Source organism: Geobacter sp. (genome assembly GCF_027327745.1).
Classification (GTDB): Bacteria; Desulfobacterota; Desulfuromonadia; order Geobacterales; family Geobacteraceae; genus Geobacter.
The window spans coordinates 1-56,868 of record NZ_DAHVYG010000062.1; the positions used below are offsets into that span (position 1 = coordinate 1).

Consider the following 56,868-nt stretch of genomic DNA (forward strand, 5'->3'; position numbering starts at 1 on the left):
CCGCCTTCCCTCTGGGGGGCTACGTCAAGATGGTGGGGGAGGGGGGGGAGGGAGAGCTGTCCGAGGATGAACAGGCCCGCTCCTTTGCCGGGAAACACCCTCTTCAGCGGATTGCCATTGTGGCTGCCGGTCCTTCGTTCAATTTGATCTTTGCCTGGCTTGTCTTTATCGTCGTGTTCATGGTCGGCGTCCCATCGGCTACCACCAGGATCGGCGAGGTCGTCAAGGATAAACCGGCCGCGCGTGCGGGGATCGTAGCCGGAGACGTGATAACTTCGGTCAACGGCAAGCGTGTCGCGAGGTGGGATGAAATGGCCGCCCAGATTGCCGCGTCGAAAGGGGCTTCGATCGTCATTGAAGTCAAGCGCGGCGATAAGGCGAAGACCTTCCGCCTGGTACCCGAAACGCGGACCGCCAAGAATCTCTTCGGTGAGTTGGTGACCTCGCCGGTCATCGGCATCGTTGCTTCTCCCGAGACGGTCATCGACCGGTTCGGTCCCGGCGAGGCGTTCGTCAAGGGGAGTGTGCAGGCCTGGAATGTCGTCAAGCTGACGGCAATCTCACTGGTCAAGATTGTTGAGCGCGCCGTTCCCCTCGATACCATCGGCGGTCCGATCATGATCGCCAAAATGGCGGGTCAGCAGGCAGAAGCGGGGGGGGTAAGCTTTCTCGCCTTCATGGCCCTTCTTTCCGTGAATCTCGGCGTGCTGAATCTCCTGCCGATCCCGATTCTTGATGGGGGGCATCTGGTCTTTTATGTTTGGGAGCTGGTCTTTCGTCGCCCGGTCAGCCCGAGGGCCCGGGAGATTGCACAGCAGATCGGCCTTGCACTGCTGATCGGGCTCATGGTGCTTGCCTTCTACAACGATATTGCCCGCTACGTGGTGGGGCAGGGATAGCGTGAGGCTGCTGACTGTCGATACTTCAACATCCACCTGCAGCGTCGCGCTGACCCGTGACGGCAGGCTTGTGGCAGAGTACCTGGTAGATAGCGGCCGGACCCTTACGGGGCGACTGCTTGCGGCCATCGAAACCGTACTTGCGGCTGGATGCCTTGACCTGGCAGAGCTTGACGGCTTCGGGGTAGCCCTTGGTCCGGGGGCGTTCACCGGGGTCAGGATTGGGGTCGCGACGGTAAAAGGGCTTGCGATAGCGATCGGAAAGCCCGTTGCGGGATTCTCGTCCCTAGCCATGCTCGCCATGAATCTTCCGTTCTGTTCGTTGCCGGTCTGTCCCCTTTTCGATGCGCGCAAAAATGAAGTGTACGCCGGTCTCTATCGCTGCGCCGGTGTCACGCCGGAGCCTCTGGTGCCAGACCGTGTTCTTTCCCCCCGGCAACTTCTTGAGGAGATAACGGGGCCGACGATCTTTGTCGGCGACGGCGCGCTTCGCTACCACGACCTGATCGAAACAAATCTCCGTGAGAGAGCGATATTCGCCCCGTCCTATTGCCATCTCCCCCGGGCTGGGGCCGGCGCTCTCCTTGCGCAAGAACTTCTGCGGACTGGAGATGGTACTCCCCTGTCATTGCTCAACCCTGCCTATCTCCGTCCCTCGGAAGCAGAATTGGCAAAGGTTCGGCGCGAAATGCCAAACGCTATTCTATAGCAGTTGACAGCACCCCGGTAATGTATTATTTTCACACTTTACTCTTGCGACGGCGGTATGTTTGGTGTCGTCAAATTTACGGAAATCACGGCTGAACGAAGCATGGTGCCATACCGGTCGTGCGGAGTTCTGCCCGTTCATTTTTTGATACGAGGTTCAGATTATGCGTAGCGACACCATCAAGAAGGGGCTTGAACGGACTCCCCACCGGGCCCTCATCAAGGGAACCGGCGTTCCCCAGAGTGCGATGGACAAGCCGTTCATCGGCGTCGCCACCAGTTTCACCGATCTTATCCCCGGTCACGTGGGGATGCGGGACCTGGAACGTTTCATCGAGAAAGGGATCCATTCAGGGGGAGGCTACGCCTTTTTCTTCGGCGTTCCCGGGGTCTGCGACGGCATTGCCATGGGGCACAAGGGGATGCATTACTCGCTACCGACCCGCGAGCTTATCGCCGACATGGTGGAGTCGGTAGCCGAGGCCCATCGGCTTGACGGACTCGTTCTTCTGACCAACTGCGACAAAATTACTCCCGGCATGCTCATGGCTGCTGCCCGTCTCGACATTCCCTCCATCGTGGTGACCGCAGGCCCCATGATGGCCGGACGGGGCGCGGAGGGTCGCCGCTTCTCCTTTGTCACTGACACCTTCGAGGCGATGGCGCGTTACAAGGCAGGGGTCATCGATGACAAGGAGCTGCAGGTCTGCGAGGATAATGCCTGTCCCGGTATGGGTTCGTGCCAGGGGCTTTTTACCGCCAATACGATGGCTATCCTGACCGAGACCCTCGGCATGAGTCTTCCCCGCTGCGGTACGGCGCTGGCAGTCTCGGCCCTCAAGCGGCGGATCGCGTTTGCTTCCGGTGAGAGAATCGTGGACCTCGTCCGTTCCGGCGTCACCCCGCGACAGATTCTCACAAGGGCATCCTTCGAAAATGCCATCCGTGTCGATCTTGCCTTGGGGGGGTCATCCAACACGGTTCTGCACCTCCTTGCCATTGCCCGCGAGGCGGGTGTCGAGCTTCCGCTCGAGACGTTCGATGTTCTCGCCAAGGAGACTCCCCAACTCTCGTCCATGAACCCGGCGGGAGAGTACTTCATGGAAGATCTGGATGCCGCCGGCGGGGTACTGGGGGTCCTGAAGCAGCTGGGGACGAAAATCAAGGACAATCCGACGGTCATGGGGCTCTCTACTCTTGAGCTCGTTTCCACCGTCGAGGCCGTCGACGAGCGGGTCATCCATCCGCAGACCGACCCGGTCAAGCCCGAGGGTGGAATTGCGGTGCTTTTCGGCAATCTCGCGCCGAAAGGGGCGGTCGTCAAGCAGTCCGGCGTCTCCGCGGCCATGATGCACTTCGAAGGGACGGCCCGCTGTTTCGATTCCGAGGAGTCGGCCATGGCAGCCCTCATGGGGGGAAAGATAGCCTCTGGCGACGTGGTGGTCATCCGTTACGAAGGGCCGAAAGGTGGACCGGGGATGCGGGAGATGCTTGCCCCCACGGCGACCCTCATGGGGCTGGGGTTGGGCGATTCGGTGGCACTCATTACCGATGGCCGCTTTTCCGGCGGGACCCGCGGCCCCTGTATCGGCCATATTTCGCCCGAGGCTGCCGAAGGGGGCCCCATTGCTCTTGTTGAAGAGGGGGATCGGATACGTCTCGATATTCCGAACCGCAGGCTCGAATTGCTGGTCGATGACACGGTTCTTGCCGAACGGCGCAGTCGCTGCGTTGCGCCGGAGCCCAAGATCAAGAGCGGCTGGCTTGCCCGCTACGCCAAGGTGGTTACTTCGGCCTATACCGGCGCGGTGACGAGCGCCGACTAGCTTACTTCTAATTCCAATTCCCTTGCGGGAGGCTTCTAATGAAAATGACGGGTGCGCGGATACTCCTTGAATGTCTCAAGCTGGAAGGAGTCGATACGGTTTTCGGTTATCCCGGGGGTACCGTAATCAACATTTACGACGAACTCTTCAGTTTCAAGGAGATCCACCACATCCTTCCCCGGCACGAACAGGCAGGGGTCCATGCGGCTGACGGCTATGCGCGCGCCACCGGAAGGGTCGGGGTCGCCATCGCTACTTCGGGCCCCGGGGCCACCAATACCGTCACGGGCATCGCAACCGCCTACATGGACTCCATCCCGCTTGTCGTGATCACCGGCCAGGTGCCGACGGCGCTCATCGGCAACGACGCGTTCCAGGAAGTCGACATCGTCGGCATAACCCGGCCCTGCACAAAACACAACTTTCTCATAAAAGATGTCCGGGAGATCGCCACGATCATCAAGAAGGCGTTCTACATCGCCCGGACGGGACGTCCCGGGCCGGTGCTCGTAGATCTTCCGAAGGATGTGCAGATCGCTACGACTGAATTCCACTATCCCGAGGCCATTGAACTTCGGAGCTACAAGCCTACTGTTGAGGGGCACCCGAAACAGGTGGAGAAAGCCGTGTCGTTGCTTCTCACGGCAAAAAAACCGGTAATTTACGTGGGGGGAGGCGTAATTTCCGGCGATGCCGCCGAAGAGTTGCGCGCTCTGGCGGCAAAACTCAATACCCCGGTTACCACTACGCTCATGGGCCTCGGCTCGTTCCCCGAAGACGACCCCCTTTCTCTTGGGCTGTTGGGAATGCATGGTACGTATTACGCGAACATGGCCGTCACCAACTGTGACCTTCTCGTGGCGGTCGGCGCCCGCTTCGATGACCGGGTCACCGGCAAGATAGCCACCTTTGCCCCCCATGCGAAGATCATCCATGTCGACGTCGATCCGACCTCCATTCGCAAGAACGTCCGTGTCGACCTCCCGATTGTCGGTGAGGTGAAGGATGTTCTGTCAAAGATGCTCAAGGCCACCGAGGAACAAGGTGACAAGGCGGACGACTTCAGGAAGGGTGTCGGGCCGTGGCTCGCCGAGATTGCCGGGTGGAAGGAAAAACATCCGATTACCTACAAGCAGGCGTCGACTACCATCAAGCCGCAGTTCGTCATCCAGAAGCTGCGGGAGCTCTCGGCCCCCGACGCCATCGTCGCCACCGATGTCGGACAGCACCAGATGTGGACCGCCCAGTTCTTTACCTTTACGAAACCCCGGACTCTCCTTTCGTCCGGCGGCCTCGGGACCATGGGATTCGGTCTTCCCGCAGCCATGGGAGCGCAAGTGGCGTTTCCCGGCCGGCAGGTTGTCGCCATCTGCGGTGACGGCGGATTTCAGATGAATATGCAGGAGCTGGCGACCCTTGTTCAGAACCGGTTGCCGGTAAAGATCTGTATCCTGAACAACAACTTCCTCGGCATGGTCCGTCAGTGGCAGGAACTTTTCTTCGATAAGCGTTATTCTCAGACCTGCATGGAGCTTCCCATTGACTTCATAAAGCTGGCTGAGGCCTTTGGTGCCAAAGGGTTTCAGGCTACCAAGCCTGACGAAGTCGAGGAGACCATCAAAAAGGCGTTCGAGACCCCGGGCCCGGTCATCATGGAGTTTAAAATCGCCCGGGAGGAGAAGGTTCTCCCCATGGTTCCCGCAGGGGCATCCCTCAATGAAATGGTACTCAATGCCTGATTGCCAGATTTCGCATGATATCAGGAGGTTTCCTGTATGAGACATACGATTACCGTGCTGGTAGAGAATGAATTCGGCGTGCTTTCCCGCGTAGCTGGGCTCTTTTCCGGTCGAGGCTTCAATATCGACTCCCTGTCGGTGGCCCCCACCAACGACGAAAGCATCTCGCGCATGACCATCGTTACACGGGGCGACGAACAAATCCTGGAACAGATATCCAAACAGCTCAACAAGCTGATCGATGTCATAAAGGTCATTGATTTTACCGGTGGAGAGGCGATTGAGCGGGAAATGGCGCTTATCAAGGTGACGGCGGAGGATGCCAGCCGTGCGGAGGTGCTGCGCATTGCCGATATCTTCCGGGGGAAGATCATTGACGTGACCCCTAAGTCGTATACCATTGAGGTGACCGGAGCTCCTGCTAAGATCGAAGCGATCCTTGAGCTGCTTCGTCCCCTGGGACTCAAGGAGCTGGTTCGTACCGGACCGGTGGCCATAGGCCGCGGCGCCAAGGGGTGGAAGGGATAAAATTCTTGCGGCTCTGCCGACAGGTTTATGTGTGCATCAACGAACGACAGGAGGAAGAAATGAAGATTTACTACGACAAGGATTGTAACCTGGGAGTGCTCAAAGGGAAAAAGGTGGCGATCATAGGCTACGGTTCCCAAGGCCATGCCCATGCCAATAACCTGAAGGATTCGGGAATTGATGTGGTCGTTGGTCTGCGCGCCGATTCAACCTCGGTCAAGAAGGCTACTGACGCGGGGTTGACGGTGCTTCCTACCTCCGAGGCGGTAAAGATTGCTGACGTGATCATGATCCTGCTTCCCGATGAAACACAGGGGGATGTCTACCGCGAGGAGATTGCTCCCTTCATTAAGCAGGGGGCATATCTTGCGTTCGGTCACGGCTTCAATATTCATTTCGGCCAGATCGTTCCGCGCCCCGATATTAATGTTATCATGGTGGCTCCCAAGGGCCCGGGACACCTGGTGCGCCACGAATACACCCGGGGAGGCGGCGTGCCGAGCCTCATCGCCATTCATCACGACCCGTCCGGCAACTCCCGCGACGTGGCCCTTGCCTATGCCTCGGCAAACGGCGGCGGTCGGGCCGGCATCATCGAGACCTCTTTCAAGGAAGAAACTGAAACCGATCTTTTCGGCGAGCAGGCGGTTCTGTGCGGTGGCATCTCGGCGCTCATTCAGGCCGGATTCGAAACCCTCGTGGAGGCTGGCTATGCGCCTGAGATGGCCTACTTTGAGTGTCTCCACGAGACGAAGCTTATTGTCGACCTGATCTATGAAGGTGGCATTGCCAATATGCGCTACTCCATCTCCAACACCGCCGAGTATGGCGACTTGACCCGTGGGCCACGCATCATTACCGCGGAGACCAAGAAGGAGATGAAAAAGATCCTCGGCGAGATCCAGGACGGCGAGTTTGCCAAGGAGTGGATGCTGGAGAACAGGGCCAACAAACCGGTCTTCAGTGCCCTGCGCCGCAAGGGGGCCGAGCACCAGATCGAGGAAGTCGGTGCGCGCCTCCGCTCCATGATGTCGTGGATCGGCGCCTCCAAGATCGTTGACAAATCCAAAAATTAGGCAAATTCAAGCCCGAACATGGAGGCCGGGATTGGCGAGCAGGCTGTTTGCTTCGTCGAGACCCGGCCTCTTTTCGGTTGGCGGCGGAAGTCGGTGTAATTATTTCCCATTCTGTGTATAATTCCGCTCTATCGTTGAGGTACGATTAATGCGCAATACTCATACTCCCATCGCCACGGAAGGATATCCGTTTGTTGCGATGGCAGGAGCTGTAACCATCGTTCTGGGGCTGCTCTCCGCCAAGGTTGTTGCCATCCTTCCGGTGGCACTGCTTGCCCTTGCGGTGACCCTTTTCATCGCGTTCTTTTTTCGCAATCCCCGGAGAATTGCCCCCGCTATTGAGAATGCCGTGGTGGCACCGGCAGACGGGGTTGTAATCTACCTTGGCCCGTCACGCGAAGAACATCTGGGTGTGGAGATGACCAAAGTCAGCATCTTCATGTCGGTCTTCAACGTGCATATCAATCGGGTACCGCTGACTGCGCGGGTAGTCGATACGTTTTATACGAAAGGCAAGTTTCTTGATGTGAGGGACGAGCGTGCAACCTTCGAGAACGAACAGGCAGGACTCATCTTGGAGAGCGTCTCGGGGGTCAGGCTGGTCGTCGTGCAGGTAGCGGGACTCATCACCCGGCGTATCGTCTGTTATGCCAAAAAGGGCGATCTGCTCGAACGGGGAAAGCGCTACGGGTTGATCCGGTTCGGCTCCCGTCTCGATGTTTACCTCCCCATGGACGCCGACATCAAGGTCAAGCCCGGGGACAGGGTGGTTGCAGGCGAAACCATCCTAGGGATGCTCCAATGAACGGTGAAAAAATCGACATGACCGAGAGCATGCGGAAGGGTATCTATATCCTCCCCAATCTCTTTACGACCGGAAGTCTTTTTGCCGGTTTCTACGGCATGGTTGCCACCATGAATGGTGATTTCAAGAGTGCTGCCCTCTGGATCCTCGTCTCTTCGATTTTTGACGGGCTGGATGGAAAGGTGGCGCGCCTTACCGGAACGTCAAGCAAATTTGGTGTCGAGTACGATTCTCTGGCCGATCTGGTCTCTTTTGGCGTGGCGCCGGGACTCCTCATGTACAAGTGGGCCCTTCAGCCCTTCGGAAGGTTGGGATGGCTTGCAGCGTTCCTCTTTGTGGTCTGCGGTGCCCTGCGACTGGCCAGGTTCAACGTCCAGGTGAACACCGTCGAGAACAAGCGGTTCGTCGGACTCCCGATTCCTGCCGCTGCGAGCATGGTGTCGGCTACCGTCCTGCTGTTTTATCATTTCGGCTGGCCGAGTTCCTACAAGAAGGTGGCGATTCTTGCCCTCATCTACCTGCTTGCGTTCCTGATGGTTTCCAGTTTTCGCTATTATTCCTTCAAAGACCCCGAGTTGATCAAGCGGCAGCCGTTTGCATTCCTTGTTCTGGCGGTGCTGCTTTTCATCGTTATTGCCGCCGAACCGCTCATCATGCTTTTCGTGATCTTCATCTGCTACACATTCTCCGGCATTGTCGGTTTTCTCATGACCTGGCCGCGCAGACGGCGTCTGGAAAAGGCCATTCATAACAAACACTCGAAGGATGAAAAGTAAGGCGGTGAAATTCCGGTGACGTTGTTTGGCAAGACGAAACTCTGTCCATTGTGGTGGAATATCTCGAAATGAAAAGAGTTTTTTTCTTGACAGAAAGACCGCTGTTTTCTAGTATAAAAAAAATTATAAAGGCAATGAAGAGGAGTAGTAGTCCTGCCCCTTATATTTCCTCTCCGTCAGTGGGAGGGTCAGAGAGCCGGTGGTTGGTGCGAACCGGCATAAGGATGGATGAACTCGCCTCGGAGCCGCTTCGGTGAACGGAACAGGTTGATGTTCCGCTAGCCGATGCCGTCACCCGCGTAAAGGGATAAAGAGGTCTACCTTCGGGTGGACGAAAAAGGGTGGTACCGCGGAGCGCAAGCCTTCGCCCCTTGCTGGGGCGAAGGCTTTTTTGTACTCGTTGTATCTCGTCGACCGGAAGATTCTCCTGATGGAGTACTACCACTAACAAGGAGGCAGAAATGGCGGAACTGAAGACTATTAAAATTTTCGATACGACCCTGCGGGACGGTGAGCAGTCCCCGGGGAACAGCATGAACATCGACGAAAAATTGCGGGTGGCCAAGCAGCTCCAGAAGCTCAATGTCGATGTCATCGAGGCAGGATTTCCGATTGCATCCGAAGGGGATTTCGAGGCGGTAAAGCGGGTTGCCCAGTCCATAAAGGGACCGGAAATAGCCGGTTTGTGCCGTGCCAACGACAAGGACATCGACCGGGCGTGGGAAGCATTGAAGTATGCGGGGGAGAAGGGGCGCATCCATACATTCATCGCCACCTCGGACATCCACATGAAGTACAAGCTCAAGATGGAACCGTCGAAGGTGCTCGAAGCAGCCGTGAAGGCGGTGAAGCGGGCAAAGTCCTACACGCCGAACGTGGAGTTTTCCTGTGAGGATGCAGTCCGGACGGATCTGAAGTTTCTTGGGGAGATAGTGACGGCGGTGATCGATGCCGGTGCGACGACGGTCAATATCCCCGATACCGTCGGGTACACGATTCCGTTCGAGTACTACAATATCATCAGGCACCTGAAAGAGAATGTTTCCAATATCGAGCAGGCGGTAATTTCGGTCCACTGCCACAACGACCTCGGCCTTGCGGTGGCCAACTCGATTGCCGCGGTGCAGGCGGGAGCGGGGCAGGTGGAGTGCACCATCAACGGGATTGGCGAACGGGCCGGCAACTGCTCGATCGAAGAATTCGTCATGGCGGTGCGGACCCGCCACGACATTCTCCCGTTCAGGACGAACGTGGAGACAGAACAGATCGTTCCGTCGAGCCGACTCCTCTCTACTATCACCGGGATCAATGTGCAGCCCAACAAGGCCATTGTCGGAGCCAATGCATTTGCTCACGAATCGGGCATACATCAGCATGGGGTGCTGATGGAGAAGTCGACCTACGAGATCATGACCCCTGAATCAGTCGGGCTCAAGACCAACGTGCTCGTTCTTGGCAAGCACTCCGGACGACACGCGTTCAAGAAGCGGTTGACGGAGCTCGGTTATGAGCTTTCGGAAGACGATCTGAATCGCGCTTTCGACCGGTTCAAGGCCCTGGCGGACATGAAAAAGGAAGTTTATGACGAGGATATCGATGCAATAGTTGCAGACGAAGTGATGCGTCCGGCAGAGAAATACCGCCTATCTCACATCACAGTGACTTGCGGTTCCTTTGCCGTCGCGACCTCGACCGTCCAGCTGGAGATTGACGGCGAAGCGGTAAGAACTGCGGAACTTGGCGACGGACCGGTTGACGCTACGCTGAAAGCGATCAAAAAGCTGACTAAATCCAAGGCCAAACTTCAACAATACAACGTCGGGTCAATTACCGGTGGAACCGATGCGCAGGGGGAGGTTACGGTTCGTGTCAGCGACGGAGATGAAACGGTGGTAGGTCGCGGTTCGTCGACCGATATCATCGAGGCTTCGGCCAAGGCGTATATCGATGCGCTCAATCGTCTCCACTTCAAGAAGAAGCGCATTCACGAGTGTCTATAACAAGCATGCCCGGAGGGCTTTCCCTTCGGGCATGCTTCCGGGCTGGAAAAGAGAAGGCCCGCCGGAATTTCCCGGCGGGCCTTCTCTTTGACCATGTGTGGTTCAGGGTTAGATCTTGCGGACGTTGGCGGCCTGGAGTCCCTTGGGGCCGGACACCACGTCGAACGTCACCGCTTCGCCTTCAGCCAAGGTCTTGAATCCTTCGGACTGGATTGCGGAGAAGTGCACGAACACATCTTCACCATTTTCCTGCTCGATGAACCCGAACCCTTTGGCGTCATTGAACCACTTAACCTTGCCTTGTGCCATTTTCCTACCTCCTTTGGTGCCGCCGGATTAGCTCCGGACTTCGTGGAATGCTGCTTAAGTTTCCGGAGTCTTGGGGCAGGAAAACGACAAAGTCGGACGATCTTTGTTCAGTTTTCAAGTGCTGCGTAAAGCTTCCGAAACTTGCTGCTCATGATAAATTAACATTGTGTAATTACGTGTGTCAAGCAATAATTGAACCGACGCGGGGAAAAGCAGGGTTAAAAAGTGTTTATCCTGCCGATGAATGCCATGAGCAGGCCATAGTGTTGATGGTTGAACTGCAGTGATATTCGGGGAAGTTTGAGCAGGTCGGGTTCGTCGGCTTCTTCGGGAAGAGGGGCGCAGCGGGTGATCCGGGTGTCGGGATGGCGAAGTTCCGGAAATTCATTTTCAAGCTCCTCAAGTTGGGCTTGGGTAAGTTCCTTGTTGAGTCGAATGATGAGACGCCCTTCGAAGAAGCGGAGCGAGTGATAGGTTCGGTAAAATTGCTCGATGATCTGGATGGCTTCGTCCACATCGCGCGTGATGGTGAATATGGAAAAGTCTTCCGCGGAAATGAATCCCTTGCCCAGAATGCAGGTCTTGACGAATTCGAACCAGCGGTCCCAATAGCCGTCGTTGTCGTCAATGAGGACAAGCGGTTTCGGCGAGGTTTTGCCAGTCTGAATAAGGGTGAACACCTCCATCGCTTCGTCGAGGGTGCCGAACCCTCCCGGGAAGACGGCCAGTGCGCTCGACTCCTTCACAAACGCGACCTTGCGGTTAAAGAAGTACTTGTAGTTGATAAGGCGGGGGTTCTGAAGCATGATCGGATTCGGCTGCTGTTCGAAAGGAAGGCGGATGTTGACGGCGAAGGAGTTTTCGCTTCCTGCCCCTTCATTGCCGGCCTGCATGATTCCCGGGCCGCCGCCGGTGATGATCATGAATCCCTTTTCCGCCAGCTTGCGACTGAATGCGACGCAGGTCTGGTAGATCTGTTCGTGGGGCTCGGTACGGGCGGAGCCGAAGATCGTGACCTTCTTTTTGGGTCGGTACGGTGCAAATACGTTAGTGGTGTAACGCATCTCCTTCATGGTGTTGTTGAGGAGCTTCAGATCGGCGAGGTAATAGCACTCCATTCCCGATTTGAGGACAGAAATGATCATCTCGCGAATAAGCTCGGGGTGATGAATGGTGCCAACTTCGGCCAGGAGATTGTCGATAAGGGTGTCGATTATTCCGTTGGTTCGGGAAAAGCTCAGTTCCATGGGCGCGGTTGCCCTCCCTCTGAAAAATTTGCGCATTATAGCACTCGCGGCAACGTGAAGCAAATGTTAAACCGGATCGAACAAATATTACATTGATTTGTCGCGTTCCTTTGTCTACAGTAATATAAATATTTCACCATCTACTTGAGAGGTACACGCTTCATGGGGAAGACCACAGCGGAAAAGATTTTTTCGAGCCATTTGGTCGACGAGCCGTTTGCGGGAACGAAAGTTTTGCGGCTTGACGTAGTCATGTGCCACGAGATTACCACTCCCATCGCCATTGCCGATCTCATGGCACGGGGGAAAGACCGGGTATTCGATACGACTAAAATCAAGGCGGTGATCGATCACGTTACCCCGAGCAAGGACTCGAAGACGGCCACCCAGGCGAAGATGCTTCGGGATTGGGCCCGTCGCCACGATATCAAGGATTTCTTCGATGTGGGCGCAAACGGCGTCTGCCATGCCCTGTTCCCGGAGAAAGGTTTCATCCGGCCCGGTTATACGGTGATCATGGGTGATTCCCACACCTGTACGCACGGCGCTTTTGGCGCCTTCGCCGCTGGGGTCGGGACCACTGACCTCGAAGTGGGAATTCTCAAGGGGGTGTGCGCATTTCGCGAGCCGAAGACGATTCGGGTCAACCTGAACGGAACGCTTCCCAAGGGTGTTTACGCGAAGGATGCAATCCTCTTCGTGATCGGCCAGATCGGGGTTAACGGCGCTACCGATCGGGTGCTGGAGTTCCGCGGGCCGGTGATCGACGCCATGACCATGGAGTCACGGATGACTCTCAGCAATATGGCGATCGAGGCTGGGGGGACCTCCGGCATCTGCATGCCCGACATGGTGACGGTCGAATATCTCTGGCCGTTCATTCAGGACGAGTATGCTTCCAAGGAGGCCGCCCTTGCCGCGTTCAGTCAGTGGCGGTCCGACGATGATGCGCAGTACGAGCGGGTGCTCGATTTCGATCTGTCTAATCTTGAGCCGATCGTCACGTTCGGTTACAAGCCGGACCAGGTGAAGCCGGTTGCGGAGATTGCCGGAACGCCGGTCGATCAGGTATATCTCGGTTCCTGTACCAACGGGCGCCTTGAGGACCTGCGGGTTGCGGCACGGATTCTCAAAGGGAAAAAGATTGCTCCGACGGTTCGAGGCATTCTTTCACCGGCCACGCCGAAGATCTATAGGGATGCCATGGACGAAGGAATCATCGACATTTTCATGGAGGCCGGTTTCTGTGTGACGAATCCCACCTGCGGTGCCTGTCTTGGCATGAGCAACGGCGTACTGGCGGAGGGAGAGGTCTGCGCATCGACCACCAACCGCAACTTCATGGGACGCATGGGCAAAGGGGGGATGGTTCACCTCATGTCTCCGGCCACCAGTGCAGCGACCGCCATCGAGGGGAAGATCGCCGACCCCCGGAAATACCTCTGAACTCCCGTCAGTCGGGTGAGCACTATACCATCTTATCAAGGAGTTGAATAATGAAAGCATTCGGCGGATCCGTCCTCTTTCTCGACCGCTCCGATATCAATACCGACGAGATCATTCCTGCCAAGTACCTTACCGAGATTACCAAGGAAGATCTCAAGCCTTACATCCTCGAAGACCTCAAGCTCCCCGGCTTCGACCCCAAGGGTGAGAAGACGAAATCTGCCCGGGTGATAGTCTCCCGTGCAAACTTCGGGTGCGGGTCCTCCCGGGAACATGCGCCGTGGGTCTTCGAAGTGAACGGCATTACCGCCGTCATCGCCGAGTCCTTCGCCCGGATATTCCGGCAGAACATGTTCAACTGCGGCATGGCAGCCATCGAACTGCCGAAGGAGAAGATTGATGCGCTGTTCGCCTATGCAGGTGCGCCAGACGTCACGATCTCCCTTGACTTGGCATCGCAGAGCCTGGCCGTGTGCGGCGCGGGGAAGGAGGAGACCTTTTCCTTTGACATCTCTCCCTTTGACAAGGCACTGGTTCTTGCCGGAGGGTGGGTCGACTACGCCGACCAGAAGTATTGAGTTCTCCGGCGCCACGCCCCCGTCGATCATGATCCGCGAAAGGCCTGCATTCCAAGCAGGCCTTTCGTCTTTGGGGAGAAGCTGGCCGTGTTTTTGGTTGACTCTCACAGTTTCCTGTGATTATTAATTCAGAATCTCACAGGTATTGAATTCGGACCTTTTCCCATGCGCCTTCGCATTCCCCTTATCATGCTCGTACTGGCTCTTGCAGGGACCCCGGCGGGAGGAGCCGACAAGGGGGAGAGCGAAGCGCGGGGGACGATATTTACCCTCTGGCCCCTCGTCGATTACCGCGAGAGCCCCCGGGAGGGGTTCAGAAACCTTTCGCTTCTTGGGCCCCTGATCAAGGTACAGGCGCGGGGGGACGAGACGGTAACGGCGGTGCGTCCACTGTTCTATCGCGATGCCCGTGAAAAGCCCGAGAGCGCGGCGACCGACTATCTCTACCCCCTCGCCTCCTCAGAGAGTTCGCCCGACGTCTCGACCTTCCAGGTGCTGAAGCTCTACCAGAAGAACGTCTTTCGCCGTACCGACCCCGCGCAGGCCGAGAAGGGGACCATGCTCTTTCCCTTCTATATTACCGGGGAGTCGAAGAAGTACGGGCCTTACACGTCGGTATTCCCCTTCTACGGCGATATCTACGAGCGGTTCTGGCGGGACGAATACCACTACGTTCTCTTTCCGCTCTACGGTCGGACGGTCAAGGGGGGGACAACAACGCGCAACTACCTCTATCCTGTGTTTTCCACCGTGGAGGGGAAGGGGGAGAGCGGTTTTGCGGTCTGGCCGCTCTACGGCCAGTCGTCCAAGGAAGGGGTATACCGGAAACGGTTTGCGTTATGGCCGATCTATGACGAGGCGGAGACGGGGCTCGATACGGATAATCCCACCCGCCGGTTCCAGATTCTTCCCTTGTTTGTGGCAACCGATTCGCCCAAACGGACGAGCCGGCATTACCTGTGGCCGTTTTTCGGCTGGGTGGACGACCGCGAGAGGAAGGTTACGGAGACCTACTACCTCTGGCCCTTCGTGATGACCGCCCGTGGCGAGGGGCGCACGGTGGACCGCTATCTTCCGTTCTACGACGAGGAGCGGGGGAAGGAGACGCTCAAACGCTGGTACCTCTGGCCCCTCTTTCGCCACGACGAGATAGCGGGCGCCACCTTCGGGCAGGAACGGGACCGGGTGCTTTATTTCCTCTTTTCGGATAGCCGGGAGTGGTGGCCGACTGACGGTGCCGAGCGCCGGCGGACGGCCCTCTGGCCACTTTTTGTCTACAACCGCGACGTGCGGGGCGTGAAAAGCTTCTCGTTTCCGGCCCCCCTTGAGCCGATCCTGGATCGGGAGGGGTTTGAGCGGAGCTGGTCGCCTCTCTGGAGGATCTACGTCCAGAAATGGAACGACGCGGGGGATTCGGCGGCTTCTTTCCTCTGGAATCTTTACTGGCATGAGCGCCGGGGGGAGGATTTCGCCTGCGAGTTCTTTCCCGTCGTCTCGTACCGCTCCGAAAAGGCCGCAACCGATCTTGCCTTTCTGAAGGGGCTGGTCCGTTTCGAGGAGCATGACGGAGTCAAGACCCTCAGTTTTTTCTGGCTTCCCTTCGGGATCAGTTGGGGGGAGAGTGAGAAGGCGAAGCCGGTGGGAGAGAACGAGAGCGGCCTTAACATGAACAAAGCGAGGTTGGAACCGTAATGGGCGCCTTAGAGCGGGTCGGGAAAAGGGTTCTCGCGTTCAACGAGATCGTCGGGGAGATGCTGATGCTTCTCGGTCAGACGGTTTGGTTCTTTCGAGAGGCCCCGCGCAACCTCCAGAGCATCTTTACCCAGATGGCGATCATTGGGTACGAGACGCTGCCGATCGCTTCGGTGATGGCGTTTTTCGTTGGGATGGTCCTGGCACTCCAGACGGGGGTCGAACTCCAGAAGTACGGGACCCAGAACATCATCGGCGGTATCGTCGGCCTGTCGATGGTGCGGGAGCTGGGGCCGGTCATGACCAGTTTTCTCGTGGCTGGGCGCGCCGGCTCCGCCATGGCAGCGGAGATCGGGGTAATGAAGGTATACGAGGAAATCGACGCCCTGAAGACCCTCGACATCAACCCTGTTCGCTACCTCGCCATGCCCCGGCTCATCGCCTGCCTGATCTGCGTTCCGGCGCTCGTCATCTATGCGAACTTCGTCGGGGTACTGGGCGGCGCGTTCATGAGCCATCTCCATCCGAAGATTTTCATCTCCTACTCTACGTACTACGACAGCCTCAAGACGGCCCTCAAGTTCAAGGAAGTGGGTGCCGGGCTGATCAAGGCGACGACCTTCGGGGGGATCATCGCCCTCGTCGCCTGCTACACCGGTTTCAAGACCAGCGGCGGCGCCCGGGGGATCGCTCAGTCCACGACACGGGCCGTGGTCATGTCGTTTATGCTGATCCTGGTTGCCGACTACTTTCTCACCAGATTGCTCATGTGACGGACGGCGGTCGGGATTGTTCCGCGGCCGCGTGCTGTATTGACGGGAGGCAGTGAGCCATGGCGCTTACAACGGAAAAAAAGGTCGGGATATTCTTCATGGCGGGACTCACGCTCCTGGCGGTGATGCTGGAGCTTGGCGAGCGGTGGAATCCCTTCGAAAGGAACCTCCACTATAAGACTTATCTTTCGAGTACGACCGGTCTCAAACTCGGGGACCCGGTCCGGCTTGCGGGCGTGGAGGTCGGCAAGATTACGAAGATTGCCATCAGCGACAGCCGCGTCCGGGTCGATTTTGAGGTGAAGCCGGGGACCACCATCAAAACCGACTCGGTCGCGACCATTCGGCTCACGAACCTTCTCGGTGGCCAGTTCCTCGGGCTGTCGTTCGGCTCGCCGACGGCGCCGGTTCTTCCGCCGGGGAGCGAGGTGAAAGGCCGCGACATAGCCAATATCGACGTGATCGTGGACAACGTGAGCGATCTGACCAAGGACGCCAAGAGCTTCATCAACGATCTCAACGCCAACCAGCGGGAAGTGCTCACGAAGATCTCCGCCATGCTGGACGAGAACCGCGCGAATCTGCGCGGGGCGGTCTCAAACCTGAACAGCATTACCACCAAGATGGACCGGGGCGAGGGATCGCTTGCCATGCTCCTGAACGACAAGGCCCTCTACCGCAACACGAACGAACTGGCGGCGAGCCTCAAGACAGTGAGCACCAAGATCGAGCGGGGGGAGGGGACCCTCGGCAAACTCGTCAACGACGATGCCCTGTACCGCGACGCGAAGGGAGCCGTGGCGAACCTGAACGACGGTTCCAAGGACATCAAGGAGATCGCGGCGAAGATCAACCGGGGCGAGGGGAGCGTCGGCAAACTGGTGAACGACGAGGCGCTCTACAACGAGCTGCGGGACGCCTCGAAGAACATCGGCGCCGTTGCCAAGAAGATCAACGAGGGGCAGGGGACCCTCGGCAAACTGGTGAACGAGGATACCCTCTACCGCGATACCACCGCCGCCATGAAGAAGGTGGAAAAGGCGGCCGATGGGCTCGGTGACAGCGGGCCGATTTCGGTTCTCGGGAGCGTGATCGGCACCCTGTTCTAACGGCCGAGGGGAACGGAATTTTACGTCGTTTGAGTAATGGGCGCGGAGGCCGCGATGGGGTCTCCGCGCCTTTGTGCGTCAGGAGGAGTCATGGGGGATATGCTTGGAATTGCGGTTGGGACCGTCACGATGCGGCCATACGTCTTCGCTTTTTTCGCCGCCTACCTGGTGGCGGCGGTGCCGCACCTCGGCTGGCGAAAGGTCGCTCTGTTCACGGTCGCGGGGTACCTGACCTCGTTCGTTTCGGAGTTCAGCTCCATCAATACCGGCATCCCGTACGGCTGGTATTACTACATCGATACCACCAGCGCCCGCGAGCTCTGGATCGCGGGGGTGCCGTTCTTCGATTCGCTCTCCTACGTCTTTCTTGCCTACTGCAGTTATGCCACGGCCCTTTTCGTGGTTTCGCCGGTAAAGGCGTGGCGGTGGAACCTGGTGACCCTGGAGACACGCGCCATCAGGCGCTCGTTTTCGGTCCTTTTCCTCGGCTCTCTCTTTCAGGTCTTCCTCGACATCGTTGTCGATCCGGTGGCGCTCCAGGGGCGGCGCTGGTTCCTGGGGCAGATTTACGGCTATCGCGAAGCCGGGACCCACTTCGGCGTTCCCCTCTCGAATTACCTCGGGTGGTGGCTTGTGAGCTTCGTTATGATCTTCGTCCTCCAGGTGATAGACCGGAGGGTGGGCGCGGGGAGAAAGAAACCGGCCGGGGTCTCCGATCTCCCGTTTCGTCCTCTCTACGGACCGGTTCTGTATCTTTCGGTCATTGCCTTCAATCTCGGAGTGACCGTATGGATCGGCGAGCGCCTCATGGCTCTCACGGGGCTCTTCATCTTCGTGCTTCCGCTGGCCATTGCCGCCGTGACCATCATCCGGAGAACAAACCGGTATCACAAGGAGGAGCTTTCCGACCATCTGCGGGATTTTCCGTGGTCGGCCGCCGCGCCGGGAACGGTGGAGAGAAGCCGTTAGCCAGGGCGCCTCGCCAGGAGAGCTGACGCCGCAATCACGGCATCGGCCAGGGTGGCTCCGGCGGTGTGCGTGTTCCGTGCGAGGCGGATGAGCTGGGGGACGATCCACGGCTTCCGGAGGATGGTTGCGAGAACCTTCGTCCCCCGGATGTTCATGTCACGGTCGGTAAACTCGTCAAGGGTGAAGGAGAGCTCTTCCCGGGCATCATCGCTTACGGCGCGAAGCGCCACGAGCGGGATTGCGCGACGCTCCGCTATCTCGGCAACCGCCGCCGTTTCCATGTCGAGGACCGGCGTATCAAACTCCCGGGGGAGGAGTGGGGCGAGCGCTTTTTTGGCCAGGATTTCCCGGGAGGTGATGATCTGGCCGAACGCCACTCGGCGGAATGGCCCGCCGAGACCGTCGAGAATGTCACGTGCCAGGTCGCGGTCAATAGCGCCCCGCGGCACGAGATGACTGCCGGAGGCAAGCCAGCATCCGACGCCGACCACCAAGTCGCCGACTTCGAGCCCCGGAAGGACCGCGCCACCGAACCCGAACGAGACGATGGCCGCCGGCGCGGTTTCGGCGAGCGCATCGGCAGCCCGGGCGGCGCGGTTGGGTCCCATCCCCGATTCGACGAGGTTTATGCCGGCGCCGCCCAGTAAGAACCGGTACAGCGTGAAATGTTCTCTCCGACATTTTTCGACCGGTTTTACCCGCCGTAGCAGGGGGCGTACCTCGTCGGGCATTGCCGCAATGAGCCCAATGGTTTTCGACGACATGACCCACTCCTTCCCCGAATGCTTCCGGAACTCTACCAGAGGGGGGCGCCGCGGGGCAACGCATTTCACTCCTTGACACGTCACGGCCTTTGCGGTAGCGTAGAACGTCCCGCCTGCCAAAGGGACACGCTATCCAGCAACAATTCTCTTGCCTTCATTCGGACAATCACGACGGTATCAGTAAGTTGGAGTAATCACGGGAGTTGCATCATCCGATGCGCGTCGCTTCCGTATGCCGTAGTTGCGTTGTGTGCCGGCTTCGGGGCCATTTATGAAGATAACAGCCATCATTCCCGCCCGCTTCGCTTCGACCCGTTTCCCCGGCAAGGCCCTTGCCGATATCATGGGGAAGCCGATGGTGCAGCATGTGTACGAGCGGACTTCCCGTGCCGGCCTCGTGTCGGAGGTGATCGTCGCCACCGATGACAAGCGGGTTGCCGATGCGGTTCGCGCCTTCGGCGGGCGGGTCGAAATGACCGCAGCGGAGCACGAAACCGGTACCGATCGGCTGGCCGAGGTGGCGGCCCGCATCGATGCCGACCTCATCGTCAACGTGCAGGGTGACGAGCCGCTCATCGAGCCGGCGATGATCGACGAGGCAATCGCCCCGCTCGCCGCCGATGATCTCATCAGGATGGGGACCCTGAAGAGCCGGATCAGGACGCTCCACGATTTTCTGAGCCCCAACGTGGTCAAGGTGGTTACCGATACCAGGGGGTTTGCCCTTTATTTTTCGCGCTCCCCCCTCCCCAATTTCCGCGACAAATGGAATGACCTGAAAGACGAGGCGTTCGTAGCGGGGCGGCTGCTCTGTCACAAGCATGTGGGGCTCTATGTCTACCGCCGCGATTTTCTCCTGGAGTTCGCGCAGATGGCTCCCACGCCGCTGGAGCAGGCGGAAAAGCTCGAACAGCTCCGCGCCCTGGAGAACGGCCATCGGATCCGGGTAGTGGAGACCGAGCACGAGTCGATCGGCGTCGATACGCCGGCGGACCTGGAAAAAGTCATCGAAAAACTGAAAAAGGTGTAACGACATGAAAACCAAATTCATCTTTGTGACCGGCGGCGTTGTCTCCTCCATCGGCAAGGGACTCGCGTCGGCCTCACTTGGAGCGCTTCTCGAGGCCCGGGGACTGCGGGTCACCATGCAGAAGCTCGACCCGTACATAAACGTCGACCCGGGGACCATGTCCCCCTTCCAGCACGGCGAGGTCTTCGTCACCGACGATGGCGCCGAGACCGACCTGGATCTGGGGCACTACGAGCGGTACACGTCGGCCCGACTCTCGAAGCGGAGCAACTTCACCACCGGTCAGGTCTATTTCTCGGTCATCGAGAAGGAGCGCCGCGGCGATTATCTCGGCGGAACCGTTCAGGTCATTCCCCACATCACCGACGAGATCAAGCACAAGATCATGGAGAACGCCAAGGGTGCGGACGTGGCCATCGTCGAGGTGGGCGGTACCGTCGGCGACATCGAGTCCCTGCCGTTCCTGGAGGCGATCCGCCAGTTCAAGGCCGACCGGGGGGCGGCGAACGTCCTCTATCTTCACGTGACCCTCGTTCCTTACATCAAGACCGCTGGCGAGCTCAAGACCAAGCCGACGCAGCACTCGGTCAAGGAGCTGCGGGAGATCGGCATCCAGCCCGACATCCTCCTCTGCCGCTGCGAGAAAGACCTTCCCCACGACATGAAGGCCAAGATCGCCCTGTTCTGCAACGTGGAGGAAAAGGCGGTTATCACCTCCGCCGACGCCGAGCATATCTATGCGGTCCCCCTGGCGCTCCACAAGCAGGGGCTCGACGAGCAGGTGGTGGAAAAGCTCAATATCTGGACCAAGGCCCCTGATCTCGCCCCGTGGGAGAGCGTGGTGGAAAAGCTCCGCAATCCGCTCAAGGGAGAGGTCCACATTGCCATTGTCGGCAAGTACGTCAACCTCACCGAGTCCTACAAGTCCCTGGCCGAGGCCCTGACCCACGGCGGCATCGCCAACGACTGCCGGGTCTTCCTGAAGTACCTCGATTCGGAGAAGATAGAGAACGAGGGGCTGGACACCCTGTTGGACGATGTCGACGCGGTCCTCGTCCCCGGCGGGTTCGGCGAACGGGGGACCGAGGGGAAGATCAAGGCGATAGAGTTCGCCCGGACGCGGAAGATCCCCTTCTTCGGAATCTGCCTCGGGATGCAGATGGCTGCGGTGGAATACGCCCGCAATGTCTGCGGGCTTGAAGATGCCTTCTCCAGCGAGTTCCGTCCCGACTGCGCCAATCCCATCATTAACCTGATGGAAGAGCAAAAGGGAGTCGATCGCAAAGGGGGTACCATGAGGCTTGGCGCCTACCCCTGTACGCTGGCCAAAGGCTCTTTTGCCCAGAAGGCTTACGGTTCCCTGGAGATCTCGGAGCGCCACCGCCACCGCTACGAGTTCAACAATGCCTTCCGGGATCTCCTTGCCTCGAAGGGGCTTGTGATATCCGGGGTCTACAAGGAAGGGGACCTGGTGGAGATCGTCGAGGTGGCCGATCATCCCTGGTTCCTCGGCTGCCAGTTCCATCCCGAATTCAAGTCGAAACCGCTCAATCCGCATCCGCTCTTTCGGGCGTTTGTCGCCGCTGCGCTTGAGCACAGGAAGGTGAGGGGGTAAGGTCCCCCCACGATGGAGCTACCGTGGTAAGAGAAATTGCAATCGGAAATGTCAAGCTCGGCGGCAACCGGCCGCTGATGCTGATCGCCGGCCCCTGCGTCATCGAGAACGAAACCGCGACGCTGCGCTGCGCCGAACGGCTCATGACCCTGGTAAACGGCGTCGCCATCCCGCTCATCTTCAAGGCGTCCTATGACAAGGCGAACCGCACCTCCGTCACCTCCTTTCGCGGTCCCGGCATCAAGGAAGGGCTTCGCATCCTCAGGAAGGTGAAGGATTCCCTCGGGATTCCGGTGCTGTCGGACATTCACTCCATCGAACAGGTGCAACCGGCAGCCGAGGTCCTCGATGTCATGCAGATTCCCGCCTTCCTCTGCCGCCAGACCGACCTGCTGGTGGAAGCCGCCCGCAGCGGCTGCGTGGTGAACGTCAAGAAAGGGCAGTTCTTGGCCCCGTGGGACATGGAGAACGTGGTCGGGAAGCTCGTCTCCAGCGGCACCGAGAAGATCATCCTCACGGAGCGCGGGGCGTCGTTCGGCTACAACAACCTCGTCTCCGACATGCGGAGTCTGCCGATAATGCGCGGATTCGGCTTTCCCGTGGTCTTCGACGCCACCCACAGTGTCCAGCTCCCCGGCGGGCAGGGGGGCTCGTCGGGTGGTCAGCGCCAGTTCGTCGAGTATCTCTCCCGGGCCGCGGTGGCCACCGGCATCGACGGGATTTTCATGGAAGTGCACGAAGAGCCGGACAAGGCGCTCTGTGACGGCCCCAACTCGGTCAAGCTCGACGATCTGCCGGTGCTGCTCAAGAAGCTGAAGGCGATCGATGCCATCGTAAAATGAAAGCAAGGTCACGGGGTTCCCATTGATTCTCGAAGAAGCGCGCAAAGTTATCCGTATCGAAGCCGAGGCACTGCAGGCCCTGGCCGACTCCATCAACGGCGAATTCGAGCGGGCCGTCCGCCTGATACTCGCCACCAGGGGGCGGGTGGTGGTGACCGGCATGGGGAAGTCGGGGCTCATCGGCCAGAAGATAGCCTCCACCATGGCGTCGACCGGAACCCCGGCCTTTTTCCTTCACCCGGCCGAAGGAATACATGGCGACCTCGGGATGATCATGAAGGGGGATGTGGTGATCGCCATCTCCAACAGTGGCGAAACCGAGGAGGTCTGCCGGATCCTGTCGGTGATCAAGCGTCTCGGCGCGTCCCTCATCGCCATGTCGGGAAACCCGAACTCCAGCCTTGCCAAGGTGGGGGACATCTTTCTCGACATCTCGGTCAAGGAAGAAGCCTGCCCTCTGGGGCTCGCACCCACCGCATCCACGACCGCCACCCTTGCCATGGGTGACGCGCTGGCGGTGGCGCTTCTTATCGAGCGGGGGTTCAGTCCCGAAGACTTCGCCCTGTTCCATCCCGGCGGAGCGCTGGGGAAGAAGCTGCTCCTGACGGTGGCGGATGTCATGCACGCCGGCGATGCCGTTCCCGTGGTGGCTGAAGATGCTGCGATGCATGATGCCCTTTTCGTGATGACGTCGAAGGGGCTCGGGGTGGTGGGGGTGACCGACGCCAGCGGCGCTCTCCTCGGCGTAATCACCGATGGCGATCTTCGGCGGGCGCTGGGGCGGGGGGTGGATATCCTGCACCTGCCGGCCCGGGAGCTCATGACCCGCAATCCGAAGCGGATCGGCCGCGGCGAGTTGGCCGCCAAGGCGCTGCAGCGGATGGAGGAGCATGCCATCACCTCCCTCTTCGTGTTCAACGACGATAGCGACGGCCGTCCGGTCGGTGTCGTTCATCTGCACGACCTGCTGAAGGTGGGGATCGCCTGATGGAAGAGCGGCTCGCGAGAATCAGGCTCCTGCTCCTCGATGTCGACGGCGTGATGACCGATGGCCGCATCATTTTCGATTCCAATGGCGTGGAGAGCAAGTTCTTCAACGTCAAGGACGGTCACGGCATCAAGATGGTCCAGCGGGCGGGGATCCAGGTCGGGATCATCTCCGGCCGGGAGTCGATGGTGGTGACGAACCGGGCTGCCGAGCTCGGCATCTCCCTTGTCTACCAGAGGGCCCTCGATAAACTTTCTCCCTACCTCGACATCCTCGACAAGACCGGGCTCGATGACGTTCAGGTTGCCTTCGTGGGTGACGATGTCATCGATATCCCCGTCCTGCGCCGGGTCGGCTTTGCCGCTGCGCCTGCCGATGCCGTTCCCGATGTTTTCCCCCATGTTCACTTCACCACCCGAAACCGTGGCGGCTGGGGAGCCGTTCGCGAGATATGCGACCTGCTTCTCAGGGAGCAGGGGAAGTGGGATGAAGTGACGGTCCGCTACTTTCGCTGACCCTCATACGCCCGTTTTCAGTTACGTCTGCGGCTTGTCCCGCCAGGTTTTCTGCACTTCATTAAAGCCATTTTGCCCTGGCCGAAGTTACTCTACAATCTCCATGCCAATTCACGTGGTTCTTCCGATTATTCCCTTTACAGTGGGGGGGGGAGATGGTATACTGCCCCTGCGTTTATGATAAAGGCAAATAAAATCAGGCATGTACTTGCTGTCGCCATTGTTTTGGTTGCTTTGTATCTGGTGGTTTCTCTCGCCCTTAATGTGGGGAACGGCCGCAAGGGAGACAAGGTGTTGCCGGCCCTTCCCCGCAATATTGAACTCTCCCTCAAGAATATTCATTACACCGAAACGAAGGGCGGCGTTAAAAAGTGGGATCTTTACGCCGAGCAGGGAGAATACGATAAAGGCCGGGACGTGACCCGGCTGAAAGGGGTACGGTTTATTCTCCCCGGCGACGCCCGCAGCGGAGACATAACGCTGCGGGCCGACCAGGCCGATTATCTTAATGCCTCCAAAGATGTGGTCCTGACCGGCAATGTGGTTGCGACAAGCGTTTCCGGCATGCGGTTCAGCACGGGCCATGTTTCGTATCTGGCTGCACGTTCGTTGATTACCACCGATGATCGGGTCCGTTATTCCGACGACCGCTTCGATGTCGAAGGGGTTGGCATGGAGTTGTCGGTCAAATCCCGTGAGCTGCGGATCCTGCAAGATGTGCGGGCTGTTGTCCGGCCCGCTGCAAAGGGATGAGATGAAACGTCTTCTGTTCGCTTTCTTTCTGCTGTTCGCCGTTGCCGGAGCCGGACTTGCCGCGCCCCCGGCCGGTGAACGGGGAAAGGAGCCGATTACCATCAAGTCGAATGAGCTTTCGACCGACAGCAAGAACCGGACAGCCACCTTTACCGGAAAGGTTACGGCCCGCCAGGGTGATTTGACGATCTACGCCGACCGGGTCGTCGTCCATTACAAGCAGGACGGGGGAGACGTGGAACGGGTGGAGGCAATCGGCAATGTCCGGATTGTCCAGGGAGACCGTCTCGCCACCGCCCGTGAAGGTGTCTACCTCAGCGCCGACCAGAAGATCGTTCTGTCCGGAGATCCCAAGGTCTTCCAGGGAGAGAACACGGTCTCCGGCAAGGTCATCACCTATTTTGTCAACGAAGAGAAGAGTGTGGTAACCGGTGGACCGGACGGCCGCGTGGAGGCCGTGATTCATCCGAAGAGCAAGGGTGGTGATGGTGCCTCGAAGCGTTGAAACGGCACTTCGTGCCCGGGGACTCCGCAAGGGGTTCGGGCGGCGCGTCGTGGTAAACGGCGTCGACCTGCAGGTTTCTCCGGGCGAGGTGGTGGGGCTGCTCGGTCCCAACGGTGCCGGGAAGACGACCACCTTTTACATGGTTGTCGGTCTGGCCCGTCCCGACGGAGGCGAGGTCTTTCTGGGGGACGAGGAGATCACGTCCCTGCCGATGTACCAGCGGGCGCAACGCGGGATCAGCTATCTCCCCCAGGAACCTTCGGTTTTTCGCAAGCTTACCGTCGAGGAGAACATCCTGGCGGTGCTGGAAACAATGGACTTCTCGGTTGCCGAGCGACGCGAGCGGGTCGAGGAGCTTCTGGCCGAGTTCAAGATTGGCCACATCGCCCGGAGCAAGGGGTACGCACTTTCCGGCGGCGAGCGCCGAAGGGTCGAGATCGCCCGCGCATTGGCCACTAACCCGTCGTACATCCTCCTGGATGAGCCGTTCGCCGGAATCGACCCCATTGCGGTGATCGATATCCAGGGGATCATCACCGATCTGAAACAGCGCGGGATCGGCATCCTGATATCGGACCATAACGTCAGGGAGACCCTCGGAGTTTGCGACAGCGCCTATATCATGAGCTCCGGTGAGGTGATAGAATACGGCGATCCCATACGGATTGCCGAGAGCAAGAAGGCCCGGGAGATCTATCTGGGAGACAAATTCAGGCTGTAACGTTTTTTTGACGAGCGATGACCGGGTGCGATGCGCTGTCGCTTGCGCGATCGGAAGAGAAACTCGGTAAAGGTACCCTGCTATGGCCATCGAGATGCGCCAACAGATGAAACTGACCCAGCAACTGGTGATGACTCCCCAGTTGCAGCAGGCAATAAAGCTCCTGCAGTTGTCCCGGCTTGAGCTTCAGGACCTCGTACGTCAGGAGATGGAAGAAAATCCGGTCCTTGAGGAGACGCTGGAAGCCGAAGAGGTCAAGGAGCAGGATCAACTGGAGTTCGCCGAGAAGGAGGAACAGCCGTCCGGCGAAGAAAAGGAATTTCACGAGGTTCAGGCAGGGGCGGAAACCCTGCGCGACACCGATTGGGACAGTTACCTCGAAGGATACAACTACAGCTCGGGCGAACAGCAGTACTATGACGATGAGGACCGCCCTTCCTACGAGAATATTCTTACCCGCAAAGGGACCCTCATCGACCATCTCATGTGGCAGTTGAACCTTACGAACCTCACCGAGCTCGAATACCGGCTGGGGGCCGAGATCATCGGCAATATCGATGAAGACGGCTATCTGCGGGCCACCGTCGACGAGATCGCGGTCACCTGTATGGTGGAACCCGAGCTTGTCGAGTCGACCGTGAAAAAGATTCAGGAATTCGACCCGATGGGGGTCGCTGCCCGGGACCTGCGCGAGTGCCTCCTCATCCAGGTGGAACAGCTCGGAATGGGGGGGAGTGTGGTGGAGGGGATCCTCCGGGACCACCTGCACGATCTGGAAACCAGAAGATACAAGCAGATCGCCAAGGCTCTCGGGATCGAGGTGAACGATATCCTGACCGCCGCCCGGATCATCGCGAGTCTGGATCCCAAGCCCGGTCGTCTCTACGGTTCCGAGGATGTCCATTATATCTCCCCCGACGTGTTCGTGTACAAGATCGCCGACGATTACGTGATAGTCCTCAACGACGAAGGACTTCCCAACCTGCGGGTCAATCCGTTCTACGCCGGGGATGTGAAGGCGAATCCCCAGGTCGATGCCAAGGCGGAGGAGTACATCAACGACAAGGTGCGTTCGGCGACGTGGCTCATCAAGAGCATCCACCAGCGGCAGCGCACCATCTACAAGGTGGCGAAGAGCATCGCACGGTTCCAGCGCGATTTCCTCGACCGGGGGATCGAGTTTCTGCGCCCCCTTGTTCTCCGCGACATCGCCGAAGATATCGGCATGCACGAATCGACCATCAGCCGCGTGACCACCAACAAGTACATGCAGACCCCCCAGGGGCTCTTCGAAATGAAGTACTTCTTCAACAGCGGCATCTCGACCACCGAGGGGGATTTCATCGCTTCGGAAAGCGTCAAGAACAAGATCAAGGAGATCGTCGACGCCGAAGACTCCCGCAAGCCATACAGCGACCAACGTATCGCCGAGCTCCTCTCGGCCCATAATATCAACATCGCCCGGCGTACCGTTACCAAGTACCGGGAGATGCTGCGGATCGGCTCGTCATCCGAACGCAAACGCCACTTCTGACCTGTCATGCAGCTTATTTCATCGATCTTTGATGTTCCGGGTTGAAGGATCGTAATTTCGTGTTTACCTTGAATCAAGGAGCGCGGTCCGGAACGCATTCACAGCAAGGAGGAAGTCATGCAAATTACAACAACGTTCAGGCACATGGAGCAGAGCGAGGCCCTCAAGAGCTACGCCGCCGAAAAACTGGAGAGGGTGAAGAAATATATCGACGAGCCGGTTACCGCCCAAGTCTTCTTCACGGTGGAGAAGATCCGGCACGCCGCTGAGGTTACCCTCACCGCCAAGGGGGTCATCATCAAGGCCGCCGAGGAAACCAACGACATGTATGCAGCCCTAGATGCGGTGGTGGACAAGATCGAGCGCCAGCTCCGCCGTTACAAGGAGCGGCTCAAGGAGCACAAGCCGACGGCCGAAACCCGCGCCATCGAAGTCCGGAAGAGCATCGTGACCGCGGAGAGCATCGAGCAGCAGAAGCAGCCGGTCATCATTCCGAGCAAGACCATCTCCATAAAGCCGATGTCGGTGGAGGAGGCGGTCATGCAGATGGACCTCATGCACAAGGATTTCCTTGTGTTTACCGATTCGTCCACCGAGGCAATCAATGTAGTTTACCGTCGCAAGGACGGGAACTACGGCCTGATCGAGCCGACCCGCAAGTAATGCGCCGCGCCGCGCCGCCCGCGGCGGCGCGGCCCTTGCTCGGCTCCGTTTCCCCTCAATCCGCATCGAGGATATCCACCCTTGAACAGCATCACCCTTTCAATTGCCGACCTCCTCAACGACACGGAGTACGGGCTGGACCTTGTCCTGCACGCCGGCGAACGGGGATTGGGCCATCGGGTGCACAGTTCCCGCATTCAGAAGCCCGGGCTGGCGCTGACCGGGTATACGGATTATCTTCATCCCGACCGCGTGCAGGTGCTGGGTAACACGGAAATCTCCTATCTGCGGCAGTTACCGCAGCAGCAGGCTGCAACGAACATCGCGAAGCTCTGCCAGTTCCCCATTTCGTGCTTCATCATCACCAAGGGGCTCGATCCTCCCGAAACCCTCAGGAACGAGACGGAGAAGGCGGGGATTCCCCTCCTCGTCTCACCTCACCAATCGTCGACATTCATCTCCCTGATCACCAAGTTTCTGGAGGAGCGCCTTCTTCCGACCACCCACATTCACGGGGTGCTCGTGGACGTGCTCGGCGTGGGGGTGCTGCTCCTCGGCAAGAGCGGCATAGGAAAGAGCGAGTGTGCCCTGGACCTCGTCATCCGGGGTCACAGGCTCGTGGCAGACGATGTGGTCTACGTCAAGAAGAAGATGCCGGCGGCACTGGTCGGACAGGCGGCCGAAGCGATCCAGTACCACGTCGAGATCCGCGGTCTCGGCATCATTAACATCAAGAATCTGTTCGGGGTTTCCTCCATCCGCGAAAAGAAGATCATCGATATGGTGATCGAGCTGGTGGAGTGGGATCCGAACCACGAGTACGACCGTCTCGGGATTGACGACGAGTTCTACCGCATCCTCGATATCGAGGTCCCCTATATCAGGATCCCGGTACGCCCGGGACGCAACCTCACCTCCATCATCGAGGTGGCGGCGCGCAATCACCTGCTCAAGGGGATGGGCTATCATTCGGCACGCGAACTTCAAGAGAAGCTCATGGCACGGATGGAGGTTCGCCCCCTTGGGGACGAGGTGGAGTGAGGGATGCGGATTCTCGTCATCAGTGGTCTCTCCGGTTCCGGCAAGTCGACGGCGGTACGCGTTCTCGAGGACGAGGGGTTTTTCTGCATCGACAACCTGCCGGTCCAGCTCTTTCCCACCATTATCGATCTGGTGCGCAAGGCCGAGGAGAAGGTGCCGGGGGTTGCGCTTGTCATGGATATCCGTGGGCGCGATTTCCTCAAGGGGTACGAGCGGGTTTTCCAGGAGATCCGGCAGGCCGGCAACACCATAGAAATCATCTTTTTCGATGCCACTGATGATGTCCTGATACGGCGTTTCTCGGAAACGCGGCGGCGCCATCCCGCCCTCGAGAGCGGATCGGTCCCCGAGGGAATACGGTTCGAACGTGACCAGTTGGCCGATTTGCGCCGTCAGGCCACGCTGGTAATCGATACCTCGGAGCTTAACGTTCACCAGTTCAAGGAGCTCTTCACCGCCAAGATCAAGGGGGAGTCGGGCCCCCGGCGGATGACGGTCCACTTCCAGTCATTCGGTTACCGGTACGGCATTCCCCTGGAGTCCGATCTGGTTGTGGATGTTCGGTTCCTCCCCAATCCGCACTTTATCCCCGAGCTCAAGCCGTTCACGGGGCTCGATCTGTCCGTTCGCACCTTTGTTCTGGAAAAGCCCGAGACGGAGGAGTTTTTCAAGCGGTTCACGGATCTGCTCGACTTCCTCATTCCCTCGTACCGCCGGGAAGGAAAGTCGTATCTCACCGTCTCCGTTGGCTGCACGGGAGGGAGACACCGCTCGGTTGCCATCGTGGAGGAGCTCTGCAGGTTTTTTGAAGGGAAGGGGTTTGCCGTAAAGTCAACTCATCGTGACGTCGAAAAGGGATAGGAAATGATTGGACTGGTTCTTGTGACTCATGCCGGCCTTGCGGCCGAGCTGCTCCGGGCCGCCGAGATGATTGTCGGACCGATAGACTGCGCCGAAGCGGTGGGGATTCAGCCGGGGGACCCGGCCGGGAAGGTCATGGACGATATTGTGGGCGCGGTCAAGCGGGTATCGGAAGGGGGGGCGGTCATAATGACCGACATGTTCGGCGGGACCCCTTCGAACATGAGCCTTTCCCATCTCGAAAGCGGGAGGATCGAGGTGCTGACCGGCGTCAACCTCCCGATGGTCATCAAGTTTGCCACGGAACGCGCAAACGTTTCCGTGTCCGAACTGGCCGCCGCCATCAGGGATTGTGGGCGTGAAGGGATAACCGTTGCGGGAGACTATCTGAAATAACCTTTTGAGACAGGATGTAATGCAATGCTTGTACAGGATTTTACCATTGTCAACAAACTCGGCCTCCATGCCCGTGCTTCCGCCCTTCTCGTCAAGACCGCCAGCCGCTTCAATGCGGAGATAAAGATTGGACGTGAGGGGGTTGAGGTTAACGGCAAAAGCATCATGGGAATCATGATGCTTGCCGCCGCCAAGGGGACGATCATCACCGTCAGGGTTGACGGGGAAGATGAAGCGGAAGCCATGGCGGCACTGGCGGATATCATCACCAATGGATTCGGCGAGGAATAATCCCAGAATATTTCGTGGCACGGGGGCTTCTCCCGGTATTGCCATCGGAACGGTCCGGATGACCGACCGGGGACGGGTGGCAGTGACCGAGACGGCGGTCCCCTCCGAAGACGTTCCCCTTGAGGTCGAACGCTTCTCCACGGCCCTGTCCAAGGCCCGCGAAGACCTCACTTCCCTCAAGCTGCAGTTTGCCTCTACTCACGGCCCCGAGCACCTCTACGTCATCGATACCCACCTCCTCATCCTGGAAGACAGCATGCTCACCCAGGGGACCGTCGAGCTGATCGAGCGTGAACAGATCAATGCCGAAGCCGCTCTCAAACGGAATGTCGCAAGGTTCAGGGACTTTTTTGCCGGCATCGAGGACGAGTACCTTCGGGAGCGGTGCGGCGACATAGAAACCGTTGCGGAGCGGGTGCTCAGGAACATGATCGGCACCCGTCATGAGCCGATTGCGAGCATCGAGGGGGGGAAGGTGGTCGTGGTTGCCCACGACCTGTCGCCCACCGATGTCCTGCAGATCGACAAGGGGACCGTGATCGGTTTTGTCACCGATCTCGGGGGGAAGACCTCCCATACATCCATCCTGGCCCGGGCGCTGGAGATTCCTGCCGTGGTCGGGCTGGAGTCGGTCACCGCCGAGGAGATCGACGGCCTGCCGGTCATTGTTGACGGCACCGACGGCACCGTGGTTATCAATCCGGACCAGGAAACCTTCCGCGATTATCTCAAGCGCAAGCAGCACTATGAATATCTGGAGCAGGAGTTCCTGAAGCTTCGGGAGCTGCCGGCCGAAACGCCTGACGGCCACCGAATCAACCTGATGGGAAACGTGGAGTTTCTCGAGGAGGTCCCGTCGCTCATGAGGCACGGCGGGGAAGGGATCGGCCTATACCGTACCGAGATGCTGTACATGAACCGACCGGGGCTTCCGGACGAGGAGGAACAGTATCAGGTCTACTCGGCCATCGTCGAGAAGATGGCGCCGTTGCCGGTCACCATCCGAACCCTCGATGTCGGGGGGGACAAGTTTGCCACCGACCTCCATCTCGAAGACGAGATGAATCCCGCCCTGGGCCTGCGCGCGATTCGCCTTTCGCTCCGCAAGCCCGAGGTGTTCAAGACCCAGCTCCGGGCGATCCTGCGGGCCAGCGCCCGGGGTAAGGTCCGGATATTCTTCCCGATGATCTCCGGCATCGAGGAGGTGCGAAGCGCCCGCCGGCTTCTCGACGAGGCGAAAGAGGAGCTCCGCCGGACAGGGGTCCCCTTTGACGACGGGATCGAGGTCGGGATCATGATTGAGATACCCTCGGCGGTCGTCATTGCCGACCTCTTGGCGCGGGAGGTCGATTTTTTCAGTGTCGGCACCAACGACCTGATCCAGTATTCCCTGGCGATCGACAGAACCAACGAGCACTTGGCCTACCTGTATCAGCCGCTCCACCCTGCCATCCTCCGTTCCCTGAAGATGGTGGTCGATGCTGCCCACGCTGCCGGCATCAGGGTCTGCATGTGCGGCGAGATGGCGGGGGAGGCGGCCTATCTGCCGGTACTCCTCGGCCTCGGGTTTGACGAGCTCTCCATGACTTCGGTCTCGGTTCCCCGGGTAAAGAAAGTCCTCCGGCGTGCGTCGAAGGCCGAAGCCGAGCGCCTGGTCGCCCGTGCCCTCGCGTGTTCCACCGCCGCGGATGTGGAGGAGTTCCTGAAGCGCGAAATTTCCGCACATTTCTCGGAGAGTTTCGACTGAGCCGTCGCCTTCCTTTTCCTTGACAAACCGATTTCCCGAACCTTACAATTCAGACCTTTGCTGTTTGAGCCGTCCCTATTAACCACCTGCATGAGGAGGAACAGAGAACGATGGAGATGAAAGATTACATTTTTACCTCGGAATCGGTGTCCGAAGGGCACCCCGACAAGGTTGCCGATCAGATCTCCGATGCGGTCCTCGATGCGATTCTTACCCAGGACCCGAAGGCCCGTGTCGCCTGCGAAACGCTCGTCACCACCGGCATGGCCGTCATCGCCGGTGAGATTACCACCACCGCCGTGGTCGACTACGCGAAGATTGCCCGCGAAACCATCAGGGAGATCGGCTACAACGATTCCGCCATGGGGTTCGACTGGGAGACCTGCGCAATTCTGACTTCCATCGACAAGCAGTCGCCGGACATTTCCCAGGGGGTAACGGAGGGGGAGGGGCTCTTCAAGGACCAGGGGGCGGGCGATCAGGGGCTCATGTTCGGATATGCCTGCACGGAAACCCCCGAGCTGATGCCGATGACCATCATGTATGCCCATCGCCTCACCCAGAAGCTGGCTGAGGTGAGAAAGAGCGGGGTCCTCGGTTTCCTTCGCCCCGATTCCAAGTCCCAGGTTTCCATCCGGTATGTGGATGACAAGCCGGTGCGGATAGACACGGTGGTCATCTCCTCGCAGCATGCTCCGGAAGTATCCTACGAAACGATCAAGGAAGGGATCATCGAAGAGGTGATCAGGAAGATAATCCCGGCTGAACTCATGGATGACAAGACCCGTTTCCTCATCAATCCCACCGGACGTTTCGTGGTCGGAGGGCCGATGGGGGACTGCGGCCTCACCGGACGCAAGATCATCGTCGACAGCTACGGCGGCCACGGTGCCCATGGTGGCGGCGCGTTTTCCGGCAAGGACCCGTCCAAGGTCGATCGTTCCGCCGCCTACATGGGTCGCTACGTCGCCAAGAACCTGGTGGCTGCGGGCCTTTGCGAGAAGTGCGAGGTCCAGGTGGCGTACGCCATCGGCGTGGCCGAGCCGGTATCGGTCATGGTCGATACCTCCGGCACAGGCAAGATCCCTTCGCAGCGCATCGCCGACATCGTCCGCGAGGTCTTCGACCTCCGTCCCCGGGCCATCATCGAGCAGCTCGACCTTCTGCGTCCCATTTACAGGAAGACCGCGGCCTACGGCCATTTCGGCCGCGAACTCCCGGAATTCACCTGGGAGCGGACCGACAAGGTCGACATCATCCGCCGGAAGGCGGGGCTGTAAGGCCGGGACTCGGGACTCGTAATAGAAAAAGGCCGGGAGGTTATTCCTTCCGGCCTTTTTCTTTGAATTTCGCCAGTCCCGAGTTACGAGTCCCGATCGCCCCGGATTCTAATCCCCACCTTGCCTGCTGAACAGATACCCCACTCCCCGCACGGTCTGGAAGAAGACCGGTTTCGCGGGATTGGGCTCGAAATACTTGCGCAGGCGCACGACGAAGTTGTCGAGGGTCCGGGTCTCGGTGCCGGACGAATACCCCCAGACACTCTCCAGGATCTCCCCCCGGGGAATCGCTTTCCCCTCGCGGTGGAAGAAGAGCGAGAGCATCTTCACCTCCAGTTCGGTAAGGTCGATCTCACCCTGGGCGGTGCGAGCGTGGTAGGAGAGGAGAAACACCTCGTTGTCCCCGAAGCGGTATCCTTCCTCCACCGGTTCCGGACGGTACCAGGCAGAGCGTCGGAGCATTCCTCCCACCCGCAGCAGGAATTCGTTCAGGCTGAACGGCTTGGTCAGGTAATCGTCGGCGCCGCTCTTGAGGCCGGTGACCCGATCTCCTTCGTCGGTACGGGCGGTGAGAATGAGAATCGGCACCCTCGGATCGGAGGCCCGGACCTTTTCACAAACCGTGAAGCCGTCCATGCCGGGGAGCATCACGTCGAGGATGATCAGGGCGAAACGGTCGTAAGCGAGCCGTACGAGGGCCTCTTCGCCGCTCTCCACGTGGCTGACGCGATACCCCTCCTGCTCCAGGTTGAAACAGATTCCCCGGGCAAGGTGCATCTCGTCCTCCACGAGGAGGATATGCGGTTTTTCATCGTTCACGGCCGGTTCTCCTGGCGGGGAAGCGGAAGGGTAATGGTGAAGACCGTTCCCTTGCCGATCCCGGGGCTTGCGACGCTGATGCTCCCCCCATGCTCCCTGACCACCGTCCGGACGATCCAGAGCCCCAGACCGGTGCCGCGGATGGTCTCCCCGGGGCGGCGGACCCGGAAGAATTTCCGGAAGATCTTCCTGAGGTCGTCCGCCGCTATCCCGATGCCGCTGTCCTGAAACGTCAGGACGCAGCGGTTCCCCTCCCGGTGCAGCGCAACGCGGATCTCCGGCGTGGCCGGGCTGTAGAGGATGGCATTCTCGAAGAGGTTGCGCAGAACGGTCTTGAACCCCTCGGCATCGAGAGCGACCTTGATCCCCTCTTCAATGTCGAGGGTTACGCTTCCCCCCTCCGGGAGCTTGTCGCGCTTGTGCTCCAGGTAGCCTGCAACCAGACCGGAGAGGTCGACGACCGGGTACTGGGAGGCGCGGCGGCGCTGCTCCAGCTTGGCTGCCATGAGAAAGTTGCTGGTCAGGTCGTCGAGTCGCTCGACATCTTCGAGCATGGTGTCGAGGAAGCGCTCCAGTTTTTCGGGGGGAGGTTTTCGCAGCCGGATGGTCTCCAGATGGAGCTTGATGGAGGCCAGGGGGGATTTCAGTTCGTGGGTCGCCTGGGAGATGAAGTCCTTCTGTTCCCGGTAGAGGTTAGACTGGCTGCGCCAGTAGAGAAACATGACATATACGCCGGCCATGATAATGACAAGAAGGAGCAGCCCTTCAACCAGGACGATCCAGTCGAAGCCGCGGCTCAGGAGTTCCGGGCGGTAGCGCATCGCCAGTTCGCGGAACTCCCTGTGTCTCCCCATGAACCAGTAAATCCAGAAAAAGACCACCAGACCCCAGACGAGCTGGATGCCGATCAGCGCCATGAGCGGATTTGCGAGTTTTTTCAACCATTTCATGCTCTTCTGTGTAGCACCCGGCCCGACAGTTTGCAAGGGAGAATTCAGGGAGAATTCGTTTTACAAAAGTATTACACCTGGAGCCGGGGCGGTTCTGCTATGTTTACACTCACGAATCCATCAGGGGGTAAGGAAATGGCCGGACCGCTCAGAATCGGGAATCACGAAGTGAGGTATCCGCTCATCCAGGGAGGGATGGGGGTTAGAATATCGGGATGGCGTCTTGCTGGACACGTGGCGAAGAGCGGTGGGGTTGGCTTGGTGGCTGCCGCGGGGATATCGCTGAACAGCGGGCTTTTTACGGGGCATAACTTTCTGCAGGTCAATCCCGAGGCGCTGAAGCAGGAACTGCGCAAGGCCTACGAAGTGGCGCCCGACGGCGTCATCGGCGTCAACATCATGGTCGCCCTCTCTGATTACGAAGCCCTAGTGAAAGCCGCCGTGGAGGGGGGAGCCAAAGTGATCGTCTGCGGCGCCGGTCTCCCCATGACGCTCCCCGAGCTGACGGCCCACGCCCCCGACGTGGCTCTGGTGCCGATCGTTTCATCGGTCCGTGCCGCCCAACTCATCGCCAAGAAATGGGAGAAGGGGTACGGCCGCCTCCCCGACGCGGTGGTGGTCGAGGATCCGGACACCGCCGGCGGGCATCTGGGCGAAAAGATGGAGAATATCGGCACCGGCAGCTATGACCACTACGGCACCATCCGCGGCATCAAGGAATTCTTCCAGGCCGAGTACGGCAGGAGCGTGCCGGTCATCGCGGCGGGAGGGATCTGGGACCGCAGCGATCTCCTCCGCGCCCTGGCGGAAGGGGCGGACGGGGTGCAGATGGCGAGCCGCTTCGTCCCGACGGTGGAGTGTGACGCCGATGATGCCTACAAGCAGGCCTACCTCCAGTGCCGCCAGGAGGATATCGGCCTCATCATGAGCCCCGCGGGGCTGCCGGGGCGGGCGATCCTGAGCAATCAGGAGAAGATCCCCCTTTACGACGAGATCAACGGCACGACGTGCGGCAACGGCTGCCTCAAGAAATGCTCGTACAAGGAGAGCGGCGAGCGGTTCTGCATCGTGAGCGCCCTCGACCGGGCCCAGCGCGGCGACGTGGAGACGGGGCTCGTCTTCTGCGGCACCAACGCCTGGAAGGCCGACCGGATCACCACCGTGCAGGAGATCTTCGACGAACTCTTCGCCGAGGAGATGGCTCCGGCGGAAGAGGCGGCGTAGGGAGAGGGAACGGGAAAAGCAGGGGCGGGAAAAGGCGGCGTGGACCGCCTTTTTCTTTTTCCGGGCAGTTACGTTTTGACCCGCTCTGGCAAAGATGATATAAAAAGCTGCTTTTGTGCCGGAAATTACCAACATACGGAGGAGACGATGTCGCCAGATGCAGTCAAAGAAGCCGTGACGGCAGGTGGGTTCACGGATTACGTCGTAAATGATCTTTCCCTTGCCGATTGGGGACGCAAGGAGATGGCAATCGCCGAGACCGAGATGCCGGGCCTCATGGCAATCCGCCAGGAGTTCGCGAAGGCGCAGTCGCTCAAGGGAGCCCGCATCGCCGGTTCGCTCCACATGACCATCCAGACGGCCGTTCTCATCGAGACCCTGGTGGCCCTGGGCGCCGAGGTCCGCTGGGCTTCGTGCAACATCTTCTCCACCCAGGACCACGCCGCCGCGGCCATCGCCGCCGCCGGCGTCCCGGTCTTCGCCCACAAGGGGGAGACCCTGGCGGAGTACTGGGAGTATACCCACCGGATCTTCGACTGGCACGACGGCGGCGCCCCCAACATGATCCTTGACGACGGCGGCGACGCCACGCTGCTCCTCCACCTGGGGAGCGACGCGGAGAAGGACCCGTCGGTCATCGCCAACCCCACCTGCGAGGAGGAGCAGTTCCTCTTTGCCGCCATCAGGAAACGGCTGGCCGAGAGACCGGGGTGGTACTCCGCCACCGCCGCCAACATCAAGGGGGTGACCGAAGAGACCACCACCGGGGTCCACCGCCTCTACGAGATGCACAAGAAAGGGAAGCTCAAGTTCCCCGCCATCAACGTCAACGACTCGGTAACCAAATCAAAGTTCGACAACATTTACGGCTGCCGCGAATCGCTTCTGGACGGCATCAAGCGCGCCACCGACGTGATGGTGGCCGGCAAGGTGGCGGTGATCTGCGGCTACGGCGACGTCGGCAAGGGGTGCGCCCAGGCCATGCGCGGCCTCCAGGCCCAGGTCTGGGTGACCGAGGTCGACCCGATCTGCGCCCTCCAGGCCGCCATGGAAGGGTACAAGGTGGTCACCATGGAGTGGGCCGCCGACAAGGCCGACATCTTCGTCACCACCACCGGCAATATCGACGTCATAACCCATGACCACATGAAGGCGATGAAGAACAACGCCATCGTCTGCAACATCGGCCACTTCGACAACGAGATCGAGGTCGCCAAGCTCAGGCAGTACCGATGGGAGAACATCAAGCCCCAGGTCGACCACGTCATCTTCCCGGACGGCAAGCGGATCATTCTCCTGGCCGAAGGGCGCCTGGTGAACCTCGGCTGCGCCACGGGACACCCCTCCTACGTCATGTCTTCCTCCTTCGCCAACCAGACCCTGGCCCAGATGGAGATCTTCTGCAACCCGGGCAAATACCCGGTGGGGGTCTACACCCTGCCCAAGGAACTGGACGAGAAGGTGGCGAGGCTGCAGCTCAGCAAGCTCGGCGTCATGCTGACCGAGTTGACCGATGCCCAGGCGGCCTATATCGGCGTCTCCAAGGAGGGGCCGTACAAGCCGGCGCACTACCGGTACTGACACTGCCGGAACGGAAGCGAAAAGACCGCCGAGGAGATGCTCCCGGCGGTCTTTTCGCGTCGGGAGAAAAAGTCCTCAAGATTTCTTCCGTGGATGACGATAAAAAAAGGGATTGCGGCAACATCATACAACACGCGAACATGGAGGTCACAGATGGGATTCAAGCAACTGGTTGGGGGAGCTCTTCTCCTGCTCATGGGAACCGCCGCTTCGGCGGGGGCCACCGGGATCGAGGCGGCGATCGGGGTCTGGAACCATACCCCCCGCGGCAACATCGCCTACCAGGGGACCAGCCTCGATCTGAAGGACGAGCTGAAGTACGGCGACGAGACGCGCCTCACCGGCAGGGTGAAGGTGGAGACGCCACTCTTCTTCCCCAACCTCTATCTCATGGCGACACCGATGGAGTTCAAGGAGCAGGGGATCAAGTCGTCAACATTCACCTTCGGCAACCAGACCTTTACCGGCAACACGACCTTTACCTCCAAGCTCAGGCTCGACCACTACGACCTCGGCCTCTACTGGGGGCTGCCGTTCCTCAAGACCGCCACGGCCAACATCCTGAACGTCGATCTCGGCATCGATGCCCGTCTCGTCGACCTGAAGGCCGAGGTGGTGCAGGGGGCCACCACCGAATCCAAGTCGCTCACCGTCCCGGTCCCGATGCTTTATGCCGGGGTGCAGGTAAAGCCCTTCTCCTGGCTGGCGGGGGAGGCGGAGGCCCGCGGCATCGCCTACGGCAAGGACCGGTACTTCGACATCATCGGCCGGGGGAAGCTGATTTTCTTCGACCACGTCTTCGCCGCCGCGGGGTACCGGTACGAGAAGCTCAAGATCGACGAGAGCGACGTCAAGGCCGATGTCAACTTCGGTGGTCCCTTCGGCGAGGTCGGCTTCCAGTTCTGAGCTCTGCCCCATGCCTGACCAATAAAGAAACGCCGTCAGGGGATGATCCCGGCGGCGTTTCTTTTTAGAGATTCCATGGCCGGTGTTACGCTTCGTCGAGCAACCCTTTCAGCTCTGTGATCAGCTCCGCCAGGAAGTCGTATCCCTTCTGCCAGAAGTGGGGATCGGCGAGGTCGATCCCCGTCGGCCGGACCGTGTCGGCCGGGGACAATGAGCCGCCGCTCTCCAGGATCGCGACGTAGGTCGGGATGAACGGCTCACCTTCCTCCAGGTATTTGCGGTAGAGGGAGAGAACGAGGAGCTCGGCGAAAGTGTAGGAGTAGCAGTAGAAGCGGGCATGGATGAAGTGGCTGATGTAGCTCCACCCCCAGCGGTAGGGAAGGATCATCTCCACCGCGTCGCCGTAGAGCTTATCGTTTTCCTCCCACCAGAGGTCGCACAGGTGTGAAGAGGTCAGGAGCCCCTTCTGCCGCTCCCGGTGCATCTGCTCCTCGAAGCGGGTGAGGACGTTCTGGCGGAAGGTGGTGGCGATGATGTCCTCGATCTTGGCGCAGAGGAGCGCCACCTTCACCTTCGGGTCGGCCTCGCGCTCCAGGAGATAGCGGGTGAGGAGCATCTCGCCGAAGACCGACGCCGTCTCGGCCAGCGGCAGGGGGGCGTGGTAGTTGAGCATGGTCTGCTTCTGGGAGAGGACGAAGTGGAGCCCATGCCCCATCTCGTGGGCCAAGGTCGCCACGTCGCGCAGGTTGCCGGTGAAGTTGAGGAGAAGATAGGGGGGGAGCCGCGGCGTCATCCCCATGCAGAACGCCCCGCCGCTTTTCCCCGGCCGCGGCAGGACGTCGACCCGCCGTTCGGCAAAGAACGCCTCGGCCATCTCACGAAACCGGGGAGAGAAGCGGCCGTAGGCGTCGAGCACGAGCCCCTTCGCCTCCTCATAGGTGTACCGTCGGTCGGTCTCGCCCACCGGGGCGTAGACGTCGGTGTTCTTGAGCTTCGGTAGCCCCAGGAGCCGGGCCTTCAGCCGAAAATAGTCCCGGGCCAGCGGGTAGTTGGCCTCCGACACCTCCATCAGGCGGTTCACCACCTCCTCCGGGAGCTCATTCCCCAGATGGGTCGGCTCCATGGGGTGGCGGTAGCTGCGGAGCTCCAGCTCCTGGCCGTGGTCGAGGGCGATGGTGTTGAAGATGGTGGAGAGGACGATCCCCTCCTCCTCGTGGCGGTTCAGGAAGGTGGAGAACGCCCGTTCGCGGACGGCGGCGTCGGGGTGATGGAGAAGCCCCAGGAGCTCCTCGCCGGTGAACTCCTGCTCCTGACCGTCCATTTCCATCCGGTAGCGGAGCGAGGCCGAGAGCTCATCGAAGAGCCGCGTAAAGGCATCGGAGCCGGTGAGGCTCTTCATCTTCAGGAGCTGCTCCTCCCGCTCCTTGAGGGTATGGGGCTTGAAGCGCCGGACGCTTTCCAGGAAGTGCCGGTAGTTGGCGAACTGCGCGTCGGCGATGACCCCGGCGAAGCGGTCGTCGGGAATCTCCATGATCTCCAGATCGAAGAAGAGGAGCTCCCGCCCCATGAGATTGCCGAACTCGGCCGCCCGCTGGGAGAGCCGCTTGTGGGTCTCGTCCTCCGAGTCCGCGGCGAAGAGGAGATGGGCATAGAGCTGGGGCTTCGCCAGCAGCTCGTTGAGGGCTTCGTAACTCCGGAGCGCCTCCAGAAACGCGGTGTTATCAAGGGAGGCGACCCGTCCCTGATAGGTGGCGCGGAACTTCTGCGTCTCCTCGGCACCCCGGGCCAGTTCGGCCTCGATTTCCGGGGAGCCGGCGGCGGGGTAGAGGGGGGTGGTGTCCCAGAGCATGGCGGCAATGTCGGTGGTCATCGGTATCCTCGCAGAGTAGAAAATCGCGGCGCAGGCGGCGCACACGTTTTGGAGTATCATATCGGAAGGATAAATCAACCGGAAATCGGGAAAAGGAGGCGACGGTGGAAGGCGAAACGATCGAATACCCCATCGACGGGATACTGGATCTCCACACATTCCAGCCACGGGAGGTGAATGAGCTCGTTCCCGACTATCTTGAAGAATGCCGCCGCAGGGGGATTTATGCCGTCCGGATCATTCACGGCAAGGGGACGGGAACCCTTCGCCGGACGGTGCATGCCATTCTTGCCCGTCAGCCGGAAGTCGCCTCGTTTCGCCTGGCGGGGGAGGATGCCGGTGGCTGGGGGGCGACCCTTGTAGAATTGAGGAGAGGTGGTTGGGGGCGATAAGTTCCGCAAAGGCGGTCCCACCAAGGGAGGTTAAATCCGAAATTGCTGTTCGTCTCGCGGGGAATGACGGAATGGTGTACCCGGTGCATGTCGGGGGTTACTACGAAAAGCCGCAAATGCCGGTCGGTCAACTGACAACGGATTACACTGCAATCTTGATCCCCGTCCTCTTGATCTCATCCACCAGGTTAGTGCTCCGGTCGGAACGGCATCGGTTCGATACGGTTGTCAATCCGGCGCCGGAACGGCACAATCTTACGCCGGTCCTCGAAGCGGTCTCCGGTGAAGACATCGGAAACTAGAGCGATGTCGATGTCACTCTCTTCTTTAACATTCCCTTTGGCGTAGGATCCGAAGATTATGACCTCTTGAACGTCGATGTTATGACGCTGCAGTTCTTCAACGTATTTTTTTACGATCTCTATGACTGTATCAGCCGGAGCAACCATTGTCGTGCCTCCTCGATCCTTGTCAGATACCCTTTGGTGAAGTCCTTGGTGCATTTCCTTTGGAAGGAAAACTTCTCGTCCGGATACCGGGCCTCAAGATTGAAATCGGTTATGATCTCAAGTAGTTCCAGTTGATCGGTGGAAAGCTCAAGCCCCTGTGAGGATAGAATCCTTTTTACCATAGTCGTTTTCAGTCAGGCAGGCAATCAGCGAGAAGAAAAAAGGCCCGCTTTCTGCGAGCCTTTCTGTATTGATGCGTCTGGGTTAAGCGCACTCGGAGTACCCGCAGACCCGGCAGACTGCGCACCCCCCTTCGTGCTCCACGATCCCGCCGCACTCGGGGCAGGCACCCCGGTCGGGGCCCTGGCTCTCCAGCCCCAGGTCGTAGCCGGCGACCTGCATGTGGCTCTGGATCGCCTTGGCCACGGCGTCGGCGCAGGAGAGGACCTTGTTGTCGCCGAAGCCGGCGGGGAGGTGGCAGGAGATGCCGAGGAGCTGTTTGATCACCTGGCGGGCCTGGACGCCGCTTCGCCACGCCAGCGACACCATCCGGCCGATGGCCTCGCTCTGGGAGGCGGCGCACCCGCCGGCCTTCCCCATGGTGGTGAAGAGCTCGAAGAGGCCGGCCTTGTCCTCGTTGATGGTGATGTAGAGCGGGCCGCAGCCGGTCTGCATCTGGTAGGTCCACCCCTTGAGGGCCTTGGGACGATCGCGCTTGATCATCCGCTTGTCTTCCTGCGGGACGGCCTTCTCCTTCTCCTCCTTCTTGCCGGTGGAGAGGACCTGCTCGTCGCGGGAGCCGTCGCGGTAGATGGTGACCCCCTTGCAGTCGAGCTTATAGGCGAGGCGGTAGACTTTCTCCACTTCATCGATGGTGGCGTGGTTGGGGAAGTTCACCGTCTTGGAGACGGCGTTGTCGGTGTACTTCTGGAACGCGGCCTGCATCTCGATGTGGACCTCGGGGGTGATATCGTGGGCGGTCACGAACACCCGCCGCACGTCCTCCGGGACCTCCTCGATGTCGTGGACCGTTCCGTGCTCGGCGATCCGCTGCATCAGCTCCTCGGAGTAGAAACCCCGCTCCTTGGCGATCCGCTCGAAGATCGGGTTCACCTCAACGAGGATATTCTTGTCGAGCACCTGGCGGACGAAGGAGACGGCGAAGAGCGGTTCGACGCCGCTGGAGGCGTTGGCGATGATGGAGATGGTGCCGGTGGGGGCGATGGTGGTCACCGTGGCGTTGCGGATTGCTCCTTTACCCGGCTTGTCGTAGATCGACCCGGCGAAATTGGGGAACGTGCCGCGCACCGCCGCCAGCTCCCGGGAGTAGGCGTGCCCTTCGTCGTTGATGAAGCGCATCACCTTCTCGCCGAGGCGGACCGCTTCGGGCGAGTTGTAGGGGATGCCGAGGAGGATCAGCATGTCGGCCCACCCCATGACGCCGAGGCCGATCTTGCGGTTTGCCCGGGTCATCTCGCTGATCTGTGGGAGGGGGTAGTTGTTCACCTCGATCACGTTGTCGAGGAAGTGGACCGCCAGCCGTACCACCTCCTTCAGACGGTTCCAGTCGACCTCGCCATCCTTGACCATCGTCCCCAGGTTGATGGAGCCAAGGTTGCACGACTCGTAAGGGAGGAGCGGCTGCTCGCCGCACGGGTTGGTCGATTCGATCTGTCCCACGTGGGGGGTCGGGTTGTCCTTGTTGAGGCGGTCGAGGAAGATGATCCCCGGCTCGCCGTTTTTCCACGCCTGCTTGACGACCCGGCTGAAGACCTTGCGGGCGTTGAGGGTGCCGCACTTCTTGCCGTCGCGGGGGTTGAGAAGCTCGTACTCCTGGTCCTTCTCCACCGCCTCCATGAACGGCTCGGTGAGCCCCACCGAGATGTTGAAGTTGTTCAGATGCTTCTGGTCATCCTTGCACATGATGAAATCCATGATGTCCGGATGATCCACGCGGAGGATCCCCATGTTGGCGCCGCGCCGGGTCCCCCCCTGCTTGATGGTCTCGGTGGCGGCGTCGAAGACCCGCATGAAGGAGATCGGGCCGCTGGAGATGCCGGAAGTCGAGCGGACCACGTCGTTTGCCGGCCGCAGCCGCGAGAAGGAAAACCCGGTGCCCCCCCCCGATTTGTGGATGAGCGCGGTGTACTTGACTGCGTCGAAGATATCCTCCATCGAGTCGCCCACCGGCAGGACGAAGCAGGCGGAGAGCTGCCCCAGCTCACGCCCCGCGTTCATGAGGGTGGGGGAGTTGGGGAGAAACTCGAAGTTGGTCATGATTTCGTAGAACTTGGCGGTAAGGGCCCTGGTGTCGGCCTTCTTGTCGAAGTTCCGGTCCGCTTCGGCGATCGACCTGGCAACCCGCTGGAACATGTCCACCGGGGTTTCGAGGACTTTCCCCTCGGTATCGCGCTTGAGGTAACGCTTTTCGAGAACGGTGCGAGCGTTCTTAGAGAGTCCCGGGATTTCCGCTGTGGTCTTCGCCTCTGCCATGCTGTTCTCTCCTTGGGTTTGATGTGGTGCAAACGGGTAGTGAGCCATATATGTTGTGTTGGGTTCGTAAAATAACCACAAGATGTATGGCGTGTCAAGGCTATTTAACGGACGTAAATAATTCGGTGAAATGGCGAATGGTTTCAGTTGATTTTTGAGTCTCCCCATGGTGCTTTTGGCAGGGAAGGCAAACCCGGGATCTGCTTCCCGGCGACGGTCAATTTTCGGACAATAAAAGCGGTTTCTTGACAATATTTCCTTTGTCTGTACTCTTGCAATGGTGACGGAAATGTCGTTTTATTCTACCTAAGGCCGGGATGGACATTCTGGCATCAATATCGCATACGCAGCTGTCAGTCGCCAGCCATCATAAAGGAGGTAGCACGATGAAGCTCAGAAACCTATTGTTTGGGATCCTGTCCGTCATTGGGTTCATTATTGCCGGATGCGGAGGTGGAGGGGGGGGAACCCCTGCAAGTACCACCTTCAGTGGCGTAGTCTCTAAAGGGCCGGTACAAGATGCGACGGTTAACATTTTCAGGATTGATCAATCAGGGAATAAAGTTACCCCGGCCTTTGCGCAAGGTCGTACCGACGCCAATGGCAATTACAACATAACGGTCGGCGGAACCATTACGGGGCCGGTTCTCGTGGAAGTGACCCACGGCCGGTATAAGGATGAGGCAAATCCGAATGTTTTCAAAAATATCAGCACGGAATTCCCGGCAACCGGTAGTTCTCCCGGCGGCCTGCGGGCGTTTCTTGCCGAGGCCTCCGGCGCCACGGGAAGTATCAACGTAACGCCGCTGACGGAAATGGCCGTGCAGAAAAATGGGACCAGTCCCATGACGTCGACCAACATAAACGCTGCCAACAACGCCATAGCCACCGCGTTCTTTGGTGCCGGGACCACCGTTGATATCGTCAAGACGAAACCGCTTGATCCGACGGCATCGTTCCCCACCGGTGCTACCGATGACCAAAAGGCATACGCGTTGAAGCTTGCGGCTATTTCCCAGTACAGTGCCACTACCACTACAATTACTGGCGACGTAACTAACACGCTTCTGAGTAATATTGCTGCAAACAATGGACAACTTGCCGGACAGGTTCTTACGGATTTCACTGCGGCGACAACTGCCTTTGTGAACTCTGCTGCAAAGAATCCCAACGGGACATCTGTCGGAGATATTGTGACGAGTCTTGACCTCACCGCATCGGCAACCACTTCGTTTACCGGCAACCCGTTGACACTTACCGCTACCGTGGTAAGAGCGGCGGACCCCGCGCCGACGGGCGAGACGGTCTCCTTTATGGTGTCGCCGGCAACGAGTGCAACTCTATCGGCAGCTTCTCAAACCACCACTAGTGGTGTTGCAACCGTCACGCTCACAGGGTCAGCCTTGGGACAGGCTACCGTCACCGCCACTGCCGGCAGTATGTCCAAGACGCTGACTTTCAACTTCGTCGATCCGAATGCCCCCCAAAGCATGACCGTCACGTCTTCGGCACCCGCGGCGTTTTTGAATGGCTCTCTCACCCTTACCGCCAATGTCGTTCGGGCTGCGGGTGGACCGGTCCCCGACGGTACGGTGGTGACCTTCGCGGTGACGTCGGGAACGGGTACTCTCGGAACTCCTACGACTACCGTGGGCGGGGTCGCGACCGTAACTCTGACGAGCGCTGTTGCGGGCGCGGTGACCGTCACCGCGACGGCGGGGACCGTTATCACTCCTGTTTCCTTTAATTTCGTGGTGAAGCCGACGACGGCAACGGTGAAAGTTGCTACTACTGGTACCCTGCCGGCGAATACCCTGATCGGCAACATTTCTGCCGTGGTAACGTATGATTCGACTCGGTTGACGTTTGCCAGTGCCGCTGGGTCGGGCGTCACCACATTAGCTCCTATTTCCGATGCAACAACTCCGAATCAAGTTCTCCTTTTCTGGTCGGGAGTTCTCTTCAGTAATGCCCAGATCCCGGTTGGAGAATTCACCACGGTTACCTTTAATATTTCTCCCGGCATCACACCCGAAACCATGCCGACTGCCAGTGATTTTGCCCTGATTGATGCCAGTTCATCGGTTACCGATCTAAACGGCACAACAATTCCTGGGATTTCGGTTGTAATTCAGGGGGTTCAGATTCAATAACTTAGTACTGTTGATAGTCGATCAAAGGGGGAGCGCAAGCTCCCCCTTCTTTTTATCTGACCATATCTTGCAATACTGCGGATGAAGATGAACAGGAGAGATGAGCAAAAAATTTCCATGTAGGCTCCGTTTGTGGTACAATTCTAGTTTTATTTCGTGTAGGAACCAATATGGAACGCTGCCCGGAATGTATCCGAGAAAATCTCGAATCCGAAGTGAGGGCGCTGCGCGACCTGATTGAGGTCGCCGGTGCGGTGGGGTCGACCCTCGACCTCGATTCGGTGCTCCACGCCATCCTGGCCAGTGCCATGCGTTTTGCCGAAACACCCGCCGGGAGCATCGCCCTCTATGACGCCGTCCGCGGAGAGCTGACACTCCACGCCCATGAGGGGCTCACCGCCGATTTCGTCAGAACCGAGCGCTGGGAGGTTCACCCCGGCGGGCTGACGGAGCGGGTCCTCACCGGTGGCGAGATCCTTTTCGTCAACGATACGGCCGAGACGACCTTTTTCACCAATCCCATCGCCCTGGCCGAGGGGATCCGCTCCCTCATCTGCATCCCGCTCAAGGTCCAGAGCAGGACCGTGGGCATCCTCTACCTCGACGATTTCGTCCCCCGCGCATTCGACCGCAAGCGGATGGAGCTCCTGTCGGTCCTCGGGTCGTTTGCCGCCATGGCGATCGAGAATGCCCAGCTCCATGAGCGCACGCGTCACATGGCCATCACCGATGCCCTGACCGGTCTGTACAATCACCGCTACTTCCAGCAGGTTTTCAGCCGCGAGCTCAATCGGGCCAAGCGCTACGAAAAGCCGTTCTCCATCATCATGATGGATGTGGATGACTTCAAGAAGTTCAACGATACTTACGGCCACCCCCACGGGGACAAGGTGCTGGCGGCCATGGGGGACATCCTCACCGAAGCCCTCAGGGATTCCGACATGGCATTTCGGTACGGCGGCGAGGAGTTCATCGTGCTCCTCCCCGAAACCGATTTCTCCAATGCCTTCCAGGTGGCGGAGCGCCTCCGCGAGCTCGTGGAACGGAAGAGCGTCACGATCCTGCAGGGAATAGCTCCCCATGGCGTGACGGTCAGCGTTGGCGTCGCCTGCTACCCGCGCGATGGCGAGACCCGCGGCGAGCTGCTCAAGGGGGTCGACGATCTCTTGTACCGGGCCAAGGAATTCGGCAAGAACAGGGTTTACTACCGGGAAGGAGCCGGGGAATGAGGTGTTTTGTGGACTGCATGGTCAGACGCAAGGGAATCGCCTTTTTCGGGATTTCCTGCGTAGCGGTGCTCCTTTCGGGGTGCGGCACACTCTCCGGACTGTGGGGGGGGAGAAGCGATGCATCTTCGGCAGGGACCCCACGTTCTGCTCCTCTCCGGGTGGTTTCTTCCCCCGTCGTTGCACCGGTGCGGCAGGTGCAGAAGGATGCTGCCGACGAAATGACCGCACCCTCCCAGGCAAAGCCTCTGCCGCCCCCGGAACGGGCGCCGCTCCCCGGAGCCGGGCGCATCGCACCTCCTCCCGCAGCTATGGCCGGAGTAAGGGTCTATCGGGACGAGGTTCTTGTGGAGGATACGGTATGGCGCGGCGAAGTTGTGGTGGAAGGGAGCGTGATGGTCTCACCCCAGACCACCCTGACGGTGGAGCCAGGGGCGGTGGTTCGTTTCCGGCGCACTTCCGCCGGCGTTGGGGCGGGGCCGCGGCTCCTCGTTCAGGGGCGCTTCGTTGTCCGGGGAAGCGCCGAGTCGCCGGCGCGTTTCACCTCGGTCTTCCCCGAGCCCCGGGCGGGTGACTGGGAGGGGATCGTGCTTCTGGGGAGTCAAAAGAAGAACGAGCTCGACCACGCCCGGATCGAAGGAGCAACCATTGGCGTCGATGCCGTCTACTCGACCGTTTATCTCCGTGACGTGGACTTCCACAACTGCGGAACCGGGGGGAGATTCCAGGATGGGGTCGTGAGTGTCGGCGGCGGCGAGGCGCTGGGGGGCGATGTCGGGATGGAATTCACGGACTCGGAGGCCGATGTCCGGGACGCCTCGGTTGCAAGGAACCGCGTCGGGCTGATGGTGCGCGACAGCTCCCTCAATCTCGAAGGGACAACCGTTGCCGACAACGCCACTGTCGGCTTGTCCGTCGACGGTGGGCGGATCCGGCTGGAGCGGAACCTGTTTGTCGGAAACGGGACCGGTCTCGTTCTGGAAGGGTGCGAGGGAGAGGTCGCCCGGGGAAGGATTGCCGGCAATCGCGAGGCCGGCATCGTCTTGACCCGTTCGCGGGTGAAGGTGGTCGCCAACGAGATCGCGGAGAACGCTGCGGTGGGGCTACGGGTTGATGACGGCAGAGGGGCCGCCTGGGGAAACGTCTTTGTGAACAACGGCCGCTATGACCTCTATAATTCGGGTTCGGAAGCGTTCAGGGCCATGGCCAACTGGTGGGGGGAGAGTTCTCCGGAGTCCGTTGAGAAGAAGGTGTCCGGTGCGGTCGACAAGACCGGCCGCGGGGGGGTGCTGCTGACCCCCGCGCTGCGCGCGAAGCCCCTCCTGCCGGCCTTGAATTACATTGCCAAATAGCGGTTGCCATGCTAGGTTCCATCCATGTCGCTCTATCTTGACAACGCGGCCACCTCATATCCCAAGCCCGATTCGGTCTACGATGCGGTGAACTACGCCTTGCGGGAGATCGGCGTCGGGCCGGGGAGGGGCGGGCACCGTCGGGGGATGGCGGCGACCCGGCTCGTCTTCGAAGCCCGGGAGGCCGTGGCCGCCCTTTTGGGGATTGCGGACTCTTCCCGGGTCGTCTTTACCCACAGCGCCACGGAAGCCCTCAATATGGCCTTTTTCGGGCTCCTGCTCCCCGGCGACCATGTCGTGACGACCACTATGGAGCACAACTCCCTGGTCCGCCCGCTGCATCTCTTGCAGGAGCGGGGCGTTCAGGTGACCTGGGTCGAGGCGGACCGCCGCGGTTTCGTGACGGCGGCCCAGGTGGCGGAAGCGCTCCGCCCCGGGACGAGGCTCGTTGCCCTTTCCCACTGTTCCAACGTCACCGGCTCGATTCAGCCGATAACGGAGATAGGCCGTGCGGCCCGGGCGGCAGGGGCGTTTTTTCTCGTGGACGCAGCCCAGAGTGCCGGCATGATCCCGATCAACGTTTCCTCCATGGGTATCGATCTCCTGGCGGCGCCGGGGCACAAGGGGCTCATGGGGCCCCAGGGGACCGGTGTCCTGTACGTGGCGGAAGGAATCGAGCTCACCCCGCTCATCGTCGGAGGCACCGGCGGCTTTTCGTCGGGGCCGGAACAGCCGGCGACCATGCCCGAGAGGCTGGAGAGCGGGACCCTCGACACCCCGGGCATCGCCGGCCTCAAGGCGGGGATCGAGTTCATCCGTGAGGTGGGGATCGAGGCGATCGCGGCGAAGGAGCAGCGGCTCATCACTTCCCTTGTCGAGGGACTTCGCGCCATTCCGGGGGTAACCTGTCACGGCCCCCTGCCCGACGAACCCCGCGGGGGAGTGGCGAGCTTTACCGTCGAAGACACGGATCCCCAGGAAATCGGCTTTCGCCTCGACCACGATTACGACATCAGCGTCAGGGTCGGTCTTCACTGCGCGCCTGCCGCGCATCGTACCATCGGCACCTATCCCGGCGGCACGGTGCGGGTGAGCCCCGGGTACTTCACGACCGAGCGGGACATCGAGGATTTTCTTGCCGCCCTCAGGGAGATTGTCGGCAAGGGTTAGTCATATCGTTTGCTTTGGGAGATCACTATGAAAACGTGGATTTTGGGAATGCTTTTCCTCGTGATGATCGTCTTTGCCGGCTGCTCGCTCCCACCGGAAAAGCCGGTGACCAAGGACGAACTCTACGCCACCGGGATCTACAACTTCTATACCGTCAAGGAGTCGCCCGAGAGTGTGCTGGCCGCCCTCAACCGGGAAGGGGAGGTTATTCTCGACGCCAAGTACCGCGACCGGCCGGTCTTCATCAAGATTCTCGCACTTTCGTCCGGGCTCCAGATACACGTCATCGACAAGTAGCAATTCAATTCATTCCACGGTGGAAACGAACCCATGACCAAGAATTTCATCCTCGACACCAATGTGCTTCTCTATGATCCCCAGGCGCTGTTCAAGTTCAAGGAACACAATATCATCGTTCCGATAACGGTCATCGAAGAGGTGGACCGCTTCAAGAAGGACATGAACGAGACCGGTCGCAACGCCCGGCAGGTTTCACGTTACCTCGACGACATGCGCAAGGAGGGGACGCTCTCGGCCGGCATCGCTCTTGAGAGCGGCGGGGTCCTGCGCGTCGAGATGTACGAAGAGAAATTCATGAAAAATCTCCCCCCCGAGCTGCGGGAGGAGCGGGGGGACAACCGGATCCTCGCCGTTGCCATGCGCGTGAAGGAACAGGACAGCGCAAGCCCCGTCATCTTCGTCACCAAGGATACGAACCTCCGGATCAAGGCGGATGCGCTCGGTCTCACCGCGGAGGATTACGAATCGGACAAGGTCGACATCCAGGAGCTTTATTCCGGCTGCTCGGAGATCGAGGTGGCGCCGGAGCTTGTGGACCGTTTCCATGGGCAGGGATGGGTGACGGTCGAGGGAGGCGCGTTCTACCCGAACCAGTGCGTAACCCTGCGGGACGAGGCCAATCCGTCCCATGCCGCATTGGGGAAATTCCGGGCCGACGACGGGAAGATCATCCCTCTGCACAAGGTTGCGAAGGATGGGATCTGGAGCATCCTGCCGCGGAACCGCGAGCAGGCTTTTGCCTTCGATCTCCTTCTGGACGATTCGGTGAAGCTGGTGACCCTCGTCGGCAAGGCGGGGACCGGCAAGACGCTGCTGGCCATTGCCGCCGGTCTTCACAAGACCGCCGAGGAAAATGTCTACAACCGGCTCCTGGTCTCCCGTCCCGTCTTCCCCATGGGGCGGGACCTGGGATTCCTCCCGGGCGATATCGAGGAAAAGCTCGCTCCCTGGATGCAGCCGATATTCGACAACGTGGAACTCCTCCTCTCCGGGCACGAGGCCGAAAAGCGCCACAGCAAGGGGTACAAGGAGCTGATGGCCATGGGGATCATGGAAATCGAGCCGCTGACCTACATCCGCGGTCGCTCGATCCCGCTGCAGTACATGATCGTCGACGAGGCTCAGAACCTCACCCCCCACGAGATCAAGACCATCATCACCCGGGCGGGAGAGGGGACGAAGATCGTCCTCACCGGCGACCCTTACCAGATCGACAACCCCTACGTCGATTCCTCCTCCAACGGCCTGACTTATGTGGTCGAGCGGTTCAAGGAGCAGTCCATCTCCGGGCACGTCACCATGACCAAGGGGGAACGCTCCGAACTGGCGGAGCTGGCGGCGAATCTGCTGTAATGCTTCTGTTATCCATAGAAACATCCTGCGACGAAACCGCGGCGGCGGTGGTCCGCGACGGGAGGACGATCCTGTCCAACGTGGTCGCCACCCAGGTCAAGGACCATGCCGAGTACGGCGGCGTCGTCCCCGAGATCGCGTCCCGCAAGCATCTCGAACTGATACCGGTGGTGATCGCCGAGGCCCTGCGCGCTGCCGCCGTCCCGATCGACGGGATCGAGGGGGTCGCGGTGACCCAGGGGCCCGGTCTTGCCGGCGCGCTCCTCGTCGGTATTTCCGTTGCCAAGGCGATCGCCTTTGCGCGGGGGGTGCCGATTGTTGGCGTCAACCATATCGAGGGGCACCTTTCGGCCATCTTCCTCGAACGCCCGGTGGAGTTTCCCTTTGTCGCCCTCGCCGTTTCCGGCGGCCATACCCACCTCTACCGCGTGGATGGCATCGGCCGGTACGCGACCCTCGGCCAGACCCTGGATGACGCGGCCGGGGAGGCCTTCGACAAGGTCGCCAAGCTGCTGGGGCTTCCCTATCCGGGCGGCGTCGAGGTCGACCGTCTCGCCGCCTCGGGCGATCCGGAACGGATTCCGTTCCCCCGGCCGCTCTTCCATGACGGGAGTTACAACTTCAGCTTCAGCGGGCTGAAGACGGCGGTCCTTACCCACCTGAAGAAGCATCCCGATTTCTCTTCCGGGCAGAATCTGCGCGACATCTGCGCCTCATTCCAGCGTGCCGTCTGCGACGTGCTCGTGGCCAAGACCTTCCAGGCGGCGCAAGACGCGGGCGTCGAGCGGGTTGTGATGGCAGGCGGGGTCGCATGCAACAGCGCGCTGCGCCGGGCGATGGGAGAGGCCGCCGCGCGAAAGGGGATGGAGCTTTCGATCCCCTCGCCGGTTCTCTGCAGCGACAATGCGGCCATGATCGCCGTCCCCGGGGACTATTACCTGGTCCGGGGGATCCGGGGCGATCTCTCCCTCGACGCCCTGGTTTCGTGGCCCCTCGACACCCTGAAGGCGAGGTTTGCATCATGAGGGGGGAGGGGATTCGCGCCAGAAAATCGCTCGGCCAGAATTTCCTTACGGACCGCAACGTCCTGTCGCGTATTGCCGGTCTGGTCTCAGCCGGCCCCGGGGACTGCATTCTCGAAATAGGTCCCGGCAAGGGTGCCCTTACCGCATTTCTCGTCTCGGGGGGGGCGCGGCTCGTGGCGGTCGAACTCGACACCCGTCTCGTCCCGCTTCTCAGGGAGACGTACCGCGACAATCCGAGGGTCGAGATCGTCCAGGGCGACATTCTGGAACTCGATCTCCCCGGGTTGCTGACCCGCTATGAAGAGGGACCCTGGCAGGTCGCCGCCAATCTGCCATACAATATTTCAACCCCCGTCCTGTTTCTCCTCCTGGAAAATCGGCGCTTCTTCTCCCGTCTCGTTCTCATGCTGCAGAAGGAAGTGGGAGACCGATTGGCGGCGGTTCCGGGGAGCAAGGACTACGGGGTCCTCTCGGTTCTTTTCCAGCTTCACTTTGATGTCGTGCGCGAGCTGATCGTGCGACCCGGCTCATTCCACCCTGTGCCGAAGGTCGATTCTGCGGTCCTGAGCTTCGTCCCCCTGGAGACCCCGCGGGTCGAGGTGGGAGATGAGGCGTTTTTCAGCCGTGTGGTGAAGGGGGCGTTTGCGATGCGGCGCAAGACCCTGTGGAACTGTCTGCGGGGGGCGGGGTTGGGAGTCACGGAAGAAGGTATTGCCGCGGCGCTCGCCCACTGCGGCATTGCGGCCGGAAGGCGCGGCGAGACGCTTGGTCTTGAAGAATTTGCGTGTCTTGCGAATGCACTGCTGGCCAGAAGGGGCGAATAGGAAAAGCCGTCCCCGCTGACGAACAGGGACGGCTTTTCTCTCAATGCATATCCGCGAACGGCCTAAGCCTTCTTCTTGCGAACCGCCTTTGGTTTTGCCGGTTTCTCGGTCGTGGCGGCCTTCTTTTCCTGGATCTTTGCCATCCGCACGGCACGTGCCTTGGCCAGATTCTCGGCAAGGCCCCGGTCGCGGGCCATCTGCTTCCGGGCCTCGGAGAATTTCCTGGCGGTGAGCGGTTGGGTGCTCGGGATGCCGAACTGTTTCCGGTACTCGCCCGGCTTCATATCGTGCACCTGGGCCAGGTGACGGGTAAGGGTTTTCATCCCCCCCTTGCCGCAGATCATGCAGACGACCTGGTCGGCCTGGAAAGCCTTCTTGAGCGTAACAACCGGCCCTTTTGCCTCCTCTGCCGGAGCGGCTTCGGCAGCTCCAGCTTCAAGCCCCTGCAGGGTGGAGAAAACTTTCTGGATCTCCTGGACCAGTTCGTCGGTCGAGAGCTCTGACACAGCGGCGTGGGATGATACAATGCTTGCTGTCAACTCCAGTAATGTTGATGCCATTTAGTCCTCCTTTGATAATAACAACACGATAGACAACGATTGCTTATATTTAACGGTATAACCTCATAAAATCAAGTGGGAAATGCATTTTTTTGCAATTGACGCACTGACTGTTGTTTTGTTACGGTTGAGCAGCGGCTGTATATGGCAACTTTTCTGAGAGGAAGTTCACCAATGGCGCGTATCAAGATAGATGAATCACGGTGCAAGGGATGCGGTCTCTGTACGCTTGCGTGTTCGCGCAAGCTCATCGTCATGGGTAGCACCATCAATAAGCAGGGCTATGTCTCGGCGCTCATGACGAGCCAGGAACAGTGTACCGGCTGCGCTCTCTGTGCCGAGATGTGTCCTGACGTTGCCATAGCCGTCTTTAAGTAATCGTAGCGGGATCTGTTACTGATCCCGGCTCGGCACGGGGGGATGCTCCCCTCCACAGATTGACAGTCCGGAGGCTCTTTTGACAAAGCGTCTGTTTATAAAAGGCAACGAAGCCCTGGCGATGGCTGCCATAGAGGCCGGATGCCGTTATTATTTCGGTTATCCGATCACCCCCCAGAGTGACATTCCCGAGTACATGTCCCGGGAACTCCCCCCGTTGGGGGGTGAGTTCGTTCAGGCCGAGAGCGAGATCGCCTCGATCAACATGCTTCTCGGTGCCTCGGCCACCGGGGCGCGGGCCATGACCTCCTCGTCCAGTCCCGGCATCTCCCTCAAGCAGGAGGGTATTTCCTACATGGCCGGGGCAGAACTGCCGGGTGTGATCGTCAATATCTGCCGCTCCGGTCCGGGACTAGGCGGCATCGACGCATCCCAGGCCGACTATTTCCAGGCGGTGAAGGGGGGAGGCCACGGCGGATACCATATCATCGTTCTGGCCCCCTCGTCGGTGCAGGAGATGTACGACCTGACCATGCTCGCCTTCGATCTCTCCGACCTCTACCGGATCCCGGCAATGATCTTGGGCGATTCCGTTGTCGGACAAATGAAGGAGTCGTTCGTCCCCCATCCGCGCCCCCTGCGGGGTCTTCCCCCCAAGGAGTGGGTCGTAAGAGGGAGAGAGAAGGGGGAGCAGCGGGTCGTGAAGTCGCTCTACCTTGGTGACGGAGAGCTTGAGGCCCACAACTGGAAACTCCACTCCCGCTACGCTGAGCTGAAGGAGAAGGAATCCCGCTGGGAAGAATTCATGCTCGATGACGCCGAGCTCGTCGTCACGGCCTTCGGCTCGGCCGCCCGCATTGCCAAGAGCGCCGTTATGGCCGCCCGGGACAAGGGACTCAACGTGGGACTGCTCCGCCCCATAACCCTCTTTCCCTTTCCGGAGAAGGCCTTTCGCGACGCAACGCAGCGGTGCCGGAAGGTGCTCGCCATCGAACTCAACGCCGGCCAGATGGTGGAGGACGTCCGCCTGTCGGTGGCCCGCGACGCGGAAGTCTTCTTCTACGGGAGACCCCCGGGGGCCGGCTCTCTGCCGACCCCTGAGGAGTTGCTGGTGCAGATTGAGAAATATTGCCAGGTTGGAAGTGATAGGTGAGAGGTGAGGTTCCCATGCAACAGGTCTTCAAGAAACCGGTCAGCCTCAAGGATGTTCAGACCCATTTCTGCCCGGGTTGCCATCATGGCACGTTCCACCGGCTCGTCGCCGAGGCGATGGACGAATCCGGCGTCCAGGGGCGCACCATCGGCGTCGCGTCAGTGGGCTGTTCCGTCTTTCTTTACGGCTATTTCGACATCGACGTGGTCGAAGCTCCCCATGGCCGGGCGCCGGCGGTTGCCACGGGGGTAAAGCGTGCCCGGCCCGATTCCTTCGTCTTCACCTACCAGGGCGATGGCGATCTCGCCGCCATCGGCACGGCGGAGATCATTCACGCGGCGAACCGCGGCGAGGACATCACCGTCATCTTCGTCAACAACACCACCTATGGCATGACCGGCGGACAGATGGCACCCACCACACTTGTAGGGCAGAAGACCTCCACCTCTCCTTTCGGCCGAAATGCTGCCAAGGACGGTTCCCCGATCCGGATGGCAGAGCTCCTCTCCCAGCTCGAAGGTGTCGCCTTTTCGGCCCGGGTCGCGGTCAACAACCCCAGGAATCTCATGGACGCCAAAAAGCAGATTAAAAAGGCGTTTCGCTATCAGGCCGAAGGAAAGGGTTTTTCGTTCATCGAAGCGCTTTCCTCGTGCCCGACCAACTG

Annotated in this window: 55 protein-coding genes, 1 pseudogene and 1 other annotated feature (1 of these 57 only partly in view); of the genes and pseudogenes, 46 read left to right on the top strand and 10 right to left on the bottom strand. The window is 59.8% G+C overall.

Features of this window, described 5'->3' with window-relative positions; all coding sequences use genetic code 11:
* The 9 genes from rseP to M6689_RS11880 form a co-directional block, all read left to right on the top strand.
* On the top strand, window positions 1-899 hold an 899-nt coding region (rseP, locus tag M6689_RS11840), incomplete at its 5' end, for an RIP metalloprotease RseP (RefSeq protein ID WP_298271926.1).
* Between the two features lies 1 nt (window position 900).
* Window positions 901-1,608: a tRNA (adenosine(37)-N6)-threonylcarbamoyltransferase complex dimerization subunit type 1 TsaB gene (tsaB, locus tag M6689_RS11845; RefSeq protein ID WP_298271930.1), complete on the top strand. Its 708-nt coding sequence runs from the start codon at window positions 901-903 to the stop codon at window positions 1,606-1,608.
* A 163-nt stretch (window positions 1,609-1,771) separates the two neighbouring features.
* Entirely contained in the window at window positions 1,772-3,433 is a 1,662-nt protein-coding gene (ilvD, locus tag M6689_RS11850) for a dihydroxy-acid dehydratase (protein ID WP_298271933.1), read from the top strand.
* A 38-nt stretch (window positions 3,434-3,471) separates the two neighbouring features.
* Window positions 3,472-5,172, top strand: a complete 1,701-nt coding sequence (gene ilvB / locus M6689_RS11855) for a biosynthetic-type acetolactate synthase large subunit (protein WP_298271935.1) — start codon at window positions 3,472-3,474, stop codon at window positions 5,170-5,172.
* Window positions 5,173-5,208: 36 nt separating this feature from the next.
* Window positions 5,209-5,700, top strand: a complete 492-nt coding sequence (ilvN, locus tag M6689_RS11860; RefSeq protein ID WP_298271938.1) for an acetolactate synthase small subunit — start codon at window positions 5,209-5,211, stop codon at window positions 5,698-5,700.
* 5 nt (window positions 5,701-5,705) lie between these two features.
* Window positions 5,706-6,776: a ketol-acid reductoisomerase gene (gene ilvC, locus M6689_RS11865; protein WP_298271940.1), complete on the top strand. Its 1,071-nt coding sequence runs from the start codon at window positions 5,706-5,708 to the stop codon at window positions 6,774-6,776.
* 148 nt (window positions 6,777-6,924) lie between these two features.
* Window positions 6,925-7,581 carry a phosphatidylserine decarboxylase family protein gene (locus M6689_RS11870; RefSeq protein ID WP_298271942.1) on the top strand — a complete coding sequence of 219 codons (657 nt, stop codon included), beginning with the start codon at window positions 6,925-6,927 and terminating at the stop codon, window positions 7,579-7,581.
* Window positions 7,578-8,357, top strand: a complete 780-nt coding sequence (gene pssA / locus M6689_RS11875) for a CDP-diacylglycerol--serine O-phosphatidyltransferase (protein WP_298271944.1) — start codon at window positions 7,578-7,580, stop codon at window positions 8,355-8,357. Before M6689_RS11870 ends, pssA begins: the two co-directional genes overlap by 4 nt.
* Window positions 8,358-8,482: 125 nt before the next feature.
* Window positions 8,483-8,732 (top strand) — a binding site (T-box leader).
* An 86-nt stretch (window positions 8,733-8,818) separates the two neighbouring features.
* Complete coding sequence (locus M6689_RS11880; RefSeq protein ID WP_298271947.1) at window positions 8,819-10,357, top strand: 2-isopropylmalate synthase; 1,539 nt, start codon at window positions 8,819-8,821, stop codon at window positions 10,355-10,357.
* A 108-nt stretch (window positions 10,358-10,465) separates the two neighbouring features.
* Here the strand turns inward: M6689_RS11880 and M6689_RS11885 are convergent, their stop codons facing one another.
* Together M6689_RS11885 and M6689_RS11890 are read right to left on the bottom strand one after the other, a co-directional pair.
* Window positions 10,466-10,666, bottom strand: a complete 201-nt coding sequence (locus tag M6689_RS11885) for a cold-shock protein (protein WP_298271949.1) — start codon at window positions 10,664-10,666, stop codon at window positions 10,466-10,468.
* Between the two features lie 218 nt (window positions 10,667-10,884).
* Window positions 10,885-11,913, bottom strand: a complete 1,029-nt coding sequence (locus tag M6689_RS11890; protein ID WP_298271952.1) for a TIGR00730 family Rossman fold protein — start codon at window positions 11,911-11,913, stop codon at window positions 10,885-10,887.
* A 162-nt stretch (window positions 11,914-12,075) separates the two neighbouring features.
* Here M6689_RS11890 and M6689_RS11895 point away from each other — a divergent pair, with 162 nt between their 5' ends.
* From M6689_RS11895 to M6689_RS11920, 6 genes are all read left to right on the top strand, one after another.
* Entirely contained in the window at window positions 12,076-13,359 is a 1,284-nt protein-coding gene (locus tag M6689_RS11895) for a 3-isopropylmalate dehydratase large subunit (protein WP_298271954.1), read from the top strand.
* Between the two features lie 50 nt (window positions 13,360-13,409).
* Window positions 13,410-13,937 carry a 3-isopropylmalate dehydratase small subunit gene (locus tag M6689_RS11900; RefSeq protein WP_298271958.1) on the top strand — a complete coding sequence of 176 codons (528 nt, stop codon included), beginning with the start codon at window positions 13,410-13,412 and terminating at the stop codon, window positions 13,935-13,937.
* A gap of 165 nt (window positions 13,938-14,102) precedes the next feature.
* Window positions 14,103-15,629 carry a hypothetical protein gene (locus tag M6689_RS11905; protein WP_298271961.1) on the top strand — a complete coding sequence of 509 codons (1,527 nt, stop codon included), beginning with the start codon at window positions 14,103-14,105 and terminating at the stop codon, window positions 15,627-15,629.
* Window positions 15,629-16,402 (top strand): ABC transporter permease, encoded by a 774-nt coding sequence (locus tag M6689_RS11910; RefSeq protein WP_298271964.1) that lies wholly within the window; start codon window positions 15,629-15,631, stop codon window positions 16,400-16,402. Before M6689_RS11905 ends, M6689_RS11910 begins: the two co-directional genes overlap by 1 nt.
* Before the next feature lie 59 nt (window positions 16,403-16,461).
* Entirely contained in the window at window positions 16,462-17,511 is a 1,050-nt protein-coding gene (locus M6689_RS11915) for an MlaD family protein (protein ID WP_298271966.1), read from the top strand.
* A gap of 90 nt (window positions 17,512-17,601) precedes the next feature.
* On the top strand, window positions 17,602-18,480 hold the full coding sequence (locus M6689_RS11920) for a carotenoid biosynthesis protein (RefSeq protein WP_298271968.1): 879 nt from the start codon (window positions 17,602-17,604) through the stop codon (window positions 18,478-18,480).
* Here the strand turns inward: M6689_RS11920 and M6689_RS11925 are convergent.
* Window positions 18,477-19,244: a phosphorylase gene (locus M6689_RS11925; RefSeq protein ID WP_298271970.1), complete on the bottom strand. Its 768-nt coding sequence runs from the start codon at window positions 19,242-19,244 to the stop codon at window positions 18,477-18,479. The two genes, M6689_RS11920 and M6689_RS11925, sit on opposite strands and share 4 nt — an antisense overlap.
* Before the next feature lie 271 nt (window positions 19,245-19,515).
* Between M6689_RS11925 and kdsB the strand changes: the two genes are divergently transcribed.
* From kdsB to metK, 16 genes are all read left to right on the top strand, one after another.
* Complete coding sequence (kdsB, locus tag M6689_RS11930) at window positions 19,516-20,274, top strand: 3-deoxy-manno-octulosonate cytidylyltransferase (RefSeq protein WP_298271973.1); 759 nt, start codon at window positions 19,516-19,518, stop codon at window positions 20,272-20,274.
* Between the two features lie 4 nt (window positions 20,275-20,278).
* Window positions 20,279-21,889, top strand: a complete 1,611-nt coding sequence (locus M6689_RS11935) for a CTP synthase (RefSeq protein WP_298271975.1) — start codon at window positions 20,279-20,281, stop codon at window positions 21,887-21,889.
* Window positions 21,890-21,912: 23 nt separating this feature from the next.
* Window positions 21,913-22,731 carry a 3-deoxy-8-phosphooctulonate synthase gene (kdsA, locus tag M6689_RS11940; RefSeq protein WP_298271978.1) on the top strand — a complete coding sequence of 273 codons (819 nt, stop codon included), beginning with the start codon at window positions 21,913-21,915 and terminating at the stop codon, window positions 22,729-22,731.
* A gap of 22 nt (window positions 22,732-22,753) precedes the next feature.
* A complete protein-coding gene (locus M6689_RS11945) occupies window positions 22,754-23,719 on the top strand; it encodes a KpsF/GutQ family sugar-phosphate isomerase (protein ID WP_298271980.1) in 966 nt (321 codons plus the stop codon).
* A complete protein-coding gene (locus M6689_RS11950) occupies window positions 23,719-24,234 on the top strand; it encodes a phenylphosphate carboxylase subunit delta (RefSeq protein ID WP_298271982.1) in 516 nt (171 codons plus the stop codon). Before M6689_RS11945 ends, M6689_RS11950 begins: the two co-directional genes overlap by 1 nt.
* Window positions 24,235-24,411: 177 nt before the next feature.
* Window positions 24,412-24,987 carry an LPS export ABC transporter periplasmic protein LptC gene (gene lptC / locus M6689_RS11955; RefSeq protein ID WP_298271986.1) on the top strand — a complete coding sequence of 192 codons (576 nt, stop codon included), beginning with the start codon at window positions 24,412-24,414 and terminating at the stop codon, window positions 24,985-24,987.
* A 1-nt stretch (window position 24,988) separates the two neighbouring features.
* Window positions 24,989-25,492, top strand: coding sequence for a lipopolysaccharide transport periplasmic protein LptA (gene lptA, locus M6689_RS11960; RefSeq protein ID WP_298271988.1), 504 nt, complete (start codon window positions 24,989-24,991; stop codon window positions 25,490-25,492).
* A complete protein-coding gene (gene lptB, locus M6689_RS11965; RefSeq protein WP_298271991.1) occupies window positions 25,473-26,213 on the top strand; it encodes an LPS export ABC transporter ATP-binding protein in 741 nt (246 codons plus the stop codon). Before lptA ends, lptB begins: the two co-directional genes overlap by 20 nt.
* Window positions 26,214-26,295: 82 nt before the next feature.
* On the top strand, window positions 26,296-27,747 hold the full coding sequence (gene rpoN, locus M6689_RS11970) for an RNA polymerase factor sigma-54 (protein ID WP_298271993.1): 1,452 nt from the start codon (window positions 26,296-26,298) through the stop codon (window positions 27,745-27,747).
* Between the two features lie 117 nt (window positions 27,748-27,864).
* On the top strand, window positions 27,865-28,410 hold the full coding sequence (gene raiA, locus M6689_RS11975; RefSeq protein ID WP_298271996.1) for a ribosome-associated translation inhibitor RaiA: 546 nt from the start codon (window positions 27,865-27,867) through the stop codon (window positions 28,408-28,410).
* A gap of 81 nt (window positions 28,411-28,491) precedes the next feature.
* The gene (gene hprK, locus M6689_RS11980) at window positions 28,492-29,451 is read left to right on the top strand and encodes an HPr(Ser) kinase/phosphatase (RefSeq protein ID WP_298271999.1); all 960 of its coding nucleotides are present in this window, start codon (window positions 28,492-28,494) and stop codon (window positions 29,449-29,451) included.
* A gap of 3 nt (window positions 29,452-29,454) precedes the next feature.
* The gene (rapZ, locus tag M6689_RS11985) at window positions 29,455-30,312 is read left to right on the top strand and encodes an RNase adapter RapZ (protein ID WP_298272001.1); all 858 of its coding nucleotides are present in this window, start codon (window positions 29,455-29,457) and stop codon (window positions 30,310-30,312) included.
* 3 nt (window positions 30,313-30,315) lie between these two features.
* Window positions 30,316-30,708, top strand: a complete 393-nt coding sequence (locus M6689_RS11990) for a PTS sugar transporter (RefSeq protein WP_298272003.1) — start codon at window positions 30,316-30,318, stop codon at window positions 30,706-30,708.
* Window positions 30,709-30,732: 24 nt separating this feature from the next.
* Entirely contained in the window at window positions 30,733-30,999 is a 267-nt protein-coding gene (locus M6689_RS11995; RefSeq protein ID WP_298272006.1) for an HPr family phosphocarrier protein, read from the top strand.
* Entirely contained in the window at window positions 30,980-32,746 is a 1,767-nt protein-coding gene (ptsP, locus tag M6689_RS12000) for a phosphoenolpyruvate--protein phosphotransferase (RefSeq protein WP_298272008.1), read from the top strand. Before M6689_RS11995 ends, ptsP begins: the two co-directional genes overlap by 20 nt.
* A 110-nt stretch (window positions 32,747-32,856) precedes the next feature.
* Complete coding sequence (metK, locus tag M6689_RS12005) at window positions 32,857-34,026, top strand: methionine adenosyltransferase (RefSeq protein WP_298272011.1); 1,170 nt, start codon at window positions 32,857-32,859, stop codon at window positions 34,024-34,026.
* 108 nt (window positions 34,027-34,134) lie between these two features.
* On the opposite strand, the gene M6689_RS12010 is transcribed toward metK, so the two are convergent.
* Entirely contained in the window at window positions 34,135-34,845 is a 711-nt protein-coding gene (locus M6689_RS12010) for a response regulator transcription factor (protein ID WP_298272014.1), read from the bottom strand.
* The gene (locus M6689_RS12015; protein ID WP_298272016.1) at window positions 34,842-35,795 is read right to left on the bottom strand and encodes a HAMP domain-containing sensor histidine kinase; all 954 of its coding nucleotides are present in this window, start codon (window positions 35,793-35,795) and stop codon (window positions 34,842-34,844) included. The genes M6689_RS12010 and M6689_RS12015 overlap by 4 nt, the downstream gene beginning before the upstream one ends.
* Before the next feature lie 135 nt (window positions 35,796-35,930).
* On the opposite strand from M6689_RS12015, the gene M6689_RS12020 reads away from it, so the two are divergent.
* The 3 genes from M6689_RS12020 to M6689_RS12030 all read left to right on the top strand — a co-directional run bounded on the left by M6689_RS12020 (window position 35,931) and on the right by M6689_RS12030 (window position 39,506).
* The gene (locus tag M6689_RS12020; RefSeq protein ID WP_298272018.1) at window positions 35,931-37,019 is read left to right on the top strand and encodes a nitronate monooxygenase; all 1,089 of its coding nucleotides are present in this window, start codon (window positions 35,931-35,933) and stop codon (window positions 37,017-37,019) included.
* A gap of 147 nt (window positions 37,020-37,166) precedes the next feature.
* Entirely contained in the window at window positions 37,167-38,600 is a 1,434-nt protein-coding gene (gene ahcY / locus M6689_RS12025) for an adenosylhomocysteinase (RefSeq protein WP_298272021.1), read from the top strand.
* A 153-nt stretch (window positions 38,601-38,753) separates the two neighbouring features.
* Window positions 38,754-39,506 (top strand): TIGR04219 family outer membrane beta-barrel protein, encoded by a 753-nt coding sequence (locus tag M6689_RS12030; RefSeq protein ID WP_298272023.1) that lies wholly within the window; start codon window positions 38,754-38,756, stop codon window positions 39,504-39,506.
* An 85-nt stretch (window positions 39,507-39,591) separates the two neighbouring features.
* On the opposite strand, the gene M6689_RS12035 is transcribed toward M6689_RS12030, so the two are convergent.
* Entirely contained in the window at window positions 39,592-41,376 is a 1,785-nt protein-coding gene (locus tag M6689_RS12035) for a M3 family oligoendopeptidase (RefSeq protein ID WP_298272026.1), read from the bottom strand.
* 104 nt (window positions 41,377-41,480) lie between these two features.
* On the opposite strand from M6689_RS12035, the gene M6689_RS12040 reads away from it, so the two are divergent.
* Window positions 41,481-41,768 (top strand): Smr/MutS family protein, encoded by a 288-nt coding sequence (locus tag M6689_RS12040; protein WP_298272028.1) that lies wholly within the window; start codon window positions 41,481-41,483, stop codon window positions 41,766-41,768.
* On the opposite strand, the pseudogene M6689_RS16310 reads toward M6689_RS12040, so the two are convergent.
* From M6689_RS16310 to M6689_RS12055, 3 genes and pseudogenes are all read right to left on the bottom strand, one after another.
* A pseudogene (locus M6689_RS16310) lies at window positions 41,753-41,893 on the bottom strand (sterol desaturase family protein); the annotation flags it as partial. The gene M6689_RS12040 and the pseudogene M6689_RS16310 overlap by 16 nt on opposite strands.
* Window positions 41,894-41,956: 63 nt before the next feature.
* A complete protein-coding gene (locus M6689_RS12050) occupies window positions 41,957-42,217 on the bottom strand; it encodes a nucleotidyltransferase domain-containing protein (RefSeq protein WP_298272033.1) in 261 nt (86 codons plus the stop codon).
* A gap of 264 nt (window positions 42,218-42,481) precedes the next feature.
* Entirely contained in the window at window positions 42,482-44,710 is a 2,229-nt protein-coding gene (locus M6689_RS12055; protein ID WP_298272036.1) for a vitamin B12-dependent ribonucleotide reductase, read from the bottom strand.
* Window positions 44,711-45,096: 386 nt separating this feature from the next.
* On the opposite strand from M6689_RS12055, the gene M6689_RS12060 reads away from it, so the two are divergent.
* From M6689_RS12060 to rsmA, 8 genes are all read left to right on the top strand, one after another.
* Entirely contained in the window at window positions 45,097-46,863 is a 1,767-nt protein-coding gene (locus tag M6689_RS12060; protein WP_298272038.1) for a hypothetical protein, read from the top strand.
* Window positions 46,864-47,033: 170 nt separating this feature from the next.
* Window positions 47,034-48,092 (top strand): sensor domain-containing diguanylate cyclase, encoded by a 1,059-nt coding sequence (locus M6689_RS12065; protein WP_298272041.1) that lies wholly within the window; start codon window positions 47,034-47,036, stop codon window positions 48,090-48,092.
* Complete coding sequence (locus tag M6689_RS12070; protein ID WP_298272044.1) at window positions 48,089-49,441, top strand: right-handed parallel beta-helix repeat-containing protein; 1,353 nt, start codon at window positions 48,089-48,091, stop codon at window positions 49,439-49,441. The genes M6689_RS12065 and M6689_RS12070 overlap by 4 nt, the downstream gene beginning before the upstream one ends.
* 24 nt (window positions 49,442-49,465) lie before the next feature.
* Window positions 49,466-50,611 (top strand): aminotransferase class V-fold PLP-dependent enzyme, encoded by a 1,146-nt coding sequence (locus tag M6689_RS12075; protein ID WP_298272047.1) that lies wholly within the window; start codon window positions 49,466-49,468, stop codon window positions 50,609-50,611.
* 27 nt (window positions 50,612-50,638) lie between these two features.
* Window positions 50,639-50,908 (top strand): hypothetical protein, encoded by a 270-nt coding sequence (locus M6689_RS12080; protein WP_298272050.1) that lies wholly within the window; start codon window positions 50,639-50,641, stop codon window positions 50,906-50,908.
* A gap of 33 nt (window positions 50,909-50,941) precedes the next feature.
* The gene (locus tag M6689_RS12085) at window positions 50,942-52,264 is read left to right on the top strand and encodes a PhoH family protein (protein WP_298272052.1); all 1,323 of its coding nucleotides are present in this window, start codon (window positions 50,942-50,944) and stop codon (window positions 52,262-52,264) included.
* Window positions 52,264-53,289, top strand: coding sequence for a tRNA (adenosine(37)-N6)-threonylcarbamoyltransferase complex transferase subunit TsaD (gene tsaD, locus M6689_RS12090; RefSeq protein WP_298272055.1), 1,026 nt, complete (start codon window positions 52,264-52,266; stop codon window positions 53,287-53,289). The genes M6689_RS12085 and tsaD overlap by 1 nt, the downstream gene beginning before the upstream one ends.
* On the top strand, window positions 53,286-54,113 hold the full coding sequence (gene rsmA / locus M6689_RS12095; protein WP_298272058.1) for a 16S rRNA (adenine(1518)-N(6)/adenine(1519)-N(6))-dimethyltransferase RsmA: 828 nt from the start codon (window positions 53,286-53,288) through the stop codon (window positions 54,111-54,113). The genes tsaD and rsmA overlap by 4 nt, the downstream gene beginning before the upstream one ends.
* 62 nt (window positions 54,114-54,175) lie before the next feature.
* Here the strand turns inward: rsmA and M6689_RS12100 are convergent, their stop codons facing one another.
* Window positions 54,176-54,673: a MucR family transcriptional regulator gene (locus tag M6689_RS12100; protein ID WP_298272061.1), complete on the bottom strand. Its 498-nt coding sequence runs from the start codon at window positions 54,671-54,673 to the stop codon at window positions 54,176-54,178.
* 174 nt (window positions 54,674-54,847) lie between these two features.
* On the opposite strand from M6689_RS12100, the gene M6689_RS12105 reads away from it, so the two are divergent.
* The 3 genes from M6689_RS12105 to M6689_RS12115 all read left to right on the top strand — a co-directional run.
* Entirely contained in the window at window positions 54,848-55,051 is a 204-nt protein-coding gene (locus M6689_RS12105; protein WP_298272063.1) for a ferredoxin family protein, read from the top strand.
* Between the two features lie 79 nt (window positions 55,052-55,130).
* A complete protein-coding gene (locus M6689_RS12110; RefSeq protein WP_298272066.1) occupies window positions 55,131-56,204 on the top strand; it encodes a 3-methyl-2-oxobutanoate dehydrogenase subunit VorB in 1,074 nt (357 codons plus the stop codon).
* A 14-nt stretch (window positions 56,205-56,218) separates the two neighbouring features.
* Window positions 56,219-56,868 carry the 5' portion of a thiamine pyrophosphate-dependent enzyme gene (locus tag M6689_RS12115; RefSeq protein ID WP_298272069.1) on the top strand. 103 nt of this gene lie beyond the right edge of the window, so 650 of the gene's 753 nt are visible here — the first part of the coding sequence; its start codon is at window positions 56,219-56,221; its stop codon lies off the right edge, out of view.

What these genes read in the sequence shown, in the direction of transcription:
- M6689_RS12020 (WP_298272018.1), top strand. Translation starts at nt 35,931, where the DNA reads ATGGCCGGACCGCTCAGAATCGGGAATCACGAAGTGAGGTATCCGCTC.
- M6689_RS11950 (WP_298271982.1), top strand. Translation starts at nt 23,719, where the DNA reads ATGGAAGAGCGGCTCGCGAGAATCAGGCTCCTGCTCCTCGATGTCGAC.
- ahcY (WP_298272021.1), top strand. Translation starts at nt 37,167, where the DNA reads ATGTCGCCAGATGCAGTCAAAGAAGCCGTGACGGCAGGTGGGTTCACG.
- M6689_RS12015 (WP_298272016.1), bottom strand. Translation starts at nt 35,795, where the DNA reads ATGAAATGGTTGAAAAAACTCGCAAATCCGCTCATGGCGCTGATCGGC.
- M6689_RS11910 (WP_298271964.1), top strand. Translation starts at nt 15,629, where the DNA reads ATGGGCGCCTTAGAGCGGGTCGGGAAAAGGGTTCTCGCGTTCAACGAG.
- M6689_RS12065 (WP_298272041.1), top strand. Translation starts at nt 47,034, where the DNA reads ATGGAACGCTGCCCGGAATGTATCCGAGAAAATCTCGAATCCGAAGTG.
- rpoN (WP_298271993.1), top strand. Translation starts at nt 26,296, where the DNA reads ATGGCCATCGAGATGCGCCAACAGATGAAACTGACCCAGCAACTGGTG.
- M6689_RS12080 (WP_298272050.1), top strand. Translation starts at nt 50,639, where the DNA reads ATGAAAACGTGGATTTTGGGAATGCTTTTCCTCGTGATGATCGTCTTT.
- M6689_RS12055 (WP_298272036.1), bottom strand. Translation starts at nt 44,710, where the DNA reads ATGGCAGAGGCGAAGACCACAGCGGAAATCCCGGGACTCTCTAAGAAC.
- M6689_RS11905 (WP_298271961.1), top strand. Translation starts at nt 14,103, where the DNA reads ATGCGCCTTCGCATTCCCCTTATCATGCTCGTACTGGCTCTTGCAGGG.
- M6689_RS12070 (WP_298272044.1), top strand. Translation starts at nt 48,089, where the DNA reads ATGAGGTGTTTTGTGGACTGCATGGTCAGACGCAAGGGAATCGCCTTT.
- M6689_RS12030 (WP_298272023.1), top strand. Translation starts at nt 38,754, where the DNA reads ATGGGATTCAAGCAACTGGTTGGGGGAGCTCTTCTCCTGCTCATGGGA.
- M6689_RS12085 (WP_298272052.1), top strand. Translation starts at nt 50,942, where the DNA reads ATGACCAAGAATTTCATCCTCGACACCAATGTGCTTCTCTATGATCCC.
- rsmA (WP_298272058.1), top strand. Translation starts at nt 53,286, where the DNA reads ATGAGGGGGGAGGGGATTCGCGCCAGAAAATCGCTCGGCCAGAATTTC.
- lptA (WP_298271988.1), top strand. Translation starts at nt 24,989, where the DNA reads ATGAAACGTCTTCTGTTCGCTTTCTTTCTGCTGTTCGCCGTTGCCGGA.
- M6689_RS11995 (WP_298272006.1), top strand. Translation starts at nt 30,733, where the DNA reads ATGCTTGTACAGGATTTTACCATTGTCAACAAACTCGGCCTCCATGCC.
- M6689_RS11915 (WP_298271966.1), top strand. Translation starts at nt 16,462, where the DNA reads ATGGCGCTTACAACGGAAAAAAAGGTCGGGATATTCTTCATGGCGGGA.
- M6689_RS12100 (WP_298272061.1), bottom strand. Translation starts at nt 54,673, where the DNA reads ATGGCATCAACATTACTGGAGTTGACAGCAAGCATTGTATCATCCCAC.
- lptC (WP_298271986.1), top strand. Translation starts at nt 24,412, where the DNA reads ATGATAAAGGCAAATAAAATCAGGCATGTACTTGCTGTCGCCATTGTT.
- M6689_RS12050 (WP_298272033.1), bottom strand. Translation starts at nt 42,217, where the DNA reads ATGGTTGCTCCGGCTGATACAGTCATAGAGATCGTAAAAAAATACGTT.
- M6689_RS11890 (WP_298271952.1), bottom strand. Translation starts at nt 11,913, where the DNA reads ATGGAACTGAGCTTTTCCCGAACCAACGGAATAATCGACACCCTTATC.
- M6689_RS11895 (WP_298271954.1), top strand. Translation starts at nt 12,076, where the DNA reads ATGGGGAAGACCACAGCGGAAAAGATTTTTTCGAGCCATTTGGTCGAC.
- M6689_RS11900 (WP_298271958.1), top strand. Translation starts at nt 13,410, where the DNA reads ATGAAAGCATTCGGCGGATCCGTCCTCTTTCTCGACCGCTCCGATATC.
- M6689_RS11925 (WP_298271970.1), bottom strand. Translation starts at nt 19,244, where the DNA reads ATGTCGTCGAAAACCATTGGGCTCATTGCGGCAATGCCCGACGAGGTA.
- M6689_RS11880 (WP_298271947.1), top strand. Translation starts at nt 8,819, where the DNA reads ATGGCGGAACTGAAGACTATTAAAATTTTCGATACGACCCTGCGGGAC.
- lptB (WP_298271991.1), top strand. Translation starts at nt 25,473, where the DNA reads ATGGTGCCTCGAAGCGTTGAAACGGCACTTCGTGCCCGGGGACTCCGC.
- M6689_RS11885 (WP_298271949.1), bottom strand. Translation starts at nt 10,666, where the DNA reads ATGGCACAAGGCAAGGTTAAGTGGTTCAATGACGCCAAAGGGTTCGGG.
- kdsB (WP_298271973.1), top strand. Translation starts at nt 19,516, where the DNA reads ATGAAGATAACAGCCATCATTCCCGCCCGCTTCGCTTCGACCCGTTTC.
- metK (WP_298272011.1), top strand. Translation starts at nt 32,857, where the DNA reads ATGGAGATGAAAGATTACATTTTTACCTCGGAATCGGTGTCCGAAGGG.
- M6689_RS11935 (WP_298271975.1), top strand. Translation starts at nt 20,279, where the DNA reads ATGAAAACCAAATTCATCTTTGTGACCGGCGGCGTTGTCTCCTCCATC.
- M6689_RS11990 (WP_298272003.1), top strand. Translation starts at nt 30,316, where the DNA reads ATGATTGGACTGGTTCTTGTGACTCATGCCGGCCTTGCGGCCGAGCTG.
- M6689_RS12060 (WP_298272038.1), top strand. Translation starts at nt 45,097, where the DNA reads ATGAAGCTCAGAAACCTATTGTTTGGGATCCTGTCCGTCATTGGGTTC.
- M6689_RS12075 (WP_298272047.1), top strand. Translation starts at nt 49,466, where the DNA reads ATGTCGCTCTATCTTGACAACGCGGCCACCTCATATCCCAAGCCCGAT.
- rapZ (WP_298272001.1), top strand. Translation starts at nt 29,455, where the DNA reads ATGCGGATTCTCGTCATCAGTGGTCTCTCCGGTTCCGGCAAGTCGACG.
- pssA (WP_298271944.1), top strand. Translation starts at nt 7,578, where the DNA reads ATGAACGGTGAAAAAATCGACATGACCGAGAGCATGCGGAAGGGTATC.
- M6689_RS12035 (WP_298272026.1), bottom strand. Translation starts at nt 41,376, where the DNA reads ATGACCACCGACATTGCCGCCATGCTCTGGGACACCACCCCCCTCTAC.
- ptsP (WP_298272008.1), top strand. Translation starts at nt 30,980, where the DNA reads ATGGATTCGGCGAGGAATAATCCCAGAATATTTCGTGGCACGGGGGCT.
- M6689_RS11920 (WP_298271968.1), top strand. Translation starts at nt 17,602, where the DNA reads ATGGGGGATATGCTTGGAATTGCGGTTGGGACCGTCACGATGCGGCCA.
- ilvB (WP_298271935.1), top strand. Translation starts at nt 3,472, where the DNA reads ATGAAAATGACGGGTGCGCGGATACTCCTTGAATGTCTCAAGCTGGAA.
- ilvD (WP_298271933.1), top strand. Translation starts at nt 1,772, where the DNA reads ATGCGTAGCGACACCATCAAGAAGGGGCTTGAACGGACTCCCCACCGG.
- raiA (WP_298271996.1), top strand. Translation starts at nt 27,865, where the DNA reads ATGCAAATTACAACAACGTTCAGGCACATGGAGCAGAGCGAGGCCCTC.
- M6689_RS12105 (WP_298272063.1), top strand. Translation starts at nt 54,848, where the DNA reads ATGGCGCGTATCAAGATAGATGAATCACGGTGCAAGGGATGCGGTCTC.
- M6689_RS11870 (WP_298271942.1), top strand. Translation starts at nt 6,925, where the DNA reads ATGCGCAATACTCATACTCCCATCGCCACGGAAGGATATCCGTTTGTT.
- ilvN (WP_298271938.1), top strand. Translation starts at nt 5,209, where the DNA reads ATGAGACATACGATTACCGTGCTGGTAGAGAATGAATTCGGCGTGCTT.
- tsaD (WP_298272055.1), top strand. Translation starts at nt 52,264, where the DNA reads ATGCTTCTGTTATCCATAGAAACATCCTGCGACGAAACCGCGGCGGCG.